Origin of the sequence: Rhodococcus sp. UFZ-B548, from assembly GCF_903819475.1 — a bacterium.
Taxonomy (GTDB): Bacteria; Actinomycetota; Actinomycetes; order Mycobacteriales; family Mycobacteriaceae; genus Rhodococcus_F; species Rhodococcus_F erythropolis.
This window is the reverse complement of sequence record NZ_CAIJDS010000044.1, coordinates 1-57,671: the sequence shown is the minus strand read 5'-3', so window position 1 is coordinate 57,671 and position 57,671 is coordinate 1. Positions and strand designations below refer to the sequence as shown.

Genomic DNA, 57,671 nt, shown 5'->3' with positions numbered 1-57,671 from the left:
ATGCCGATGGCGCTCACGCTGTTCAAGCGTGAACTCGACGTCTGGGGACCGGGCGAACACAACGGCACCTTCCGTGGCAACAACCCGGCGTTCGTCACCTCCAAGGTTGCACTCGACCACTACTGGTCCGACGACGCACTGACGAAGACAACCTTGAAGAAGGGCGCACGCATCAGCGAATGCTTCGCCAATCTCTCCGATCAGTTCCCCGGCGAGGTCTCGCACCGTGGACGCGGCCTGGTTCAGGGCCTCGTTTTCGATCAGCCCGAGCGCGCCGGCAAGGTCTGCCAGCTGGCATTCGACGAGGGATTGCTCGCGGAGACCTCCGGACCCTCCGACCAGGTTGTCAAACTGCTTCCGGCACTGACGATTACCGATGACGAGCTCGAGCACGGCCTCTCCATTCTGGCCGAGGCGACACTCAAGGTCTGCAGCTAGAGGAAGGACTCCCCCATGATCGTTCGCACCACCACCGAGATCACCGACACCGACCGCGACATCACGAGCGAGGACGGCAACTGGCGCAGCAAGCGCATCGTCCTCGGCGGCGACCGCGTCGGGTTCTCGTTCCACGAAACCACCATCAAGGCAGGTTCGGTCAACGAGTTCCACTACGCCAACCACGTCGAAGCGGTCTGGCTCGTCGAGGGCACCGGCAAGCTGATCGACCTGGACAACAACAAGGAATACGATCTCGCACCGGGGTCGATGTACCTGCTCAACGGTCACGAGCGTCACCGCGTCGAGCCCGATACGCAGATGCGCATGCTCTGCGTTTTCAATCCGCCGGTCACCGGGCGTGAGGTACACGACGAGAACGGTGTCTACCCACTGGTGGAGGTCCCCGCGTAGCGTCTAGTCATGGCGACTGACACCTCTCCACGCGTAGCGATCGGCCCCGTCCCCGATGCACTGCTCGACAGCGCGGTGCTTCGGGGCGGAGGTCTGATCAGTCCGATCGACACTGCCGACGCCCTGATCTGGGCGGGCTCACCCGAAACTTTTCCGTCGGAGTTACCGGCGTCGGTCAGGTGGGTGCAGCTGCCGTCGGCGGGAATCGAGGATTGGTTCGACTCCGGTGTGATTCCGAAGGACACCGAAATCACGTGGACCTCGGCGGCCGGCGCGTTTTCGGCCTCGGTGGCCGAGCACGCGCTCATGCTGCTGTTGGCCGGAGTTCGTCACCTGCCCGCACACATCGAAGCTCGAACGTGGCGTCAGTTCGAGTTCTTTCCCAAGATCGGCACCCTTCGTGGCTCGACGGTTGCGATCATCGGCGCAGGCGGTATCGGCCGCGCGCTGATTCCGATGCTGGCCGCGCAGGGGGCGGACAGCATCGCAGTCAATCGTTCCGGTAGCCCGGTTCCCGGGGCCATCTCGACGTACCCCGCATCCAGGATGGATGAAATCTATTCTCGCGCAGATCACTTCGTGATCGCTGCGCCCGCCACCCCGGCCACCCGTCACCTCGTTGGCCGCGCGCAGTTGGCGGCGATGCAACCCCATTCCTGGGTGATCAATGTCGCGCGCGGATCACTGGTCGATACCGACGCGCTGGTCGAGGCAATCGAGTCGGAGCAGATCGGCGGCGCCGGTCTCGACGTCACCGACCCCGAACCCCTCCCGGACGGTCACCCGCTGTGGGATCTGACGAATGCGATCATCACACCCCACGATTCCAATCCGCCGGGAGTTCGCCCCGCCGCGTTTGCGGATCACGTCTCCAAGAACGTGACCCGCTTCGCGAAGGGCGAGGCACTGGCTGCCCTCGTCGACCCGGTCGCCGGATACTGAGCACGCGGCCGAAGCCTGAATGATCCGGCGAAAGCTGCCGAAAGTTACTGTGGCGAATCCGTATCCGGGAAGAAGAGCGCCCGCGCCCGGCGAGCCACCTCCTCCGCAGGTACGTCCTCGACCTTCGTGCATACGGCCCACCGATGGCCGAATGGGTCGAGAAACACTCCATGCCGGTCACCCGAGAACGTATCGGCGACCGCCGTGACCAGCGTGGCTCCCTCGGCGACGGCCCGAGCGACGAACTCGTCCGTGTCCTCGGTGTAAACGACGATGGACGAATGCACCCAGCCGTCCTGCGGCGACCTGAGACCGAAGTCCGGCATCTCCTGCGAAAGCTGCAGCATCGAATCACCGATCCGAATCTCGGCATGCATGAGAGTGCCGTCAGGTGCATTCATCGCGTCGACGATCTCAGCTCCGAGGGCTCGTTTGTAGTAGTCGAGTGCGGCATGCCCGTCCGGCACCGCAAGGTAGGGAGTGATCGTGCGGTAACCAGCGGGAATTGGGTTCACTGTGTTCATGTCTACGAGTATCGACAGTCGTACACGTGTTCTATTGAACATTTCGGACTTCCTCCGCGCCGCCGTCTCGCACACGCGCCTATCCTGGAACGGTGCCTACCGACAACAGCCGCCTCGACGCCCTTCCCGAGCTCCTGTCCGGCCGTCGCCTGGCAGTTCTGACGGGTGCAGGCATCTCCACCGACTCCGGAATCCCGGACTACCGTGGCCCCGATTCACCCCCGCGCAATCCGATGACGTTCCAGCAGTTCACCGGCGATCCGGCGTTTCGACGTCACTACTGGGCGCGTAACCACATCGGCTGGCGATACATGGACAGCTCGCGGCCCAACCAGGGCCACCGGGCCGTCGCGGCACTCGAGCGAACAGGGCGAGCCGTCGGTGTGATCACCCAGAACGTCGACCTCCTGCACACCAAGGCCGGCGCGCGAAACGTCATCGACCTCCACGGCACCTACGCGCAGGTTCGATGCCTGAGCTGCCAGCGGCTGATCTCCCGCGCCACTCTCGCCGAGAGACTGGAGGAAGCCAACCCCGGATTTGCCGAAACTGTGGCTGCTGCAACGGGAGTCGAGATCGCGCCCGATGCAGATGCCGTGATCGAATCCACCGCACACTTTCGCGTCGTAGATTGCGCCGTGTGCGGTGGGCTACTCAAGCCGGACATCGTCTACTTCGGTGAATCCGTCCCCAAGGAACGTGTGGCCCGGGCGTACAGCCTCGTCGACCAAGCCGATGCACTGTTGGTAGCCGGGTCGTCGTTGACGGTGATGTCCGGTCTGCGTTTCGTGCGGCATGCCGCCAAGACCGGGAAGCCGATCGCCATCGTCAATCGCGGAACGACCCGAGGTGACGAATACGCCGACCTCAAGCTCGAAGTCGGTTGTGCTGAAGCACTTTCCGCCCTGGTCGAGTACGACAGCTACAGCGCCACCAAGTCGTCCGCGTGAACCACGGGACGCTGCATGTCGGCCGGTAGATCGGCGGTGGAGCGCCCCAGGATCTCCTCGATCTCCGTAGCGTCGAACGCAACGACACCCCGAGCGACGGGCTTCTCCCCCGGTCCCATCAGCGACACGACATCGCCGGCGTGAAAATCGCCGGACACACCGACGATGCCCGCGGACAGCAGGCTTCGACGCTTGGACACCACCGCGCGAACGGCGCCTTCGTCGAGGTGAAGGTCACCCGATGTGTCAGCGGCGTGACGTACCCAGAATCGGCGAGCCGACAATCGCGTCGGCCGGGGCGCAAATGCCGTTCCGACATCGGCACCACTGAGTGCCTGCGCAGCGTCCGATGCTGCCGCGAGCAGCACCGGCACTCCGGAATCAGCGGCCAGGCGTGCTGCTGAGAGCTTTGACGCCATGCCTCCGGTACCGAGAGCGCCACCCGAACCGGCAACCACACCGTCGAGATCCTCGGGACTGTTGACCTCGGGAATCAGTGTGGCATCGCCCTTTCGGGGATCCCCGTCGTACAGGCCGTCCACATCCGACAACAGGATCAACGCGTCGGCGCCGACGAGATGAGCAACCAGAGCAGCCAGCCGATCGTTGTCACCGAATCGAAGTTCGGTGGTGGCAACGGTGTCGTTCTCGTTCACGATCGCCACCGCGTGCAATGCCCGTAGACGATCGAGTGTCCGTTGGGCGTTGCGGTGCTGCGTCCGTCGAGCGATGTCGTCCGCCGTGAGTAGAACCTGCCCGACGGTACGCCCGTAACGGGCGAACGACGTACCCCAGGCGTGAGCCAGCGCCAACTGACCGACGCTGGCCGCAGCCTGCTTGGTCGCGAGATCCCGCGGTCGCTTGGTCAGTCCCAGCGGCGCCAGTCCGGCGCCGACGGCACCGGACGAGACGACGACTACATCGGAGCCCGCGCGCATGCGGGCCTCGATGGCATCGGCCAACAGATCAAGTCGGTGAGTGTCGAGTCCCGCCACCAGACTGGTGAGCGCAGACGACCCGATCTTCACGACGATACTGTGAGCCGACGCTATCGACTCCCTGGTGGACCCGAGCACAGTCCCGTTCCCTCTCTTCGGTTTTCGTCCTGAAATCGCGTGAGTCAGGCGTCTTCGTCGAGCAGCCCGCGGCGGACGCGACGAGCATGCTTGCGCTCGTCGGCGCCGATACGCTCCACCTGATCGAGACGCGGGTCGGTTCCACGGCCCGTACGGGTCAGATCGATACCGGCCGGCGTCATCGGCTCCCACTCGAAGCTGACGTCACCGATGGTGACGGAAGCCCCTGGCTGAGCGCCCTTCTTGACCAATGCGTCCTCGACACCCAAGCGTGCAAGACGGTCGGCGAGGTAACCAACGGCTTCGTCGTTGTCGAAGGCGGTCTGACGAATCCACCGCTCCGGGCGGGTGCCTCGGACGACGAACCCACCAGGGATATCGGGATCCTTCTCGATGGTGAAGCTGGAATCCTTGACCTTGACCGGGCGAATGACCTGGCGCTTCGGCTCGGGCTTCGGATGAGCTTCGCGGTAGTCGCGGACCATCTTCGCCAGCGCGAATGTCAACGGTCGCAGACCTTCTCGGCTCACCGCCGAGATGGTGAAGACCGGCCATCCGCGAGCTTCGATCTCGGGTGTGACCATTTCGGCCAGCTCGGCTGCCTCCGGAACGTCGGTCTTGTTCAGGATGACGACGCGCGGGCGCTTGTCGAGGTCACCGAGTCCCGAGTCGCCGGAGAGCGCGGGCGTGTACGCGGCCAGCTCTGCTTCCAGGGCGTCGATGTCGGATATCGGGTCACGCCCCGGATCGAGGGTGGCGCAGTCGATCACGTGCGCCAATACGGCGCAGCGTTCGATGTGGCGCAGGAAGTCCAGGCCCAAACCGCGGCCTTCGCTGGCACCGGGGATCAGTCCGGGCACGTCGGCGACGGTGAAGGTGGTGTCACCGCTCGAGACGACGCCGAGGTTGGGGACCAGAGTGGTGAAGGGGTAGTCGGCGATCTTCGGCTTGGCCGCCGAGAGAACGGACACCAGCGAAGACTTACCGGCAGAGGGAAATCCGAGCAGACCGACGTCGGCTACCGACTTGAGTTCGAGAACCAGGTCACGCTCGACACCGTCTTCACCGAGGAGTGCGAAACCTGGGGCCTTGCGAGCCTTCGAGGCGAGTGCTGCGTTGCCGAGTCCGCCGCGGCCGCCCTGAGCGGCGTCGTAGCGCGAGCCGACACCGACGAGGTCGGCAAGGACGTTGCCGTCGGTATCGAGAACCACAGTTCCATCCGGGACCTTGAGGATGAGGTCTTCACCGTTTGCACCCTCGCGGTTACTGCCGGCGCCCTGCTTGCCGTTGGTCGCCTTCGCGTTGGGATGGAAGTGAAAGTCGAGGAGGGTGTGGATGTTCTCGTCGACCACGAGGATGACGTCGCCACCGCGACCTCCGTTGGCACCGTCCGGACCGCCGAGCGGTTTGAACTTCTCGCGGTGTACGGAGGCGCAACCATTGCCGCCTTTTCCAGCGCTGACGTGCAGCACAACACGGTCAATGAATCGGGACATGACTGCCGGATCCTTCCTCAGTCAATTGCGGGTCTCACGCGATGAGCTGAACTTCTGGTGAGCAGGGTTGCTCGGGGTAAAACTGGCACTGCTTAAACAAACGATAGGGGCGGACCGGGTTATTTCAACCCTGGTCCGCCCCTATCGGGAGCTTGGAACGCGTCACTCTCTTACCGAAAGTAGAACCGGTGACGCACAACTAGCGAGAAAGACTAGACCTCAGCCGCAACGACGGCCGGAACGATGTTCACGGTCTTGCGTCCACGCTTCTGGCCGAACTCGACTGCACCGGCAGCGAGAGCGAACAGGGTGTCGTCGCCGCCACGGCCGACGTTGACGCCGGGGTGGAAGTGCGTGCCGCGCTGGCGAACCAGGATTTCGCCTGCGCTGACCGACTGGCCGCCGAAGCGCTTCACGCCGAGGCGCTGGGCGTTTGAATCGCGACCGTTACGGGAGCTGGATGCACCCTTCTTATGTGCCATGCTATTGACCCTCCTCGGGTGAAATTAGCTAGAAAGAACTGGTTACTTGATGCCCGTGACCTTGAGCACCGTGATCGGCTGCCTGTGGCCCTGACGCTTGTGGTAACCGGTCTTGTTCTTGAACTTGTGGATGCGGATCTTCGGGCCCTTGGTGTGCTCGACGATCTCACTGGTGACTGCGACCTTGGCCAGCTTGGCCGCGTCGGTGGTCAGGTCAGATCCGTCGACCACGAGAACGGGAGCAAGCGAGACAGCAGTGCCGGGCTCACCCTCGATCTTCTCGACCTTGACGAGGTCACCAACAGCGACCTTGTACTGCTTTCCGCCGGTCTTGACGATCGCGTACGTTGCCATCGGAGGGCTACCCCTTGCTTCTTCGAACTTGCTCGCGCTGCTGCCTGAGGCTTCAAATGCATCGCGACTGGTCTGGTTTATGTCACCTCGGCTCGGCACTGACGTACCGGGACATTCACGCGCACTCTAGGCACACGGAATCTCTACCGCCGGGTGGCGACCCTCCAAGGTTACGGGAAAGCAACCGTCAGGGTCAAACCGCCCCGCCGAGGGGTGGTGCTCACTACTCTGTACTGCTTCTACCAGCTGAAACTTCGGATAACGGTTGGATGTCCTCGCTCATCGCAAAGTCATCCAACCGACCGAAAGCCAGTAGTTCTTACTCTCCGTCTACCGGAGGACCTGCGGGACGTGCTGCTGCACGCCTGCGACGGGGTCGCTTGACGACGACAACTTCTTCCTCAGCCGGAACTTCGGTGGCCGGAGCCGGAACGTTTTCCACGACCGCTTCTGCCACGGGTTCCGGAGTCGGAATCACGAAGACCGTACCCACCTCGGGAGCTGCCTCGGCAACCGGTGCCGACGCTGCCCGCGACGCCCGGCGACTACGCCGACGACCGCGCGGAGCAGCTTCGGTCGAAGCTGCCGCCGACTCGTTGTCCACTGCGGAAACTTCTTCCGCAGCAGAGTCCACAACAGGAACGTCATGGCGCTCAGGAGCAGCAGGAGTATCGATCGGCCGATCCTGTTGCCGATCGGTACTTTTGGATGCATCGTCCCCCGAAGACGTACCGGTGGAATCAGACTCGATCGAGTCGGCCGCGACGGTCTCGTCGTCGTCGTGGTGATGCGAGGCCATCGCCAATGCCACCGGATGAGCCCGCTTGACGGTCGCGTCGACAGCCGGAACCTCCGGCGCCGGAGCTTCCTGTCCGTTGGACTCGGTCGAAGGCGACTTGTCTCCGCGGCCACGCTTGTTCTTGCGCGAGGTGCCGGATTCGCTTCGCTGCGAGCCCGAACGCGATCCCCCGTCGTCCGAGGACTTCACCTCGACCGGCTCGGAGTGGACGATGATGCCGCGGCCGTGGCAGTGCTCACAGGTGGTCGAGAAGGCCTCGACCAATCCGGTGCCCAACTTCTTGCGCGTCATCTGCACGAGTCCGAGTGACGTGACCTCCGACACCTGATGGCGCGTGCGATCGCGACCCAGGCATTCGGTGAGCCGACGCAGGACCAGGTCCCGGTTCGATTCGAGGACCATGTCGATGAAGTCGACGACGATCATTCCGCCGATGTCCCGCAGGCGCATCTGGCGAACGATCTCCTCGGCTGCTTCGAGGTTGTTGCGGGTAACAGTCTCTTCGAGGTTTCCGCCGGCTCCGGTGAACTTTCCGGTGTTGACGTCGACGACGGTCATGGCCTCGGTGCGATCGATCACCAAGGTGCCGCCGGACGGCAGCCACACCTTGCGATCGAGCGCCTTGGCCAACTGCTCGTCGATACGGCGAGCGGCGAAGACGTCGATACCGTTGTTCGGCGTGTACTTCTCGAGTCGCGGAAGCAGGTCGGGCGCAACGGAGTTGATGTAGTTCTCGACCGTCGTATGCGCCTTCTCACCCTCGATGACCAGCTTGGAGAAGTCCTCGTTGAACAGATCGCGAATGACCTTGACCAGCATGTCAGGCTCTTCGTACAGCGCCTGCGGGTTGCCGGACTTACCGGTGTCCGCAGCCGCGGCCTGCTCCTCGATGCCGGCCCACTGAGCCTGCAGACGAGTCACGTCGCGCGCCAACTCTTCTTCGCTGACGCCCTCGGACGCCGTGCGAATGATCACGCCGGCGTCGGCGGGAACGATGTCGCGCAAGATTTCCTTGAGACGCTTGCGCTCGGTGTCCGGAAGCTTGCGGCTGATACCCGTGGACGTACCACCGGGCACGTAGACGAGGAAACGACCGGCAAGCGAAATCTGTGTGGTCAGTCGAGCACCTTTGTGGCCGACCGGATCCTTGCTGACCTGAACGAGCACCTGATCGCCCGGCTTGAGGGCCTGCTCGATCTTGCGCGAGTTGCCACCGAGACCGGCAGCCTCCCAGTTGACCTCACCGGCGTAGAGAACGCCGTTGCGGCCACGTCCGATGTCGATGAACGCCGCTTCCATGCTGGGGAGCACGTTCTGGACACGTCCGAGGTACACGTTGCCGACCATCGACGCGGACGCCGAGTTGGTGACGAAGTGCTCGACCAACACTCCGTCTTCGAGGACTGCTACCTGTGTAGTCGCATGCGGCTGACCGCTGTCTGCTCGATCACGCACAACCATGACGCGATCGACGGCCTCACGACGCGCGAGGAACTCCGACTCGGTCAGAATCGGCGGACGACGACGACCGGCGTCACGACCGTCGCGGCGACGCTGACGCTTCGCTTCCAGACGTGTCGAACCACTGATGCCCTGGACCTCGTCCTTGACGCGGGTCTTGTTGCGAGGTTCGCGCTCGTGAACGACGGTGTTCGGCGGATCGTCCTCGGACGTCGCAGTCGCGTCGGTGGCGCCGTCGGTGCCGGTCTTGCGACGACGACGACGGCGGCGACGGCGGCTCGATCCGTCGGCATCGAGATCGGAATCGTCGGCATTCTCGGAATCCGCATCCGCGGTGGACTCGGACTTATCACCGGATTCTTCGCCGGCAGCGTCGTCGGTTTGCTTCTCGACTGCCGCAGGGGCAGATTCCTGCTCCGATTCGGCAGCGGTATCCGACTCTTCGTCCGAACCCTGCTCGCCACCCTGTTCACCGCGACCACGCCCACGTCCACGGCGTCCACGACGACGGCGACGCGGCTGATCGTCGTCCTCGTCCTCGGACTCGGCGCTCTCGCCCTCGGTTTGCGGTGCGGTCACAGCCGGCTCTTCGACGGCAGGAACTGCAACCGGTGCTGCCTCGGGAACGACGGTTTCGGCTTCCGTAGTTGTCTGCTTCTCTTCGACGACCGCCGGTGCAGCGGGCTCGCGGCGTGCGCGACGGCGACGCGGAGCTACCTCGGCGGCTTCGAGATCCGGCTGCAGGAACAGCGGGACCTGCGGCGCGGCGGGAGCCACCTCGGGCTGATGGGTCTGCGGCGCCTCGAAGGAAGTGAACAGATCGGACTGCTCGGCTTCCTTGCTCTGCAGCGCAGCAGCGGCGTCGAGTCCAGCGCTGATCTCGGCGACAGCCGGATCCACTGCTTCTTCTGCTGAAGGTTCTTCGGCGGCCGGTTCTTCGACAACGACCTTTTTGCGGGTGCGACGAGCCCTGACAGGCTTCTCGGCCGGAGCCTCTGCAACAGGCTCTTCCGCAACAGGGGTCTCGGCAACCGGGGCCTCGACAACCGGGTCGATGAGGGTATCGAGCTCGGCCACGACCGGCTCGATGGCCTCGGCCGCGGAAGTCAGCGAGGCGTGAATCCGCTGGGCAACGTCCCGTTGGAGACTCGACTGCGCACTGCGCAATTCGGTACCGAGCGCTGCGGCTTCGGCAAGGACCTGCTTGCTGGTGACACCGAGCAGCTTCGCCAGCGCGTGTACGCGCATCTTGTCGGGAAATTCCGGGGTGGTGCTGGAATCTGATTCGGTTGGGGATTGATCGGCCACGTAAGTCTCCTCAGCCCCCGGGCGCGTCCAACCCAGAAGTCGAGTTGTCACGCGGCCACGCGGGAGCGTGCTGTGTGTACTCGCACTCAGAAGTGAGTGCGAGATTGTAAGGTCTCGCTCCGCATGGTCCGCAATGCCCGTTATTCACTGCGAGCACATGAAGTGCCTGGCTGGATGGCCGTTGTCCTGTGCGCGAGCGCCTGATCATCCAGCGTGCAGAGGTCCAGGGATTTCCTGTTGACCTGGAGCAGCGATGAAAGGGCATCGAACCTAGGTGTCATCCGGTTGAACGTGCGTAAAACAAATTGCGGTTCAACTGAAAGCAGTATCCCACACCAACGCGCCTGCAACTGCAAAGGGCGCACCGATGTGGGATACGTGCCGAGAATTCGCTGTGGAGATGTGGGCCGAAGGCCCGTTCATGTGGGCCGAAGGCCCGTTCATGTGGGCCGGAGGCCCGTTACATGTGGGCCAGAGGCCCCGATCGAAGATTCAGATGGACGACAGCGCGGGGAACCACAGAGCGATTTCGCGCTCTGCCGACTCCACGGAGTCACTGCCGTGAACGAGGTTCTGCTGCGCTTCGAGTCCGAAGTCGCCACGGATGGTGCCCGGAAGAGCTTTGTCGACCGGGTCGGTTCCGCCGGCCAACTGACGGAAAGCAGCGATGGCGCGGGGGCCTTCGAGCACTGCGGCCACCAGCGGACCGGAGGTGATGAACTCCAACAAGCTCGGGTAGAACGGGCGCTCGGCGTGTTCTGCGTAGTGGCTACCAGCCACCTCTTCGGAAGCTACACGGAGTTCGAGTGCTGCAATTGTCAGGCCTTTGCGCTCGATACGGCTGAGGATTTCTCCTACGTATCCACGGGCAACGGCGTCGGGCTTGATCAGTACGAGGGTGCGCTCAGTCACAGCGGACAGCCTAAATGGTCAGTCCCGCTGGCCGGGAAGCAGGCCCTTGTCCATCCGGCGCTTGATGTCTCTCTGCAGGTAGACGAGGTATCCCCAGACGATCCCGAAGGTGATCGCCACACCGGCAATCGACGGGTGGACGAAGAAACCGAATAGAAGAATCACCTGCAGTGCGACGTTGAACCCCATCGCCCACGGCTTGCCCTGGACGCCGGCTCCCAGAATCATCAGTACCGCCAACCCGATGATGAATCCCGCGGAGGCCGCGGTGAGGCCACCGCCGACGACCGCGACAACCGGCAAAGCCAGCAGCACGACGATCGCCTCGAGGATCAGGGTTCCGGCCATCACTCCGCGGAAACTTTTCCAAGGGTCCTTGGTCGGAGGCCCGAACTCGCCGGCAGTGTCTCCGGACTCGGGGTCTCCGGGCTCGTGGCCTCCGGACTCGGGATTGGCATCTGACGGGGTACTCACGCGGGGTCCTTTCCGAACAGCGTGCGGGCGGCGCCTGCGGTCACGACGGATCCCGTCACCACCACACCTGCCCCTGATACGGCTTCGCCGGGTTCGGCGACCTGCTCGGCGATTTCGATCGCGACTTCCAGCGCGTCGGCAAGCACCGGCGCCACGACGACGCGCTCGTCGCCGAACTTCGCGACGGCAATGTTCGCCAGCTCCTCGACATCCATCGCCCGGGGTGACCCGTTGTGGGTGACGACGATCTCGTCGAAGACGGATTCGAATGCGGTCAAGATGGCGTCGACGTCCTTGTCCGCCATCACGCTGACAACTCCCACGAGCTTGCGGAAGTCGAACTCCGCGGCCAGTGCGGCCGCGAGAGCACGCGCGCCGTCAGGATTGTGGGCGGCGTCGAGAAAGACCGTCGGCGCACTCCGAACACGTTCGAGGCGACCGGGATTGACGATCGAGGCGAACCCGTTGCGGATAGCGTCCTGATCGAGTTGTCGGTCCGGACCGGCACCGAAGAACGCTTCGACGGCAGCGAGCGCGAGCGCGGCGTTGCGCGCCTGATGCTCACCGTGAAGGGGGAGGAAAATGTCGGTGTACACGCCACTCAAGCCTTGAAGTTCGAGCTGCTGTCCGCCTACCGCGATCTGGCGAGCAAGCACCTTGAACTCCGAGCCTTCACGCGCGACCGCGGCCTCGACCTCGACAGCACGGCGCAGCAATACCTCCATGACTTCGGGAGTCTGCTCGGCGATGATCGCGACGGTGTCCACCGGAACCAGGTCCTCGCGGCCCTTCTTGATGATCCCGGCCTTCTCCTCCGCGATTCCGGCCAGGTCGGTGCCCAGGTACTCGGCGTGATCGAGGCTGATCGGCGTGATCACCGCGACCTGTCCGTCGATCACGTTAGTGGCGTCCCAGCGTCCGCCGAGGCCGACCTCGACCACGGCGACGTCCACCGGAGCCTCCGCGAATGCCGCATAGGCCATCGCAGTGAGCACTTCGAACTTGCTCATCGCCGGTCCCCCGGCTTCCTGCGACTGTGCGTCGATCATCTGCACGTACGGCTCGATCTCGCGGAACGTGTCCACATAGAGCCGCGGGGAGATCGGATGACCGTCGATGCTGATCCGCTCGGTCGCGATCTGCAGATGAGGGCTGGTGGTTCGGCCGGTACGACGATGCAGAGCGCTCATCAAGGAGTCGATCATGCGGGTCACCGACGTCTTGCCGTTGGTTCCCGTGACGTGCACCGACGGATAGTTGTGCTGCGGTGAGCCCAGGACATCCATGAGCGCCTCGATACGAGTCAGTGACGGCTCGATCTTGGTCTCAGGCCAACGCTTGTCGAGTTCTGCTTCCACCAACGCCAGTTCGGCGATGTCGACCGGAGTCGGAACCGAACTCTGAGCGTCGAATTGGGACGGCTCGTACGAACTCACTTGTCGGCCAACTCCTTCAGACGTCCTGTGATGCGCTCGATCTCTTCGACGGCGATCTGGCGACGTGTCTTGATCTTGTCGACGACGGCGTCGGGCGCCTTCGCCAGGAAGGCCTCGTTCGCCAGCTTGTTGTCAGCGGTGACGAGCTCCTTCTGCGCTGCCGCGAGGTCCTTTTCGAGCCGCTTCTTCTCCGCGCCGAGGTCGATGGTGCCCGAGGTGTCGATGTCGACCGTGACGGTGCCCTGGCTCAGACGCACCTCGACGGAGATCGACGCGGTGAATCCCTCTTCGGGTTCGGTCAGCTTGGCAAGCGCCGCCACGTAGGCGAACTGGCCGTCCATGCCTGCCTCCGAGAGCCCGGACGCACGAGCCGGAACCTTCTGGGAAGGCTTGAGCCCCTGATCGTTTCGGAAACGTCGCACCTCGGTGATCAGCTTCTGGGTGTCTTCGATCCTGGTGGCGGCCTGGGTGTCGACTGCCACACCGGACAACGTCGGCCAGTCGGCGACGACGACGGATTCACCACCGGTGAGCACCTTCCACAGGGTTTCGGTCACGAACGGAATGACCGGGTGCAGGAGGCGGAGCAGTGCATCGAGAACGTTGCCGAGCACGGCGCGGGTGTTCGCGGCGACAGCCTCGTCGGCGGCGAACTGCACCTTGGCGAGTTCGAGGTACCAGTCACAGACCTCGTCCCACGCGAAGTGGAACAAGCCTTCGCACGCCTTGCTGAACTCGTAGCGATCGAATGCGGCGTCCGCCTCGGCCTGGACCGTGTCGAGACGGTCGAGGATCCAACGATCGGCGTCGGTCAGTTCGCTTCGAGCAGGCAGCGGCGCGGGAGCAGCGCCGTTCATCAGTGCGAACTTGGTCGCGTTGAACAACTTGGTCGCGAAGTTGCGCGAGGACTGCGCCGAATCCTCACCGACGGACAGGTCACTGCCCGGGTTGGCGCCGCGTGCGAGTGTGAATCGCAGGGCGTCGGCGCCGAAACGATCGACCCAGTCGAGTGGGTCGATACCGTTGCCGCGAGACTTCGACATCTTCTTGCCGTACTGATCGCGGACCAGTCCGTGCAGGAACACGTCCTTGAACGGCATCTGCGCGCCGGACTTACCCGGACCGGCGGTGATCGACTCGTCCTCGGACACGTAGGTGCCGAACATCATCATGCGGGCGACCCAGAAGAACAGGATGTCGTAGCCGGTGACGAGAACGCTGGTGGGATAGAACTTTTCGAGTTCGGGCGTGTTGTCGGGCCAGCCCATCGTCGAGAAGGGCCACAGTCCCGAGGAGAACCAGGTGTCGAGGACGTCGGGATCCTGGACCCAGCCTTCCGGTGCCGTTTCGTCGGGACCGAAGCACGCAACTTCACCCTCGGGGCCGTACCAGACCGGAATGCGGTGGCCCCACCAGAGTTGGCGGGAAATGCACCAGTCGTGCATGTTGTCGACCCAGTCGAACCATCGCGGTTCCTGGCTCGCCGGGTGAATGACGGTGTCCCCGTTACGAACCGCGTCACCCGCAGCCTTGGCGAGCGTCTCGACCTTGACCCACCACTGCAACGAGAGACGAGGCTCGATGGCCTCGCCACTGCGCTCGGAGTGCCCGACGCTGTGCAGGTACGGGCGCTTCTCGGCGACGACGCGGCCCTGCTCGGCGAGAGCTTCGCGAACCTTGACGCGAGCCTCGAAGCGGTCCATACCGTCGAATTCGGTTCCCGTGTCGGCGATCTTGCCGGTCTTGTCCATGATGGTGGGCATCGGCAGGTTGTGCCGCAGGCCCATCTCGAAGTCGTTGGGGTCGTGAGCCGGCGTGATCTTCACTGCGCCGGTTCCGAACTCGGGGTCGACGTAGTCGTCCGCGATGATCGGAATCTGACGCCCGGTGAACGGATGATCGAGAGTGGTTCCGATGAGGTGCTTGTAGCGCTCGTCTTCGGGATGGACCGCCACTGCGGTATCACCGAGCATCGTCTCGACGCGAGTGGTCGCGACGATGACGTGCGGCTCGTTGTCTTCGAGCGAGCCGTAGCGCAGGGAAACCAGCTCACCCTCGACGTCCTCGAACTTCACCTCGATGTCGGAGATCGCGGTCTGCAGCACCGGCGACCAGTTCACGAGACGCTCGGCGCGGTAGATCAGACCCTCGTCGAACATGCGCTTGAAGACGGTCTGGACGGCGCGCGAGAGGCCCTCGTCCATGGTGAAACGATCGCGACTCCAGTCGACACCGTCACCGATGCGCCGCATCTGGCCCCCGATAGTTCCACCGGATTCGCGCTTCCAGTCCCAGACTTTGTCGATGAAGAGCTCGCGGCCGAAATCTTCCTTTGTCTTGCCGTCGGCAGCGAGCTGCTTCTCGACGACGGACTGCGTGGCGATACCGGCGTGATCCATGCCAGGTAGCCACAGCACCTCGTAGCCCTGCATCCGCTTGCGACGGCTGAGCACGTCCATGAGGGTGTGATCCAGGGCATGGCCCATGTGCAAGCTGCCCGTGACGTTCGGGGGCGGCAGCACGATGGAGTAGCCGGGCTTGTCGCTGGTCGCGTCGGCCTGGAAGTACCCGGCGTCTACCCAGCCTTGATACAGATCGGCCTCTACAGCGCTGGGGTCCCAGCTCTTGGGTAGGGCGTCGGCGGGGGTCTGGGGGTTCTCTGGAGCTGCACTGGTCACCACTTGATCCTAATGACTCCCCCGTCGTGAACGAATTCGCCCGTCGGCCGCCGCGGCGCACACGAACGACTGCCCCGCAGTCCGGGGTCAGCCGAACAAACGATATTCACCGATCCGCTCCGCTGACAGGATCGCTCTGAAGGACGACCGACCAACTACCTGTGGAGCAAATATGTTGAACAACTGGAGTTCTCGCCGTCCCGGCGTTCGAACCTTGGCGGCGGCCGCGACGATCGGAGCGGCGGTTGCCCTCGTGCTTCCGGCGACTGCGTCCGCTGCCCCCGGCATCGAAGAAAGTGTGCAAGGAAGCATCGACAGTGGTAGCGCCACGATCAACGGAAGCGTCGGCGATATCGGGAACGACATCGCAAACGGCATCGCCAGCGGCAGCGTGGGCGACATCGTCGGCGGGATCGCCACTGGGAACCTCAACGACGTTCTCGGCGGCCTGAACGCCGGCTCGACCAGCGCGACGGACATCGTCAACGGCCTGGCCAGTGGCAACGTCAGGGACATTCTCAGTGGCCTGGCCAGCGGCAGCGGCGGCGGCGGATCGTTTGCACCCACGCAGCGCTGCGACGCCTCGACCGTCTCGGGCGGCGCAGGAATCACCAGCACCAAGCACGAACTCGGCCGCGGTGGCCCGACCTCGTTCGTGCTCGGCTACGAGACCGAAAACGTCCCGGACCTGATCGAGGTGTACTACGAAGGTCGGTTGATCCACAGCACCGGATACATCGGCGACAACATCAACGAGGGAACTGGTTCAGCTGTCGTCAACGTGCCCGCCGGTGGGGCGTCGTCCGTTCTGGTTCGCGTCACGGGCCCTGACCACACCGAGTGGTCGTACACCGTTCGTTGCCCCGGCGCCTGAGTCCGGTCCGGATCCGCGCGAAGACGATCATGCCTCGTTCGGCTGCTTCAGCCGAACGAGGCATGCGCGCGTTCAGCCCAGAATCTCCGGCAGCGCGACATCTTCGCCGAGAACGTGCTCGGAGAGGAACGCGGTGACCACCTCGTACCAGATCTTGGTGTGCTGCGGCTTGAGCACCCAGTGATTCTCGTCGGGGAAGTACAGGAAGCGATGGTCCGTTTTCCCGTCGTCGTCGGCGGGCAGACCTGACTCGGCGAGCAGTTCGTACCAGAGTCGCAAGCCCTCACCGATCGGAACCCGGTAGTCCTTGTCGCCATGGATGACCAGCATCGGAGTCGTGATGTCCGCGACGTACAGGTGTGGCGAGTTCTCGACGGCCATCTCCGGCGACATCTCGCGTTGCCAGTACCAGGCCGCGTCCGTCGTCGGGCCGAATTGATCGAGTGCCCAGAGGCTTGCGTGGGTGACGATCGCGTCGAAACGGTTGGTATGGCCGGCGATCCAGTTGGCCATGTAACCGCCGAACGAACCACCCATCGCGCCGGTTCGCTTGGGGTCGATCTCGGGCTGCGCGACGGCAGCATCGGTGATCGCCATCAGATCGGTGAAGGGCGCCTTGCCCCACTGACCCCACCCGCGCTGGACGAAATCCTGCCCGTATCCGGTCGAGAGTGCGGGATCGGGCAGCAGTACGGCATAGCCCTTGGCGACGAGCAGCCACGGGTTCCACCGCCAGGACCAGGTGTTCCACGAACCGAGTGGGCCGCCGTGGACCCAGAGGAGCAACGGCACCGGCGCGTGCGGTGCGGCGCCGGTCGGCAGTGCCAACCAACTCCGGATTGTCGAACCGTCCTCGGCGCGAGCGGTGATCTCGGTCAGTGTTCCCGGCAGCTCCGGCAATGCGTCGGGTCCACGAAGTGCGGTGATCTCACCGGATCCCAGATCCACCCGCACCACGTGCGGGGGCGCTTCGTACGAGGCTCGCAACGCGTAGATCGACTCGCCGTCCGGCGCCACTCGAACATCGGTGTACGCCGCGTCGTCGGCTGTCAGGCGCACCGGCTGACCCCACAGGTCGATGGTGAAGATCGGCCCTCGGCCGCCGTCGTCAGCGGTGACCACCAGCCCGGATCCGTCGGGTAGCCAGGCAAGTGAGGTAGGCCAGCGATCCCAGCCGTCGGCCACGCCGGTCACGGCACCGGATCCGAAGTCGTAGAGCTGCAGAGTCATTCGCGGTGCGGACTCCGGCGTGGTGAGAGTCTCCCGGATGAACGCGAGCTTGGTTCCGTCCGGCGAGAGCACCGGGTTGTAGACGTCCGCGTCGGCCTCGTCGACAAGGGTGGTTCGGTCGCCGGTCACCGTGTCGATCCGAACCAACGTCGATCGGCGGGCGGCACTAGCCGCGCCGACAGCCCACGTTGTCACGACGAAGAGACCGTCGTCGGAAATCGTGGTCGACGTCTCTCGCAGCGCCGCGCCTGCAGTCGGTGTGATGTCCCGCAACTCGACGGATTCCTTCGAATCCGTCTCGGCGACAACCAGATGCGGATGATCGGGGCCCAGGTCGTGGTCCCAGTGCCGCACCGGATAACCAGTGTGCAGCATCGCCGTGACCTTCTTGTCCTTGCGCGCCGATCGCACCTGATCGTCCTGGTCGAGGCTGATCGCCGAAGCCATGACCGAAGTCTGGGCCACGAACGTCGGCGCCGCCTTGGCCGCTGATACCGACGAGACACCACCGGGACGTGAGATCAACAGCTGAGCTTCTCCGCCCGCCGCGGGCAAGCGCCAGAGTGCGGGTTGCGGATCGCTCTCGCCCGGCACGGCTCGCGTGGCGGTGAAGAGCACGTCGCCGTCGAACGCGAAGGCAGCACCCGACTCGCTGGTCGAGCCCCAGGTCAACCGACGCGCCGGACGCCGACCTTCCGGGTCGATCTCCCACAACGAGGACACGTATTCGGCGCTCTTGTCGTCGAGAACGGCGCGCGCGCAGATCAGCAGCGAGCCGTCGGGTGACAACACCAGGCCGGACAACCTGGCCAAGGCGATGTAGTCGTCGAGTTCGTCGAACGGTGTGCCTGCGTGGAGCTCGGGAATCTGGGTCACCACTAGTTGGTATCACGCGCCCCGCGGTTGACGCATCATTGCGTAGATCGTCGGCCCGCCGCCTGGCATGACGATGTCACGGGTCACTTCGAAACCGAAGCGGTTGTAGTACGGGATGTTCGATTCCTTGCTGCTCTCGAGGTAAGCGTCGACGTGTTCACGATCGCAACGCTCCAACCGGGAGTTCAGTAGGGCTTTGCCGTATCCCCCACCGCGCGCCGCGCTGCCGGTCCCGACCGTCGCGAGATACCAGTGCGGCGAATTCGGATGTGCTCCTTCGAGAACGGAGCTGACCTCGGCCGCGTGTCGTAGCCCCCTGCCGAAGACACGCACCATTGCGGGCAGGCTCACGAGCCCGGAAATCCACGACTGCTTCCACCGCCCCGGCGGATCCCACAGAGTTGCCCCGCCGATCACGCCGTTGTCATCGGTGGCTACCTCGACACCGCCACCGGCGAAGTGGTGGTAACGAGCTTCTGCGGCAAACAGTTTCGTCAGGCGCTCAGCCCTGGAGTCCTCGTCCGGCAACATCCAGGCCATCAAAGGATCATCTTCGAACGCCTCGGCCAACACCGCCGACAGCGCCGGAATATCGGATCGGACAGCCGGCCGCACGTGTACACCCATGAGGCGAGAGTACCGCCGACTGTCCGAATCCCTGGACTTTGAACAGCGCTGTCCTTGAACCGATCAGACGAGCAAGCCCGCAATCCGCGGCGGAATCTGTTCGAGCGCATAGGGCAAGCTCAGTACGGTGCTCCACGTCATGGCTTCGGCAGCAGCGTCTTCCAGAATGATCGCGCGGCCGTCCTTCACGACGTCGAGTTCCTGGTAGATCGGGGTCTTGTCCAATTCCGCCCGAAGCTTGTCGCCGTAGCCACCACCGGCGTACCAGACGAGTACGTCGACGTCCGCAAGCGAGAGTTGCTCGGTGCTGATCTCGGCGAAGTTACCCGTGATCTGATCGGTGACAGGCGGATTCACGAATCCGAGTTCAGTGAAGAACCTCACCTTGGGGTCTTCCGGTCCGTAGACCCCGAATTGCCCCGGCCCCTTCAACGCGCCGACCAGAACGGTCTTGCCGGCAAACGCCGGATTGGCTGTCTTCACGTCGGCGAACTTCTTGTCGACGCCGGCGATCAGCTCGGTGGCCTTTCCTTGCTGCCCCAGCGCTTCGCCGATGATGGTCGTCTGGTTCCGCCAGGGGATTCCGTAATCCGCGAACTCCTTCGGCTGCGCCACCGTCGGCGCAATGGCACTGAGTTTGTCGTACTGCGCCTGAGTGAGCCCGGAGTAGGTGCCGACAATCAGGTCGGGTGTCGTGGCAGCGACCTTCTCCATCTGAATGGTGGTGCCCGCGGTTCCGATGATCTCGGGAGTCGCCCCGTTCAACAACGGCTGCGCCCATGGCCACACACCGTAGGGGTAATCGCCGTACCAGTCGAAGGTTCCGACCAAAGTCCCACCGAGGGCGAGGATCGCATCTTGATCGTTGTATCCGACACTGACGATCCGCTGCGGATCCTCGGGCAGCTCGGTAGCCCCAAATTTGTGGGTGATCGATCCCGCAGAGTCCCCGCTGGGGGGCGTGTCCTCGTCGTTCGAACTGGAGCAGGCTGCGGCGAATGCCAGCAACGCTCCCGACGTGCCGATCAGAAATCCGCGCCGGGTCAGCCGACCTGCGTCCGTTCGATCCATGCTCTTACCCCTTAAGTCCGCTCGTTCGGTAGGTAAGGCTAGCCGATGAATGTCGCATTCCGGTGAGTTCGACCGGCCCATTCGATGGCAGTACCGCGCCGTTCGGGCCAGTATGGAGACATGACGCGCCAGGGCCCCTCGAAAGACATCGACGAATCGGATCTCGAAGTCACGCACCCCAAGGACTACGCCGCCGGAGTGCCGGCTGTTCTGGTGTCGCTGCAACGAGGAATCGAGCAGATGGGAGCCCTGCGGACCGCCCGAACGCTCACCAGGCTCAACCAGCGTCACGGCTTCGACTGCCCGGGGTGTGCGTGGCCGGAGACTCCCGGACATCGCAAGCCCGCCGAGTTCTGCGAGAACGGAGCGAAGGCCGTTGCCGAGGAAGCAACGCTTCGCACGGTCACGCCTGAATTCTTCGCGGAGCACTCGATCGCCGACCTCGAAGGCAAGACCGATTACTGGCTCGGCCAACAAGGCCGACTGACGCACCCGATGGTCCTGACCCCGGGAGCAACCCATTACCAGCCGATCGACTGGGACGGCGCGTACGCACTGATCGCCGAACATCTGAACGGCCTCGCGTCGCCGGACGAAGCAGTGTTCTACACCTCCGGTCGCACGTCCAACGAAGCAGCGTTTCTCTACCAGTTGATGATTCGTAGCTACGGCACCAACAACATGCCCGACTGTTCCAACATGTGTCACGAGTCGTCCGGAAGCGCACTGACCGAATCCATCGGCATCGGCAAAGGCTCGGTGACGGTTCCCGACCTCGAGAACGCCGATCTCATCCTCATCGCCGGACAGAATCCCGGCACCAACCACCCTCGAATGCTCTCGACACTCGAGAAGGCAAAGGGCAACGGCGCCAAGATCATTGCCATCAATCCCCTCCCCGAGGCGGGATTGCGACGGTTCAAGGATCCGCAGAAAGTCTCCGGCGTGATCGGGCACGGAGTCGACATCGCGGACGAGTTCCTGCAGATCCGGCTGGGCGGCGACATGGCGCTGTTCCAAGGTCTGGGGAAGCTGCTGCTCGAGCAGGAAGATCGCGCTCCCGGCACCGTGGTCGATCGCGCATTCGTCGACCGCTACTGCGCCGGTTGGGACGAATACGAGAAGCACATCCGCGCGGTCGATCTCGACACGGTACTCGAGGCGACGGGCCTGTCGATGGCGCAGCTCGAGGAAACGGCTGCCGCGCTTGCCCGATCCGAGCGAACCGTCACCTGCTGGGCCATGGGCATCACTCAGCACACACACGGAGTCGCCACCATCGAAGAAGCGGTCAACCTGCTGCTCATGCGTGGAATGATGGGCAAACCCGGTGCCGGGGTCTGTCCGGTGCGAGGACACTCCAATGTCCAGGGTGACCGCACGATGGGCATCTGGGAGAAGATGCCGGAAGAGTTCCTGGCCGCGCTCGACACCGAGTTCTCGATCTCGAGCCCCCGCAAGCACGGGTGGGACACCGTGGACGCGATCCGCGCGATGAATGCCGGCAAGGCAAGCTTCTTCATGGCGATGGGCGGCAACTTCATCCAGGCCAGCCCGGACACCGCAGCCACCGAAACCGCGCTGCGCCAATGCGAACTCACCGTTCAGGTTTCCACCAAACTGAACCGAAGCCACGTCGTTCACGGGCAGACCGCAATCATCCTCCCCACCCTCGGACGCACGGACCTCGACGTCCAGGCCGGCGGAAAGCAGCTTGTCTCCGTGGAAGATTCGATGTCCATGGTGCACCTGTCGCGCGGACGCCTCACGCCGGTCAGCCCCTACCTACGTAGCGAAGTCGCCATCATCTGCCAACTCGCCCGCGAACTACTCGGCAGCGATCACTCCGTCCGCTGGTCGGCCTTCGAGGGCAACTACGACCTGATTCGCGACTCCATCTCACGAGTGGTGCCCGGATGCGAAAACTACAACACCCGGGTTCGCCAGCCGGATGGATTCCAGCTCCCACACCCACCGCGTGACTCGCGTGAGTTCCGCACGCACACCGGCAAAGCCAACTTCGGCGTGAACGAACTGCACTGGATACCCACTCCGAGCGGGCGCCTGATACTGCAGACCATGCGCAGCCACGACCAGTACAACACCACGATCTACGGCCTCGACGACAGATACCGCGGTATCAAGGGCGGACGCAAGGTCATCCTCGTCAATGCCGAAGACATCACTGCACTCGGATTCCGCGACGGCGATCTCGTCGACATCGTGTCCGAGTGGACAACACCAGACGGAACACTCGAAGAGCGTCGGGTCACGGAATTCCGCATCGTCTCCTACGACACCCCCCGCGGCAATGCGGCGGCGTACTACCCCGAGACAAATCCGCTCGTTCCCCTCGAACACGTTGCAGCCAAGTCGAACACGCCGGTCTCGAAGGCCGTCACTGTTCGACTCGAAGCATCAGGCGCCTGAGATGGGACGGGTCACCGCACGAACACCGGTCGTTCGAATCTCGGGTGATCGGGTCGTCACGCGCCCCGACACGCTGGCCGTCGAAGAACCACTCGAAATGAGGGTTGGCGGTCAGGTGCTGGCCGTGACGATGCGAACACCAGGCAACGACGTCGACCTCGTCCACGGATTCCTTCTCAGCGAAGGCGTCATCGGTACCCGCGACGACGTGAGCGTCGTCCGGTACTGCGACGGCGTCGACGAAACCGGCGCGAACACCTACAACGTCCTCGACATCGCGCTCGCTCCCGGAGTGCCGTTGCCCGATCACACCACCGATCGCAACACCGTCGTCAGTTCCGCATGCGGCGTGTGCGGCAAGACGTCACTCGATGCCGTCCGAACCACCACGCGGCATCCCCTGGTCGGTGACACGACTTCCGTCACCTCCACCGTCCTGTCGGCCATGCCGGTCACGCTTCGGGAGAGCCAACGGATCTTCGAGCGCACCGGAGGCCTGCACGCAGCCGGATTGTTCACCGCCACCGGCGAACTCCTGGCGCTGCGCGAGGACGTCGGCCGGCACAACGCAGTCGACAAGGTGATCGGTTGGGCAATCACCGACGGCCGAGTGCCGCTCTACGACACGATCCTGATCGTCAGTGGGCGGGCGTCGTTCGAACTCGTCCAGAAGGCCGTCATGGCGGGCATTCCGATTCTGGGCGCAGTCTCCGCGCCGTCGTCATTGGCCGTGGAGTTGGCACAGGAATCGGGGTTGACCCTCGCCGGTTTCATCCGCGGCGATTCGATGAATATCTACTCGCACCCGCACCGAGTCGAGGTCACGTCTGATTCGCGCGCAACTGAGCCGACAGTCGCACAGCGGAGTTGACCTCCCCGTAGCCCTCGTATCCACCCACTCGCTGCACGACCTCGAAGAACAGGTCTCCCCCGACCGTCGGGGTGAACAGGTGGAAGAACTCACCGCGGGCGTCAGCGTCGTAAAGGATTCCGGCGCTGCGCATCCGGTCGAGCAGTTCTGAATTCAGGCCGAAACGTGCGTCCAGATCGTCGTAGTAGTTCGGGGAAATGGGTAGCGGAGCAAAGCCGCAGTCCTGCATGGACGCAGCGGCACCGAAGATGTTCTCACACGCGAAAGCGACGTGGCTGACGCCGCCGCGACGGACCGTCGGCAGCCCGCTTCGACTGCCCTCCACCATGTTCAGTGAGATCCGCAGGGTACGTCCGTCACCGTCCTGAACGAGCGTGAGTGCCTGGCTCCGCATGAGTCCGACCGAATCGGTGACATCCTGCCCCTCATGCGGTTGCATCTCGAACACGGACCGCAGGAGCAGCATGATGCCGTCCCAACTCTCCGCCGGAACTGCCAGTGCCACGTGGTCGATCCCGGTGAACACTGCGCCCTGTTCACGATTGCGCTCGGCGGGCAGCGGGTAGATCTCGAATGCCGATTCCCACGCTGCAGCGCTGCCGGGGCCACGAAGGTCGATCGATGTCGCATCGGTGACCTTCAAGCGTACGACGTCCGGTACCTCGGAGTTCTCGTCGCTCGAACCGGGCAACTGCACGCGCGTCGCCGGTACTTCGAGAGCCAGAGCGCGCTCTCCCCACACTTCGGGTTCGGTTGCCCTGATGCCGATCTGAGTGAGAACCGGCAGATCCGCGGGCAGCCCGGGCGCCGTCCACACCGTGCCCGCTGTCGCGTCGACGGCAACGGCGAGCGGTCCGTGCCGCCACAACTGCAAGTCGTGATCGTGGTGCCGTCCGACCAGATGAAAACCGACGCGGGAGAGCATCGAGTGCACCTGGTCCTGTTTAGCCGGACCCGCAGCGATTCGCAGAGACACGATCCCTTCGAGCGGGGTGCGCTCCGGGGCGGTGAACAGCGTGGGTCCACCGGCGGAAGGGTTCGCGGCGGCGACCTGTTCTTCCAGATGGAGGAGCGACCGATGAGCGTCGATTGCCGTCCGCTGGGTGTCCGCGCGTCGGAATACGTCGTTGAAGATCTCGAGCGACCACGGTCCGTCGTAACCGGTGGCGTAGACATGCTGAGCGAACGCACTGAGATCGAAGCTGCCCTGCCCCGGGAAGTTTCGGTGATGCCGGCTCCACTGGAGGATGTCCATCGCCAAGAACGGAGCGTCCGCCAACTGGAGGAAGAAGATCTTCTCGCCGGGAATCTCGCGAATTCCGGCGGGATCGTCACCGCGCGAGAGGATATGAAAGCTGTCCAAACAGGTTCCGAGCGCCGCGTGATCGACTCCCTCGACGATCCTCCAAGCATGACCGTACGTGTTGACGTGGGCACCCCATGCGAGCGCCTCGTAGGCAACCTTCTTGCCGTGCTCGGACGCCAGTTCGGCGAGAGCTCCGAATTGCTCTGTCAACTGACCGTCATCGTGACTTGCGGTCGGCAGGGGCGAGGAGCACACCAGGAGCGTCTCGCACCCCAGTTGATCCATGAGCTCGAATTTGCGTTGCACTCGAACAAGATTCCGAGCAAATTGGGCCTCGTCCACCGTGTCGAAGTCACGGAATGGCTGATACAGATCGAGGGTCAAGCCCAGATCCGCAGCCCGCGTTCGTAATTCCTTCGGGGACCACGGCGAAGCGACAAAATCCGGCTCGAACACCTCGAAGCCGTCGAAGCCGGCAGCAGCGATGGCGTCGAGCTTCTCCTCGAGAGTGCCACTGAGCGATACCGTCGCGATCGACGTCCGGACCGGGGCACTCACAGCGCTGCCGCAGTCTGTTCGCCGTGCACGAGTTCCGTCATGTGCGCGAGCATCCGCTTACTGTCGGGCTCGATGCCCGTGAAGATCCGGAACGCGTCGACGGCCTGAAAGACAGTCATTCCGCCTCCGCTGAGCGTCGGGGCTCCGATCAACCTCGCTTGACGCAACAGCTCGGTCTCGAGCGGGCGGTAGACGATTTCCGCTACCCACAGATCTGGACGGAGCAGATCTGGCGAGAATGCCATTCCGGGATGAGCCGCCATTCCCATCGGAGTCGCGTGGATCAATCCGTTTGCGTTGCCGAGCACTTCGGCGAGGTCGCTCGTGTGCCGCGCCTCGACAACCTGCGCCGGAAACTGCTGCGCGAAGGTTTGTGCAAGTTCCTCCGCGCGAGGCAGGCTCGAATCGACCAACGTCAGTGTCCCGACACCGCGGGTGAGCGCTGCATAGGCAACCGCCGCACCGGCTCCGCCGGCACCGAGCTGCACGACGCGATCGAGCTGTGCTCCGGGAAGTCCGTCGTCGAAGTTGCGGCCGAAGCCCGACCAATCAGTGTTGTGTCCGATCGCCTTGCCGGAGTCGAAGAGGACCGTGTTCACCGCTCCGAGCCGGCTCGCATCCGGCGAGAGCTCGTCGAGGTGTTCGATCACCAACTGCTTGCACGGGTGAGTGATGTTGAGGCCGCGGAAGCCGAAACGTCTTGCATAGGTGAGAAGTTCACCGATGTCCGACGGCGCCATTCCCATCACGTCGAGATCGAGGATGCGGTAGACGTAAGGCAGGCCCTGTCGGCGCCCTTCTTCCTCGTGCATGATCGGAGTCAAGGAGGCTCCGATTCCGGTGCCGATCAGACCGCAGAGGATCGAATCACTCATCAGTTCTTCCCTTCTCGGATGCAGACGAATTCGACTGCGGCGCTGTATCCGTCGATTCCCAATCCACAGATGACGGCGTCGGCGATGCCGGAGACATACGAGTGGTGACGGAATTCTTCGCGACTGTGGATGTTGCTGATGTGCACCTCCACGACGGGGGCATCGAGTGTGACCAGAGCGTCGCGCAACGCAACGGAGGTGTGCGAGTACCCACCGGGATTGATGACGATGCCCGCGACATTTCCCCTGGCCTCGTGGACCCAATCGATCAGTTGGCCCTCGTGGTTCGACTGCTTTGCCTCGACCACCACTCCGAACTTCTCGGCCGCCGCTTCACAGCGGGAAACGACGTCGTCCAGGGTGTCTCTCCCGTAGAACTCCGGTTGGCGCTGGCCCAACAAATTCAAGTTGGGTCCGTTGAGGACCAGAACCGGTAGAGATGGAGTCATCAGGGGCACCTCGGGGTTGACGCTCGAAACTAATGTACGAACTAGTGAGTTAGTTCACTGGACGTTACTCCCCCGACGTGAACTCGACAAGCAAAGTCGACAAACTGCTGGCAGATAGAGTGAGCACATGGTTTCCGAGCAGTCAGTGAACTCTGTGGTGTCGAAGCCGGAGAAACGACGCCGAAACAGCGATCTGACCAGGGTGAACATCATCGCCGTCGCGACCGAGGAGTTTGCCGACAAAGGCTTCGCCGGCGCCCGGGTCGACGAGATCGCAACCAAGACGCATACCACCAAGCGCATGATCTACTACTACTTCACCGACAAGGAAGGGCTGTACAAGTCGGTACTCGAGCATGCGTACAGCGTCATTCGTGCGCAGGAACGTGAACTCGACCTCGAGGGATTGAACCCCACGGCAGCAGTCCGCGCTTTGGCCGAACTCACCTTCGACCACCACGAACAGCACCCGAATTTCATTCGGCTCGTGGCCAACGAGAACATGCTCCGCGGCGAGCACATCGAGAAATCCGAGTTACTCAGCGGCCTCGGCGCCCCTGCCGCCGACCTGGTCTCGCAGATCCTGCACGACGGGCAGCAGTCTGGGGCATTCCGCTCCGACGTCGATGCTCTCGATATTCACATGTTGATCAGCAGTTACTGCGTCTTTCGTATCGCCAATCGGTACACCTTCAAAGCGCTCTTCGACCGCGATCTGACCGACTCGACGCATCGTGAGCATCTTCGAACAATGCTCGGCGACATGGTTGTTGCGTTCCTGACCTCGAAGGCGCCGTCCTGACCTACCCCGAAGTCCGAAAAATCCCCCTACGGTGGTGAGTGGAACTCACAGCTGCCACCGGGAGGAATGACGTGACCGAGAATTACGTAGACGGGCTTTCACTCGAGGAGAAGGCGTCGTTGACGTCCGGCTCGGATTTCTGGCACAGCCAGTCCGTTGCCGGAATCGAATCGATACTCCTGACCGACGGTCCGCACGGAGTCCGGAAACAACCCGAGGGCGGCGACGCACTCGGACTCGGCCACAGCATTCCAGCGACATGTTTCCCACCGGCGGTCGGGTTGGGCTCGTCGTGGAACCTCGACCTCATCCGCCAGGTCGGTGAGGCTCTGGGCGACGAAGCCAAAGCCGAACAGGTCTCGGTCCTCCTCGGCCCAGGCATCAACATCAAACGGTCACCCTTGTGTGGCAGGAATTTCGAATACGTCTCCGAGGACCCATTCCTCTCCGGCCGCGTCGCGGCAGCGCTGATCACCGGCATCCAGTCTCGCGGCGTCGGAACCTCGCTCAAGCACTTCGCTGCCAACAACCAAGAACACGACCGGATGAGAGTCAGTGCCGACGTCGACGAACGGACGCTGCGCGAGATCTATCTGGCCGGCTTCGAATACGCCGTCAAGACCGCGGCCCCGACGACGGTCATGTGCTCGTACAACAAGATCAACGGTGTGTACTCGAGCCAGAACCATTGGCTGCTCACCGAGGTACTCCGCGAACAGTGGGGCTTCGACGGCCTCGTCGTTTCGGACTGGGGAGCGGTCAACGACCGCGTGGCGGCACTCGCCGCGGGCCTCGACCTGGAAATGCCGCCGACCGGAACCGATACCCAGATCGTCGACGCCGTGCGCGGCGGCGACCTGGACGAATCAGTGCTCACCACTGCCGCCGAGCGCCTGTCTACGCTGGTGAAACGCACCGCCGCCGCGCGCACCGAGGGCCACACGTACGACGTCGAGCGTCACCACGAACTGGCACGGACCGCTGCAGCGGAGTCCGCTGTCTTGCTGGCCAACGACGGAGAACTACTGCCGCTGACCCCCGGCGGGCAAACTGTCGCGGTGATCGGCGAATTCGCGTGCAGCCCGCGGTACCAGGGGGCCGGCAGTTCACAGGTGGTTCCAACCAAGCTCGACAATGCCTTGGACGCGATCCTCGACCTCGAAGGCGCCGACCGCGTCACCTTCGCACCGGGCTTCACCTTCGACGGCACGCCGAACGACGACATGGTCACCGAGGCTGTCGACGCCGCACGCCGCGCTGACGTCGCGGTGCTGTTCCTCGGACTACCGTCCGCCACAGAATCCGAAGGATTCGACCGAACCGACATCGAACTGCCGGCTGACCAGATCGCCCTGCTGGAAGCGGTCCACGGCGCGAACCCGAACACGGTCGTCGTGCTCGCCAACGGCGGTGTGGTTTCGATCGAGCCTTGGAAGGATCATGCCGCCGCAATCCTCGAGGGCTGGCTGCTCGGCCAGGCGGGCGGCTCGGCGATTGCCGATCTTCTGTTCGGCATCACGAATCCGTCCGGCCGCCTCACGGAGACCATTCCGCTTCGCCTCCAAGACAATCCGTCGTATCTGCATTTCCCGGGATCACAGCAGCACGTCCGCTACGGCGAAGGCCTGTACGTGGGATACCGCTACTACGACTCCGCGCTGCGCGAAGTGGCGTACCCGTTCGGGTTCGGGCTGAGCTACACCACCTTCGACATCACCGATACCTCCGTCGAAGCCGGTGAGAACTCCGCCGAAGTGACCGTCACCGTGCGCAACAGCGGCGACCGATCGGGCAGCACCGTCGTTCAGGTCTACGTCCACAACGCCTCGGCAAGCATCGATCGACCCGCGCAGGAATTGAAGGGCTTTGCCAAGGTCCACCTCGACCCCGACGAATCCGCGACTGTGACCATCACGCTCGACACCAGGGCATTCGCCTATTGGTCCGTCGCGGCGCAGGACTGGGCGATCGAACCTGGCGACTACGAGATCCGCGTCGGCTTCTCGTCTCGGGACATCGCAACCACCGACACGATCACCCTGGCCGGGAACGTCGGCGTCGGCACGCTCGACGCCATGTCGACCATCGGCGAATGGCTCACCCATCCCGTCGGCAGCGCAGTTCTCGGCGCCGCCATGGCTGCCGCAGCGGGCGACGGTGCACAGGCGGTCAGCCCCGAGATGATGGCACTCGCAGGCTCGATGCCGCTCGGAAAACTCGCCACCTTCGGCCTCGGCATCACCGAGGAACAGGTGGCGCAGTTGGTGGCGGCCGCCGCGCAGCCAGGCTCCTGACCGCCTGAACTGCGGTTTCGACGTGCGAAGAGTCCGCCGGTAGATTTTTATGAACTATTTGGTTAATAATCTTGTGTAGTCGCTGTGGCGTCGGTTACATTCCTTGTATCGCTCTCCGCACAGACGTTCTCGATACGAACACCATCGACGAACACCATCGGCGGATGTAGAGCCTCCACGACGCTTCCACCCAGGAGATGAGCATGTCAGCTAGCACGGTTACACCGTCCGGCCCCGAGGCGGGATCCTTGGCCAGGCCGGACACGACCAAGGTCAAGCGCGCCGCAACGTCGTCGTTTCTCGGCAGCATGCTCGAGTACTACGACTTCTACATCTACGCATCCGCCGCTGCACTCATCTTCCCCACCGTGTTCTTCCCGGACAGCGGACATGCGGCACTGCTTTCGCTGGCCACCTTCGGTGTCGCGTACGTCGCGCGTCCCCTCGGCGCTGTAGTCCTCGGCCATTTCGGTGACCGCGTCGGCCGCAAGAAGATCATGCTGCTCACGCTCATCATGATGGGCGCAGCAACATTCCTCATCGGATGTATTCCCAGCGCGGATTCGATCGGAGTTCTTGCACCGATACTGCTGGTCCTGATGAGAATCGCTCAGGGCATCTCCGCCGCTGGCGAACAGAGTGGCGCCAGCTCACTGACTCTCGAACATGCTCCCGAAGGTCGACGGGCATTCTTCTGCAGCTGGACCCTCAACGGCACCCAGGCCGGCTTCATCCTCGCCAGCCTCGTCTTCCTGCCCATCGCCGCACTCCCCGACGACATCCTCTACACGTGGGGCTGGCGAATCCCGTTCTGGGGCAGCCTGATCGTTCTCGTGGCTGCATACATCATGCGTCTCAAGCTCGAAGAGCCGGAAGAGTTCACCGAGCAGCAGGAGTCGAAGGCCGTCGCCAAATTGCCTGTTGCCGATCTCCTTCGCACCCACAGCGCAAATCTGATTCGCGTGATCTGCTGCGCTTTCATCGCCGTCGTCTCGACCATCTTCTCCGTCTTCGGACTCGCCTTCGCGACCACCGAGGAAGTGGGGATCCCGAAGTCGACCATGCTCTGGGTGGCTATCGCAGCCAACGCCGTGGCCTTGCTCAGCCAGCCCGCCTGGGCGATTCTCTCCGACCGGATCGGTCGCAGGCCGCTGTTCATCGGTGGCGCCCTCGGTAGCGCGGTGTTCATCTACGTGTACTTCGGCGCAATCGCCAGCGGCAACGTCCCGCTGATCTTCCTGGCCGCAATCGGATTGATGTCCGTCTTCTACGCTGCCCCGAATGCCATCTGGCCGTCGTTCTACTCCGAAATGTTCAACACCAAGGTCCGCTACTCCGGCATCGCGATCGGCACCCAGGTCGGCTTCGCCCTCGCAGGCTTTGCGCCCGCCATCGGCAACGCCCTCATGGGCGGGGACAAGACACACTGGATGCCCGTTGCCATTCTGACATCGGTGGCCTGCGTCATCTGCGCGATCTCCGCGTTCACCGCCAAGGAGACGTTCCGCACTCCCCTCAAGGAACTCGGCAACCCGATCTAGCCGAACACCCCCAGACACCCTGCACGAACGACTGTGGCCCGGTATCTCTCGCGAGAGATACCGGGCCACAGTCGTTTTGAAGTTTCTACGCCGTCTTGTCGCGACGCTCGCCACGCTCCGGCTTACGCGGAACGATGGTCGGAAGTACGTTGTCGTTGACGGTCTCCGCGGTGACGACCACCTTTTCGACGTCGTCACGGCTGGGGATGTCGTACATCACCGGAAGAAGAACCTCTTCCATGATGGCGCGCAGGCCACGAGCGCCGGTTCCACGCAAGATCGCCTGATCGGCAATAGCGTCGAGCGCTTCTTCGGTGAACTCGAGTTCGACGCCGTCCATGTCGAAGAGACGACGGTACTGCTTGACGAGAGCGTTCTTGGGCTCCGACAAGATCTGAACGAGCGATTCCTTGTCGAGGTTGGTCACCGACGCGATCATCGGCAAACGGCCGATGAACTCGGGAATCAGACCGAACTTGATCAAATCCTCCGGCATGACCTCGGCGAAACGATCGACCGTATCCAGTTCGGCCTTCGACCGAACCTCGGCGCCGAAACCGATACCGCGCTTGCCGACACGATCGGAGACGATCCGCTCGAGACCAGCGAAAGCGCCCGCGACGATGAACAGCACGTTCGTGGTGTCGATCTGAATGAATTCCTGGTGCGGATGCTTGCGACCACCCTGCGGCGGGACGCTCGCCTGCGTACCTTCGAGGATCTTCAGCAACGCCTGCTGAACACCTTCGCCGGAGACGTCACGCGTGATCGACGGGTTCTCGCTCTTGCGAGCGATCTTGTCGACCTCGTCGATGTAGATGATTCCGGTCTCGGCGCGCTTGACATCGTAGTCGGCAGCCTGAATCAGCTTGAGCAGAATGTTCTCGACGTCCTCACCGACGTAGCCGGCCTCGGTCAACGCCGTCGCATCGGCGATGGCGAACGGGACGTTGAGCATCTTCGCGAGAGTCTGAGCGAGGTACGTCTTGCCACAGCCGGTGGGGCCGAGCATCAAGATGTTGGATTTCGCGAGTTCAACCGTCTCACCCCGCGCATCACGGCCCTTGTCTCCGGCCTGAATGCGCTTGTAGTGGTTGTAGACGGCCACGGCCAGCGTCCGCTTGGCGGAATCCTGACCGATGACGTAGTTCTCGAGGAATTCTCGGATCTCCGCAGGCTTGGGAAGCTCGTCGAGCTTGACCTCGCTCGATTCGGCCAATTCCTCTTCGATGATCTCGTTGCAGAGGTCGATGCACTCGTCGCAGATGTACACCCCGGGTCCTGCAATGAGCTTTTTGACCTGCTTCTGACTCTTACCGCAGAAAGAGCACTTGAGCAGATCCCCGCCGTCGCCGATGCGTGCCATCTCGTGAGGTCCCTACTTTCCATCATGTACGTGCACTCGCCGCCACTCGATCGGTCGAGACGCTCCGCAGTACTCGGTATCAGATCAGAAGTTGTCAGATCAGAAGTTGTCGGATCAGACAAACTGATCAACAAACCGATCGAACAAATCTGGTCGAACAATCGCAGAACGCCGGTCGAGAACCAGCCCGTGAAGTGACGGTACCCGCAGATCCCGAACGGGGTCGACCTGTTCTCGGCGTTTCGCCTGCGGATAAAAAAGAAAAGAGTCGAGATTTCAGCCTGGCGAGCGCTCCACCAGGCACTTCTCGACGTGTCCGCCTCGTGTCGGGAATCGGAATACAGATCCTCGACACGAGGCGGAAATCGACTACTTCTGTGCGCTGAGCTTCCGGTAAGCCAGCACGTCGTCGATGATGCCGTACTCCTTGGCCTGCTCGGCCGTGAGGATCTTGTCGCGATCGGTGTCGACGCGGATGGTCTCCGGATCCTTGCCAGTGTGCAGCGACAGCGTGCTCTCCATGAGTCGACGCATACGCTCGATTTCCGCAGCCTGGATCTCCAGATCGGAAACCTGACCCTGGATGCCGCCCGTGGCCGGCTGGTGAATCAGAATGCGCGAGTTGGGGAGCGCGAAGCGCTTGCCCGGCGTACCACCGGCGAGAAGCACAGCAGCTGCCGAAGCAGCCTGACCGAGGCAGACGGTGGAGATGTCGGCACGGACGTACTGCATCGTGTCGTAGATCGCCATCAGCGCGGTGAACGAACCACCGGGCGAGTTGATGTACATGGTGATGTCGCGGTCCGGATCCTGCGATTCGAGAACCAGCAACTGTGCCATGAGGTCGTTGGCGGAGACGTCGTCGACCTGCGAGCCGAGGAAGATGATGCGCTCCTCGAACAGCTTGTTGTACGGGTCGGACGTCTTGACGCCGTAGCTGGTCTGCTCCGTGAACTGGGGCAGGATGTAACGCGATTGGGGGCCCGACGGCGCCTGGCCGCCCAGCGAGTTAGCTCCGAAAAGATTGGTCATCAGTTCTCCAAAGTATGAATTGGGCAGCGAAAGGATGGACGAACCGGCTCAGTTGCCGGTGCCGCCGGCCTGATTCGCACGGGAGACGACGTGGTCGACGAAGCCGTACTCGAGAGCTTCCTTCGCCGTGAACCAACGGTCACGGTCGGAGTCCGCGGTGATCTGCTCGACCGTCTGGCCGGTGTGCTGAGCGATCAGCTCGGCCATTTCGCGCTTGGTGTGCTTGAACTGCTCGGCCATGATCGCGATGTCACTGGCGGAACCACCGATACCGGCGGACGGCTGGTGCATCATGATGCGGGCGTGAGGCAGTGCGTAACGCTTGCCCTTGGTGCCTGCCGAGAGCAGGAACTGACCCATCGACGCCGCAAGGCCCATACCGAAGGTGGCGATGTCGCACTCGGCGAACTGCATCGTGTCGAAGATCGCCATACCTGCGGTGACAGATCCACCGGGCGAGTTGATGTAGAGCGAGATGTCTCGCGTCGGGTCCTCGGCCGAGAGCAGCAGGATCTGCGCGCACAGCTTGTTGGCGATGTCGTCGTCGACCTGGGTACCGAGGAAAATGATGCGCTCTCGCAGCAAGCGCTCGTACACCGAGTCGCTGAGGTTCAACCCAGCGGTCGCTGAAGTCATGGCGGGACTCTGCAAAGTCTCCAGGTGATTGGAAGTCACGGTACCTGCCTTCTATGTGGATCTACTTGTGCGGTGGATCGTCTATGCGAAACACTTCTACTGACACAGACAGTAACGAAGTAGGGCGGCACCGGAGTCCCGGTGCCGCCCTACTTCGCTCAAAGCGGAAAACTCAGTGCAGTCGATCGTGGTGAAAACACCCGTCCGCCTGCGTTTTTACTTGTCTTCGCTCTCGGCGGAATCAGACGCATCCGCTTCGGTTTCGTCCTCGCTGCTGCCGAACAGTTCAGCGGTGTCGACAACGGCGCCGGAGGTGTCCTTGACACCGGCCGACTCGACGACGGACGCGAGAGCCTTGCCACGACGGACGTCTGCGAAGACGGCGCCGAGCTGGTTGGCCTGCTGGATCTGCTGGATGAACTGCTCAGGAGCCATGCCGTAACGCTGCGCCTGGAACAGGATGCGCTCGGTGAGCTCGTCCTGACCGACGGTGACGTTGCCCGCATCGGCGATCGAGTCGAGCAAGAGCTGCGTCTTGACGGAGCGCTCAGCGGCTTCCTGGGCATCCTTGTCGAACTCTTCGCGGCTGCTGCCCTGCTCTTCGAGGAGCTTGTTCAGTGCCTCTTCGTCGTGATCGAGACCGTGAACGGCGTCATGCAGTGCAGCATCGACCTCAGCCTTGACGACGGCTTCCGGCAACGGAACCTCGACCGTCTCGAGCAGCTGCTCGAGAACCTTGTCGCGGATCTGACCGGCCTGCTCGACCTTGCGGACGCGTGCGACGCGCTCGCGGAGGTCAGCCTTCAGTTCTTCCAGGGTGTCGAACTCGCTGGCGAGCTGAGCGAACTCGTCGTCCTCAGCCGGAAGCTCGCGCTCCTTGACCGTCTGCACGGTCACGGTGACAACAGCTTCCTTGCCCGCGTACTCGCCGGCGACCAGCGTCGACGTGAAGTCCTTGGACTCCCCCGCCTTGAGGCCGATGATGGCTTCGTCGAGGCCCTCGATGAGCTGGCCCGATCCGACCTCGTGCGACAGTCCGCTAGCGGTTGCCTCGGCAACGTTCTCGCCGTCGACGGTGGCCGACAGGTCGATGGAGACGAAGTCGCCGTCCTCGACTGCGCGGTCGACGCCGGTGAGGGTGCCGAAACGCTGACGCAGCGAAAGCAACTGCTCTTCGATGGCTTCGTCGGTGATCTCGATCGGATCGACCTCGACGTTGATGGAGCTGAAGTCAGGGAGCTCGATCTCGGGGCGCACGTCGACCTCGGCGGTGAACTCGAGGAGCTCGCCGTCTTCGATCTTGGTGACCTCGATCTCGGGCTGGCCGATGGCCTTCACGCCGGCGCTGGTGACAGCCTCGGAGTAACGCGACGGCAGAGCGTCGTTGACGACCTGCTCGAGCACAGCGCCGCGACCGACACGTGCTTCGAGGAGGCGAGCCGGAGCCTTGCCGGGACGGAAGCCGGGGAGACGAATCTGCTGCGCGAGGGCCTTGTAGGCCTTGTCGAAATCAGACTTGAGTTCCGCGAAGGGCACCTCAACGTTGATACGGACTCGCGTCGGGCTGAGCTGCTCGACGGTGCTCTTCACGAAACTTCGCTCCTTCGTCTGGTCTTGCTCACAACTTGTGTTGAATCGGTACTGCTGTCTGGCGCGGCACTTCACTCCCGGACTTACTGGAGGTGAAGTGCCATGTACGTACTTGTCGGGATGACAGGATTTGAACCTGCGACCCTCCGCTCCCAAAGCGGATGCGCTACCAAGCTGCGCTACATCCCGTTTCCGATCACATGAAACACACGATACGGCCATCCGAGGCCACAAAGACAGCGGGCCACAAAGGCAGCCACCATCGGTGACCGCGCACAACCCTATCGCGCTCACTACTCTCTCACGAACCCGACCGTCGTTTGTACACGGCCCGCCTGTCCGACCCCGTCAGTATGTCATCCGACCGCCGCCACATACAGCCTTGGCTGAACGAAACGTGATGACAGCCGGAATCAGAAGCCGGGCCGCAAGGCAAGACACCCCGACTCGCCGGGCATTTCGGCAATTCCCCAGGTGAACGACGGTATCGAACTTCTCCAACCCCCCGATTATGAAATCCGGTGGGGCATTGGGTACAGTTTCGTATCGCAGACGACGAACACGGCGATCCCGAGTTGTCGTATGCACGGGGATGTAGCTCAATGGTAGAGCCTCAGTCTTCCAAACTGATCACGCGGGTTCGATTCCCGTCATCCCCTCCATGAGGAGGGAAACTCCACAAAAATCCGCATCGGCCTGGCCGGTGCGGATTTTTTGTGTTCAGACTTTGTGCACTCAGGCCACTCCCCTGTGGTCCGTATCCTGGAGTTGTCCGGATCGATTCTGCTCGGGAGGCCACTCGTGACCACGATTCTTCTCATACTCGTCGTTCTGGCCGTAGTCGTATTTCTGGTCATGAAAAGCCAGCAACGCGGTTCCGGCCACAGCGCAACACAACTCGACGACGCGAAAGCCGATGCCAGGCAGGCGATCGAACGCCTCGGCGGTCAGGTCTACAACCTGACCGGCAGTGACGACGCGTCGCGCCAAGCCCTCGCCGACGCGGCCGAACGGTACAACGCCGCAGGCTCGCAGATCGATCAGGCAGCAACGCCGGTTCAGGCACGTCTCGCGAAACAGACTGCGCTGGAAGGGCTTTACTACATCCGCGCGGCGCGGGTGGCAATGGGCATGGATCCGGGACCGGAAGTTCCTTCCATCGACGGACAGAAGGCTGCGGGTTCGGTCACCGAAGACCGTGAGGTCGAATTCGAGGGCCGCAAGGTCGCGGCATCACCCAATCCGTCGTCGCACACACCCAACTACTACCCCGGTGGCCGAGTCGCCGGACGCCCGGTCCCGGCCGGCTGGTACTCCGAACCCTGGTGGAAGCCTGCCCTCGTCGCCGGTGCCTGGGGTCTGGGTTCGATGATGCTGTTCTCGACCATGTTCTCCGGCATGGCCGGGGTTCCTTACGGCGCAGAAGCTTTCGCGCAGGGTGGCGATACGGGAGCCGGCGACTCGGGAGACCAGGGTGACTCGGGAGATCAGGGCGACTCGGGAGATCAGGGTATGGACGCCGGTGACTCCGGCGCGGATCAAGGAAGTGTCGACAACACCGATTTCACCGCAGACGGTGGAGGCAGCGACTACGGGGACTTCGGAGGCGGCGATTTCGGCGGCGGAGACTTCGGCGGCTTCGACTTCTAAACCGACTGGCACACCGGGCACCAGAACAGGTTTCGCGCCTCCATGACGGAATGCAGGATCGGTGTGCCGCACACGCGGCACGGCGATCCTGCTCTTCGGTAAACGTAAGTCCGCGGACGATCCTTCGCGTACGCCGGATCACCGTTGTCGTGCTCGGCGCGAACGACGTGCATCTTCCCGCGCCTGACACCAACCTTCATCAATTCGACAAGATCTGCCCACATGGCAGTCCATTCGTCGTGAGAGATGAGATTCCCCGGTCGTTCAGGGCTGATTCCGTGACGAAAGAGAAGTTCGGCGCGATAGACGTTGCCGACACCCGCCAGGACCGCTTGATCCATGAGCAGCGCGCCGATCGCCTTCTTGGACTTGGAGATTCGCACCCATGCATGGTGTGGATCCGCGCCGCGGCGCAGTGGGTCCGGCCCGAGTCTGGCCTCGATCGCGGCGACCTGAGGCGGCAGTAGGACTTCGCAGGCGGTGGGACCACGAAGGTCGGTGCCGAAATCGGCACCGACCATTCGCATCCGGACCTGGCCTACCGGTTCTTCCATCGGCAGGGCGGAGTCGGTGAACTTTCCGTACAGCCCGAGGTGTACGTGAACTGTCAATCCGTTGTCATAGGTGTGCCAGAGGTGCTTCCCCCAGGCATCCGAGGACGTGAGTACGTGTCCGTCCACCAGACGCGCGTCCTCGGCGAATCTGCCTTGCGGGCTGAGGACGCGGACCGGTGAACCGACGAACTTGCGGGCATGCAACCGTGCCAGTCGATGCAGGGTATGACCTTCAGGCACGGAACAACTTTCGGATCAGGCTTGCGGCAGAGCCGGTGCGACGCCGGTCTTCTCGTACTCGGACAAGATGTCGATACGACGCTGATGACGCTCTTCACCCGACCATGCGGTGGCGAGGAAAGCGTCGACGATGGCGAGTGATTCCTCGAGGGAATGCATACGTCCACCGATGCCGATCAGCTGAGCGTTGTTGTGCTCGCGGGCCAGCTTCGCCGTTTCGACGCTCCAAGCGAGAGCGCACCGTGCGCCGGGAACCTTGTTCGCGGCGATCTGCTCACCGTTGCCACTGCCACCCAGGACGATTCCCAGGCTGCCCTCGTCGGCAACGACGCGCTTTGCGGCTTCGATGCAGAATGCCGGGTAGTCGTCCACGGCGTCGTACTCGTGAGCACCACAGTCGATAGCCTCGTGGCCGTTCGCTTTCAGGTGTTCGATGATCTCGTTCTTACGTTCGAATCCGGCATGGTCGGCACCCAGGTATACGCGCATGGCGACAATTCTCTCAGGCCCGACCAGCCGGGCGCACCCGGGTCGACGTCACACTTTCAGGAACACGCATCGCCGCGCGAGCGCACCTATCGTGGTGCCCATGTACCCCGTCAACGGCCAGGCCGCTGCACCCGCCGTTCGTGTGTCACCAGGCAGTGACGCGGTTCGCCACCCGTGGGAAATCCCGCTACTCGTGCTCGCCGTTCTGACGACAGTCGTCACCTATGTGGTGGCGATCGTTCTGATCGCTGCGGGTGATCTGTCGACGTGGATCCTCGTGGTGCTCGCGGCTCCGATCCTGCTGTTCCTCGCGCGAGGTCAGCTGTACGGATCGCAGCAGGTCAACGGAATCAAGATGACGCCTTCGCAATTTCCGGAGGGGTATCAGCTGGTCGCCGAGGCCGCGGCACGGTTCGGCATGAAAACTCCGCCGGATGCCTACGTCGTGCTGGGGAACGGACGGATCAACGCATTTGCGTCAGGGCACGGATTTCGGCGTTTCGTCGTCGTCTACAGCGACCTGTTCGAGGTCGGTGGGCAGGCCCGCGAGCCCGATGCGCTCGCATTCATCATCGGTCACGAGGTCGGCCACATCGCTGCTGGGCATGCGTCGTACTGGCGCCAGTGAGGACAGTTCGCGTCGAACTACATTCCGGTGATCGGGTCTTCGCTGTCGCGTTCCATGGAGTACACGGCAGACAACTTCGGTTTTCACATGCGCCCACAGGGCGCACCGGGCGCCATGGGTGTCCTCGGCGCCGGAAAGTATCTCGTGGGTCTGGTCGGGTTCGACGAACTCGCCGATCGCGCGACACTCGAATCCGGTTTCTTCCCGTGGTTCGTCAACATCTTGTCGTCGCATCCGGTGCTGACCTGGCGTGCGGCCGCGCTTCGCAACCGCACGCACTCAGGGCATCTGTTCTTCCGGCCCGGTCAGCTCTACCGAAATCCGGCGCTCACTACCGCTCAGTCGAACTGAGGATCCTCGTTGCGGGTCCGCTTGAGCTCGAAGAAGTGCGGGTAGCCGGCCAGCGCGACGGCGCCGTCCCACACCTTGCCTGCATCCTCGCCGCGCGGGATACGTGACAGCACGGGACCGAAGAACGCCACGCCGTTGACATGGATCGTCGGGGTTCCGACGTCGGGTCCGACGGCGTCCATGCCCTTGTGGTGGCTCTCACGCAGTGCCTCGTCGTACTTGTCGGTGTCGGCAGCCTCGGCCAGTTCGGGCGGCAGTCCGACCTCGGCGAGCGACGACTTGATGACGTCGGCGAAGTCCTTGTTGCCCTCGTTGTGGATCTTCGTACCCATGGCCGTGTACAGCGGCAGCAGGATCTCGTCACCCTTCAGCTGCGCTGCCGCGATAGCGACGCGGACCGGGCCCCAGGCCTTGGTCATCATCTCGCGGTACTCGTCGGGGAGGTCGCGGCCCTCGTTGAGAACCGCAAGGCTCATCACGTGGAACTTGGCCTCGATGTCGCGTACCTGCTGGGCCTCGAGAATCCAGCGCGAGGTGATCCAGCACCACGGGCAGAGCGGGTCGAACCAGAAGTCAGCAGTGTCCGTGGTCTTACTCGAGGTTGCGCTCACGAAGAAACTCCCTATCAGTTCATGTCGGTCAGGTTCTATCAGTTCGGGGACATACTCCCGTTCTGCCAACAATCATGAACCCGCAATCCTTCCCGCGCTTTCCCCCGAACCACCTTCCGATCGCAGTAGTGTCGAAAAGAAACGAGTACGAAGGAGTGGTTCAGTAATGAGCACCAACCGGAGATTCGTGATCGTCGGCGGCGGGCTCGCGGGCGCAAAGATCGCAGAAGCCCTGCGTGACAGAGATTTCGACGGTGAGATCACCGTATTGAGCGAAGAAGACCACCTTCCGTACGAGCGGCCGCCGCTGTCGAAAGAGTTCTTCGCAGGCAAGAAGACACTCCCCGAATTCACCGTCCACGACGGCGAGTGGTTCCGCGACCATCACATCGATCTTCGTCCGGGAACGACGGCAACGGCCATCGACCCCGCTGCGCACACCGTGTCACTTCCGGACGGTTCCACGATCAGCTACGACAAGCTCGCCTTGGCCACCGGCTCACGTTCGCGGCGCCTCGACATCCCGGGGTCCGACGCCGAGGGCGTTCACTACGTGCGAACAGTCGATCAAGCCGCTGCGCTACTGCGCACCCTGGCCGCCGACAAGAAGCTCGTCGTGATCGGTGCCGGCTGGATCGGTCTCGAAATTGCCGCGTCGGCTCGCGGTTTCGACGTCGACGTCACCGTGCTCGAGCATGCCGGCCTTCCGCTCGAATCGACCCTGGGCCCGGAAATGGGTGAGGTCTTCGCCGCTCTGCACCGCCAGAACGGCGTCGACTTGCGCACTGGCACGGACGTCAGCGCAATCTCTGTCGACGGCGATCACGCCGCCGGCGTCACTTTGAGCGACGGCACCGTGATTCCAGCCGACGCCGTGTTGATTGCTGTCGGCGCGTTGCCGAACACCGAGTTGGCGTCGGAGGCGGGTATCGACGTCGACAACGGAGTTCTCGTCGACGCCGGTCTGCAGAGCAGCGACCCCGACGTCGTTGCAGTAGGCGACATCGCGGCCGCACAGCATCCGATTCTGAATGCACGAATTCGGGTGGAGCACTGGGCAAACGCACTCAACCAACCCGAGACCGCCGCAGACACCATGTTGGGTCGGCCCGCCGAGTACGTGCGCATGCCGTACTTCTTCACCGATCAGTACGACCTCGGGATGGAATACGTGGGTCACGCACCGCACGGCGGCTACTCCCGTGTCGTCACGCGCGGCGACGTCGACAAGCGCGAGTTCCTGGCATTCTGGCTCGATTCCGCGAACAAGGTGCTCGCCGGCATGAACGTGAACATCTGGGATGCCGGTGACGCCATCAAGGAATTGGTCGCCTCTTCGCGTCCTGTCGATCCGGAGCGGCTGGCCGATCCGGAGATTCCGCTGGCAGAAGTGTCCGCTTGAGTAAAGCCGTTCTCTTCGTGATGGGATGGACGTAATAGATCCGCACCATCTACGAGGAGATCTTTGTGGTCGCACCGAACCTGACACGCGAAACCGCAGCGCAACGGTCAGCAATCCTGACCGTCGAGAACTACCTGATCGAACTCGATCTCACCGACGGCAACGACGCACCCGGCGAGGAGACGTTCTCTTCGAAGACCACCGTCACGTTCACGGCTACAGCCGGAGCAAGCAGCTTCATCGACATCGTCGCGGCCCGAGTCCATTCCGCGGTCCTCAACGGCACCGCACTCGACGTCTCCGACTACGACGAGTCGACGGGCATCAGCCTTCCCGACCTCGCTGCCGACAACGAGTTGGTCATCGAGGCCGATTGCATCTACTCCCACACCGGCGAGGGACTGCACCGATTCGTCGACCCGACCGATGACGCCGTCTACCTCTACTCACAGTTCGAGACGGCTGACGCCAAGCGCATGTTCGCGTGCTTCGATCAGCCCGATCTGAAGGCCACGTTCGACATCCACGTCACCGCTCCCACGTCGTGGAAGGTCATCTCCAACTCCGCGGTCGTCGAGACCCTTGCCGCCGATCCCGGCAAGCACGGTTTCCGGACCACCCCGAAGATGAGCACGTACCTGGTGGCGCTCATCGCCGGTCCCTACGCGCAGTGGACCGACAACTACTCCGACGAGCACGGCGACATCCCGCTCGGAATCTTCTGCCGCGCTTCGCTGGCCGAGTTCATGGACGAGGAGCGGCTCTTCACCGAGACCAAGCAGGGATTCGACTTCTACCACCGCAACTTCGGTGTTCCCTATGCCTTCGGCAAGTACGACCAGCTCTTCGTCCCCGAATTCAATGCGGGCGCGATGGAGAATGCCGGCGCCGTGACATTCCTCGAGGACTACGTCTTCCGGTCCAAGGTGACCCGCTACTCGTACGAGCGTCGTGCCGAGACGGTGCTGCACGAAATGGCGCACATGTGGTTCGGCGACCTCGTCACGATGGCGTGGTGGGACGACCTGTGGCTCAACGAGTCGTTCGCGACCTTCGCTTCGGTCCTGTGCCAGACCGAGGCCACGGAGTACACGAACGCCTGGACGACGTTCGCCAACGTCGAGAAGTCGTGGGCATACCGCCAGGATCAGTTGCCGTCGACGCACCCGATTGCCGCGGACATTCCGGACCTGGCTGCCGTCGAGGTCAACTTCGACGGCATCACCTACGCGAAGGGCGCCAGCGTCCTCAAGCAGTTGGTCGCATACGTCGGACTCGAGCCGTTCCTCGCCGGACTGCGTGAGTACTTCCGTGAGCACGCATTCGGAAACGCAACATTCGACGATCTGCTGGGCTCACTCGAAAAGTCCTCGGGCCGTGACCTTTCCGATTGGGGTCGGCAGTGGCTCAAGACCACCGGTTTGAACATCCTGCGCCCCGACTTCGATGTCGACGCAGACGGAAAGTTCACCCGCTTCGCCGTCCTGCAGGACGGTGCGGCACCAGGCGCCGGCGAGCGGCGAATCCACCGGATCGCCATCGGCATCTACGACGACGTCGACGGCAAGTTGGTACGAAGCCATCGCGTCGAACTCGACCTCGATGCCGTGGAAAGCACGGATGTCCCCGAACTTGTCGGCGTCGCCCGCGGTGCACTCGTGTTGGTCAACGACGACGATCTCACCTACGGCTCCGTGCGACTCGATCCCGAATCGTTGGCGACGGCGATCGAGCGGGTCGGCGACATCACCGACTCACTCCCCCGCACCCTGGTCTGGTCGGCGGCGTGGGAAATGACCCGTCAGGCCGAACTGAAGGCACGCGACTTCGTCGCACTGGTCGAGCGCGGCATCAGTTCGGAGACCGAAGTCGGTGTGGTGCAACGTCTCTTGCTCCAAGCCCAAACCGCCATCGGCTCCTACGCAGATCCGGCCTGGGCCGAGGCCGAAGGTGCGGCGAGCTTCGCCAATCGGTTGCTCGAACTCGCACGTGAGGCAGAGGCCGGGTCCGACCACCAGCTGGCATTCGTCAACGCACTCACCGGTGCAGCACTCTCCCCGTGGCACACCGAGGTACTGCGCGAATTGCTCGACGCCGATCCCTCCACCGTTGGGCTCGACGGCCTGATCGTCGACACGGACCTGCGCTGGCGCATCGTCGGGGCACTGGCAGCTGCCGGTGAGATCGACGCCGAAGGAACCGCAACTCCGTTCATCGACGCCGAAGCCCAGCGTGACCCGACCGCTGCGGGCGCTCGTCAAGCCGCGGCGGCCGCGGCCGGACGTCCTCAGGCCGCTGTCAAGGAAGAGGTCTGGGCGAAGGTCGTCGGCGACGACTCGGTGCCCAACATCACCGCACGATCGATCATCGGCGGGTTCGCTCGCGAAGGCCAGGACGAATTGCTCGAACCCTTCGTCTCCCGTTACTTCGCCGACATCGCGGCGGTGTGGGAACGACGCTCGAGCGAAGTGGCACAGACCGTCGTCATCGGGCTGTACCCGGCGTGGTCGATCTCCGCAGAATCCGTCGCGGCGGCAGACCGATTCCTCGAAGGCGACATCCCTCCCGCGTTACGTCGTCTGGTCGTCGAAGGCCAGGCTGGTGTGGTTCGTTCACTCGCAGCACGAAAGTTCGACGCGAGCTGACATGCGAAAGGCCGGTGCCCGCGTCGATTCTCACGAATCGACGCGGGCACCGGCCTGTGTCTGACAAACAGTTACGGCGCTGAAATTGCGGCTGCCATAACGCGGATGGCACTGATCAGTCCGTCGATCAGGTTGCCTTCACTGAAGGATGCAACAGCTGCCGTTGCTCCGAGCTGGGTAACGCGATCAGTGACCCGATCGGCGATTGCCCGCCCGCTGCGTACCTCGACGGTGCGCTGGTTGGGCGAGACGGCGATCAGCACGGAACGCTCGGCTTCGGGCGTGGTCGGGAACAGTGCGTCGGCACCCGCTGCCGGATCAGAACCGAGATCACCGATGTAGGCGTTGAATCGCACCTTGGTGGCCCGCGTCGCTTCGGTCATCGCGACGTCGAGCGCAACCAGATCCATGGTCTCGAACGGAAGATCGTCGGTGAACGGCTCGCCGATGCGGTGCACACCGGAAACGCGTCCGCTGGACGTGACGACGCTGCCGACGGGCAGGTCCTCGGGCGCTACTGCGAGCGCGGTCGAATGATCACCACTTGCCACTTGCGGACCCTCCGATCAGATCAGCCGAACCGGCTTCGATTGCGTGTGCACTGCCGTGATGGCCACCGCGAACGGTGACTTCGTCGACAGCACTCCACAGCACGGGAGCGTGATCCCACGACTCACCGAGATGGAACGCCGGCGGAACCGGTCCCGGCGTCTTCTTCCCGAGGAAGGACGCAGCCGCGAAGAACGCGGTGATCAAGGCCGGAATCCCAACGTATATCAGTACTACCTCGAGAATGCTCACACCAGATAACGTAGCCCAGAACGCCAGGAAGGAAAGCGTCAGGGCCACAAATTCTCGGGCAATTTCGTTTCGGTGACGACAGAACGCCGCTCAGGCTGCGCCCACGCCGAGATACGGCATCCACGCCGGATGCAATTCCTTGGTCGCCGCGAGCAGACGCCAATGCGGTCCGGACGGCGGAACCAATTCCGCACGGAGAGTCCATCCGAGTTCGCTGAGCATCTTGTCGGCCTTGCGGTGATTGCAGGGGGCACAGCACGCGACGCAGTTCTCCCACGAATGCCCGCCACCTCGGCTGCGAGGAACGACGTGGTCGATGGTTTCGGCTTTGGCTCCGCAGTACGCACATCGGAAGTGGTCACGATGCATCAGTGCGGCACGGGTCATGGGGATGCGGGCGCGATACGGAACGCGCACATAGGTGCGCAATCGAATGACCGAGGGAACCTGCACCGACCAGTCCGCAGAATGGACTACCGGGCCCTGTTCGTCCTCGTGGACGGTATCGGCCTTGCCGCAGGCCATCAGTACGACCGCGCGCCTGGCAGGAAGGGCGGTCAGCGGTTCGTACGTGACGTTAAGCAGTAGCACCCGACGTTTTACCCACTCGGGCACAACGCGATCGGGAGGGAACATCTCGAGGTGAGAATGCTCTTCGGAAAAGAGTGGGTCAGCAGTGTGCGCGAACCCGTCAGGAACAACTTCCAGAACAGCCCCTAACGCGTGGTCGTTCCGCGCGCTAGTGGGCTGGAGTTGTCGGTGATTGCGTGCAGCATGTCGGTTCTTCATACGACCTCCGGGAGACTGCCCCCAAGTTGACCACGGATGATCGCGTTACGCACTCCCATTTCGAACAAAATTGCCAGGACGGCCGGTGAATTTCCGGTGAATGGGTACGCATTCCGACCCGATGCAACCGTCGTCGACCCGGAAACCGACCACTACGGCCGTCAGGCACAATGGAACTTGCCATGAATGACGTACAGCACGACGTGCAGCAGACCTTCTACGACGCCGTCGGCGGAGCCGAGACGTTTCACAAGCTCACCGCGCGATTCTACGAAGAAGTCGCGAAGGACGAGGTTGTGCGCCCGCTCTACCCCGAGGCCGATCTCGGCCCGGCAGAGCGGCGGATGCGGATGTTCCTCGAGCAGTACTGGGGCGGGCCGCACACGTACTCGGAGGAGCGTGGGCATCCGCGTCTGCGGATGCGCCACAATCCTTTCGTGATCGGCCCGATCGAGCGTGATGCGTGGCTTAGGTGCATGCACGTCGCCATCGCGTCCATCGACGAGAAGACCCTGAGCCCGGTGCACCGCAAGCAGTTGATCGACTACATGGAGATGGCTGCTGCGTCCATGGTGAACTCCGCCATCTGACCGTTTACTTCGCCTTCGGCCTGAACACACGCGCGATCCGGCGGGCTGCCCGTACCCCGAACGACACCGTGGGATGTAGCGGAGAACTCAAGATTGCGTGCTTGCGCACGTACTCTTCGACCTCCCACTCCGACCAGCTGCCCGCCCGGAAGAGTGCGGCATCGCCGACGCCCAGGGTTCGTTTCGCGATTCCGTCGCCCTGAACGGTGACCGACCCTTCGATGATGTGCACGATTTCGTCCGCATGGAAGTACCAGCGGAAGCGCCCCTTCGTGCAATCCCAGACGTGCGTAGTCGTGGTCCCGTCTTTACTCGCCGACCATTGCGCCGACCGTGCAACCGGTGTGCCGAAGATTATCCAGTCACGGTTGATCGGATCATCGTCGAGCAGTACGTGATCCAAACTGACCGCTTCGATTGCCGACAAAGTCAAGGCCAAGCCCCCTTGGTTGAATTCTCGATACTTCTCCCCCGGCAGTAACACCAAAGTTGCCACATGGAGTCACCGCGTGAATGCAAAGTACACCAAGGCTAGGTAAAGAGTCACGCTTTTGCCGTGTCCAAGTCGTGAGAGTGCCAGACGTTTGGCACTATGAACTGCTGTGAGCACCCCCGCGGATTCGTCCTCTGTAAGCCGGCCCGAAGCCCCGTGGTGGAACGAGGCGGTCTTCTATCAGATCTATCCGCGTTCCTTTGCCGATTCGGGCAGTGACGGTATCGGCGACCTCGGCGGAGTCGAGGAGAAACTCGGCTACCTCGAGCTGCTCGGCATCGACGCGATCTGGTTGAGCCCGGTGATGAAGTCACCGATGGCAGACCACGGCTACGACGTCTCGGATCCTCGCGACATCGATCCCCTGTTCGGTGATCTGGCGACGATGGATTCGCTGATCACGTCGGCCCACGAGCGCGGAATCAAGGTCACCATGGACCTGGTCCCGAACCACACGAGTGATCAGCACGAGTGGTTCAAGGCAGCCCTGGCGTCGGCGCCCGGTTCTGCGGAGCGATCCCGCTACATCTTCCGAGACGGCAAAGGTGAAAAAGGCAACGACCCGCCGAACAACTGGCCGAGCATCTTCGGCGGCCCGGCATGGACCCGCGTCACCGAAGCCGACGGAACACCCGGCCAGTGGTACCTGCACATCTTCGCCAAGGAACAGCCGGACCTGAACTGGGACAACCCCGAGGTCTTCGACGACCTCGCCAAGACTCTGCGCTTCTGGCTCGAGCGCGGAATCGACGGATTCCGCATCGACGTGGCCCACGGAATGGCCAAGCCGGACGGTTTGCCGGACCACGACTGGGAGCTCAACGAGCTCATGCGCAATTCCGACGACGACCCGCGGTTCAACAATCCGGCAGTTCACGAAATCCACCGCGGCATCCGCAAGGTCATGGACGAGTTCCCGGAGGCGATGACCGTCGGCGAGATCTGGGTGAAGGACAACCAGAAGTTCGGCGAATACATCCGGCCAGACGAACTGCATCTCGGATTCAACTTCCGGCTTGCAGAAACCGAATTCTCCGCCGAGTCCGTCCGAGAGGCCGTGGAGAACTCCCTCGCGGCCGTCGCCGAGGTCGGGGGTGTGCCCACGTGGACACTGTCGAATCACGACGTCGAACGTGAAGTCACGCGCTACGGCGGGGGCGAGATCGGAACGCAACGCGCACGGGCGATGATCCTCGTCGAGTTGGCGCTTCCGGGCGCGAGCTTCATCTACAACGGAGCCGAACTCGGCCTGCCGAACGTCGACCTGCCCGACGATGCACTACAGGACCCGGTCTGGGAACGATCCGGACATGCCGAGCGAGGACGCGACGGCTGTCGAGTGCCCCTTCCCTGGGAAGGAACCGAGCCGCCTTTCGGATTCACCACCGGTGCGAGTACCTGGCTGCCGATGCCGGCCGAGTGGTCGACGCTCACCGTGGAGGCTCAGATCGAGGACGTCGACTCGATGCTCTCGCTGTATCGCGCCGCCCTCGAACTTCGTAGCGCCAGGCCGGAGTTTTCCGGCACCGACATCGATTGGTACGGCAGTCCCCCCGGCTGCCTCGCTTTCCGTCGACGCGGCGGTCTGATCTGTGCTCTCAACACCACGGAGGTGCCGATCGCACTGCCGAGCGGGCAGCTGCTGTTGAGCAGCGCACCACTCGTCGACGGTCAGTTGCCCGTCAACGCTGCGGCGTGGCTGATCTGACCGAACACTCTCGCACGTCGTCAGGCGGCGGCCCCATCGCGCTGGTGGTGGCCGTCGCCTGAACTCCTACCGCGCAACCATCAGCGGTATCGAACCACCGCGGTGACGGTAGATCGAACCAAACCGTGCATCGAGGCGCACCCACGATCGACTCGCCCGCACCCGAACCAGTTCCGACGCGTCGATCTGTTCGAGATCGATGTCCGCAGTCATCGCTTCGGATCCGGCGTGCGGAACGAATCCCATTGCGGTCAAGGCAAAAATAACTCGCATCGAGATCCCGACCGTGCCTGATGGACCACTGACCTCGAGCACGTCCTGATCGAGCAACGACGCCGGCGGCCCGTGACTACTTCCATGCTCGAGCGCCAAGGCGTTGCCCCGTTGCGCCAGTTCGATCAGCACCCGGGCGGGTACGTCGTCCAGGTGCTCGAAGCCGTCCATCGGCGGCAACGCCCCACGCCACGCCGAATCCATGGCGAACCCCGGATCGATCAGCTCACTTGTTGCCTGCTCCACCGCCGAGAGCAACTGATCGCCGGCAGCCGACGTGTCGTCAGGGTTGATGGTGCCAGCCACCGTTCGCGTCGCCAGAGCGTCGAAACCCGTTGACGCCCAGACGCTCAGGTGCGCATCGCCGCGTCGACGCATTCGGATGACCGCGGACTCGTCCAAACGCAAGGCGTGACCGATGAAGCCGGCCAAGTTCTTTCGCTCGGCCTCCTCGGGCACGGTCAGTACACGTTCATGCACGTTGCCAGCTCTCCAAGTACTCCCGCTCGGGCCCGCTGAGGCGGCGCAGACGTTGAGTGTCGATATCGAAAGCCGCGATCTGAGTCGATGCCACGATGGACGGCGGGACGCTGAGATCGGCGCCGCGGGGGCGAACCTCGTACGCGATGGTGAAGTCCACCGCGCGAACCTTTTCCACCCACATGAAGACATCGAGCGGTGAATCGTCGTGCCGCAGTTGCCCGCGGTACCGCACATGGAGATCGGCAATCACAGCCCCGTCACGCAGGGTGACCGTCGGGCGCGAGTCTTCGAACAACCAAGGAATCCTCGCCTCTTCGAGCAACGTCACCATCCGTGCGTGGTTGATGTGCTGGAAGGCATCCATGTCAGACCACCGAACCACAACTTCGGCGTGGAATCCTTCGCTCAACGTCCTACCTCCGATCGGGTGCCCATGCTGCGCACCATGCTACGAACCTGACGCGCCGCCACCGAGAGCGTCGCGAGGTCAAGCGTCCCAGACTCGAAGATCTCGACGAGAGCTGCCCTCGCCCGACTCAGCCGCGAGGCGTTGGTCGATTCCCATTCGTCGATCTTCTCCTGCGGCGACTCCCCCGGCTCGCCGCCGGCCAGAACCTCCATCGTCAACTGCCGCAGCGAACTGTAGAGGTCGTCTCGCAACGCGAGCCGAGCAAGCGAGTGCCAGCGATCGCCGCGCTCGAGTCCCGAGACCGCGCTCAGCAGCCAGTCGATTCCCAGATGCGCGTCCAAGGCGTAATACAGCTCCGCGACTTCGGTGATGTCGTGATCTGCGATGTCGGCGATATCCGCGATGTCGAGCAGGCAGTAGACGTCGAGCAGTCGGAACACGTCCAGCGCCAACGCTTCCGGAGCCCCGCGATCGATCACGGATTGAGCGCGCACGAGCAGATCGTCGAGCTGGTGGCCGGCGAGCAGCCCCGGAACCAGCGGCGCCGTCGCCCGATACGCTGCCGAGTAGCGCGCAACTTCGGCGCCGACCGCGATCGGCTGGGGCCGATTGGCCAGGAACCACCGCGACGCGCGGTCGAGCAAGCGGCATGACTCCACGATCAGCTCGTTTTCGATCTCTGCACTGACGCCGGCCGAGCGGATTCGCGACCACACCTCGTCGAGCGCAAAGACCTCTCGCACAGCGGCGTACGCGCGGATCGAGTCGGTACTGCTCGCTCCGGTCTCCTCGGCCAAGCGGTAGGCGTACGTGATTCCGCCGTTGTCGATCACTTCGTTCACGAGCATCGTCGCGACGATCTGCCGCCGCAACGGGTGTGCTTTGATCTCCGTTTCGAACCGATCGCGAACAGCGGTCGGGAAGTACTGCGGGATCTGCTGGGCGAAGAAATCGTTGTCCGGCAACTCGGTTGCGAGCAGATCGTCCTTGAGTGAAAGCTTGACGTGCGCCGTCAGCGTCGCCAATTCCGGCGACGTCAGACCCACACCAGCCTCGAGTCGACGCTCGATCTCCTTGTCGGTCGGCAACGCCTCGAGCTTGCGGTCAAGGCCACGTGCCTTGGTCAGATCCGTCAACTGACGGCGGTGAACACCGAGCATCTGCGGCGCGGTCACGCGGGAGATTCCGAGCAGCGCGTTCTGGGCGATGTTGTCCGCCAACACCAACGCCGCCACGTCGTCGGTCATCGACGCCAGCAACGGATTCCGTTCTTGCGTCGGCAGTAACTGCGAACGCACGAGCGAATCGAGAAGGATCTTGATGTTCACTTCGTGATCGGAGCAGTCGACCCCGGCCGAGTTGTCGATGGCGTCGGTGTTGATGTGACCGCCGTTGGCGCTGAACTCGATTCGTCCCAGAGCAGTCACGCCGAGGTTGCCGCCCTCACCGATCACCTTGACTCGTAGGTCTTGACCGTCGACTCGCACCGCGTCGTTGCTCTTGTCTCCGACCTGCGCGTTCGTCTCGGTCGAAGCCTTGACGTATGTACCGATTCCGCCGTTCCACAGCAGATCCACCGGTGCCGACAGAATCGCCTGCATCAATTCCGGCGGCGAGAGCTTCGTGACCCCCTCGGCCAGACCCAGTGCGATTCTGACGCTTTCGGCGATCGGAACCGACTTGACCGTGCGGTCCCAGACGCCGCCACCTTCACTGATCAGGCTCTTGTCGTAGTCGGCCCATGACGACCGTGGCAACTCGAAAAGTCGTTGACGTTCGACGAACGAGCTCGGTGCATCCGGGTTCGGATCGAGGAAGATGTGTCGATGGTCGAACGCGCCCACCAGACGGATGTGCCGACTGAGGAGCATTCCGTTGCCGAACACGTCTCCGCTCATGTCGCCGACGCCTACCGTCGTGAAATCCTGCGTCTGCGTGTCGACCCCGAGTTCGCGGAAGTGCCGCTTGACGCTTTCCCAGGCGCCGCGAGCGGTGATTCCCATGCCCTTGTGGTCGTATCCCACGGAGCCACCGGAGGCAAACGCGTCGCCGAGCCAGAAGTCGTACTTGGCGGCAACCGAATTCGCGAGATCCGAGAACGTCGCCGTGCCCTTGTCCGCGGCGACCACCAGGTAGCGATCCTGATCGTCCTTGCGCACCACTCGATCCGGCGTCACAACTTCGCCGGTGGCCGCGTGCACGTTGTCCGTGATGTCGAGCAATCCGGAGATGAACGTGGTGTAGCAGGCCTTGCCCGTTTCCAGCGTCGCCGTTCGATCAGCGGCCGGATCACCCGTCGGCAGAGGCGGATTCTTCACGACGAAGCCGCCCTTGGCGCCGACCGGCACGATCACCGCGTTCTTGACGGCCTGAGCCTTCACCAAGCCGAGCACCTCGGTGCGGAAATCCTCGCGCCGGTCGGACCAGCGGAGTCCGCCGCGCGCGACTGCGCCGAATCGCAGGTGGACGCCTTCGACCTCGGGTGAGTACACGTAGATCTCGAAAGCCGGCCGCGGCTTGGGCAACTCGCTGATCCGCGAGGGATCGAGCTTGACCGACAGGTAGTCGCGAGAGCGGCCATCGGCGTCGACGACGTAGAAATTGGTACGCAAGGTCGCCTTCACCAAGGAGAACATTCCACGCAGAATGCGATCGGCATCCAAGCTGAGCACCTCGTCGATGGACGCACGCAACTGCTCGTCCAATTCGGCGACGCGAATGTCGTCCTGTTTCTCGGGGTCGAACATCGCCTCGAACAACTGCACCAATGCAAACGCGGTCTGCGGGTGCGTTAGCGCGATTCCTTCGATGTGGAACTGACTGTACGGAAATGTGGCCTGGCGCAAATACTTTGCGTAAGCACGCAACACCACGGCTTGCCGCCAGGACATTCCGGCCCGCAGCACCAACTCGTTGAATCGGTCAGCTTCTGCCCGGCCGAACCAGACTGCACCGAATGCAGCCGTGAATCGCTTCTGGACCTCGGTCAGCGGGGCGGTACTGGTCTCGAGTGGCACCTGCGCATCGAGGTCGATCTCGACCGACGCCCGAAGATCCGCCGGTACCGACAATCCGAAATCGTAGATCCAGCACTGAACGCCGTCGAGTCGCTGCACGACGTGCGGTCGCTCGTCGAGAACTTCGACGCCGAGTGACTGCAGCACGGGGAGCACCTGACTCAACGAGATACCGTCGCCGCCGACGAAGAGCGTGAAGCGCCAGGCACCGGGCGCGGAGTCCACAGCGCGATAGAGCAGTACGTCGATCGCGCCTGGCGCCAACGCCTCGAGCCTGGCGATGTCGGCCAGCGCGCGTGACGGTTCGAAGTCCTCCTTGTATCCATCGGGAAGCACCCGCGAATACCGTTGCACCAGTTCCGGATCCACACCCGGAATGTCGCGAACAAGGTCGTTGATGCGGTCGTCCCAGCTACGACTGACTTCGGTCAGCAGGGCCTGAACTCGCTCGCGGTTGGCCTCGGAGACATCCAGATGAACCGGCTCACTGTCCGGATCGCGCCGGATCGTCACGTGCAACAGCGCAAGATCGTTCTCGGTAACCCGGGCGGTGTAATCAACTGTGCCTGGGCCGAATTCGCGCCACAACAGGTTTTGCATCGCCAGTCGCACCCGCGTCGTATACCGGTCGCGAGGCAGATACACCAAGCAGGATACGAACCGTCCGAACGTGTCCTCGCGGACGAAGAGTCGCACCTGTCGACGCAGCCCGATGCTGTGCACGGCGTGGACGGTCTCGAACAAGGTCTCGGCATCGCTCGAGAACAACTCGGTGCGCGGGAAGGACTGGATGACCTCGAGCATCGCCTGCCCGGAGTACGAATGCAGGTCGACACCGGCACGCGCGATGACTTCGCGGACGCGTCGCTCGATCAGAGGAATCGCGAGGACGTTCTCGTGGAGTGCGACCACGGTGAACACACCCAGGAATCTGTGCTCCCCCACGATGTTTCCCTCGTCGTCGAGGATCGAGACACCCACGAAGTACGGGTAGACAGCGCGGTGCACCGTGGCGGGGAACGATCCCTGCGTCAGGACCAGAAGCGGTCGATCCGGGAGATCTGCAACTGGAGGCAAACTCATCGGGCCTTCGGTGACCGCGTCGGAGCGCAGCACGCCGAGCCCGCTGCCGGCGACCGTGCGTGAGCCGTCCTTCGTGCCCTCGAATCGCCGGTATCCGAGTACGGCGTAGTTTCCGTCCGCCATCCACCGGAGCAGCCGAGCGGTATCGGAGAATTCTTCGGGGGTGATCCTCCCGGAGGCAGTTTCTGCAGCACTCTCCAACTCGTCGGCAACGCGCAGTTGCAGTGCCTTCATGTCCGGGGTGTCACCAACCACCTGGCGGACGTCCGCGAGCACTTTGCCGAGGTGGGCTTCGATCGCGTCGAGATCGGAATCCTCGACTTCGGAGTCCAACTGGACGTGCATCCAGGATTCTTGGATACCGCTGTCGCCCAAGGAAATCAGATTGCCCGCGTTGTCGCGTTCAACCGTCAGGATCGGATGGGCGAATTGACTGATTCCCACGCCTTGTCGGTTGAGCATCGCGGTAACGGACTCGACGAGCAACGACATGTCGTCGGTGACGATCTGGACGGCAGCGCCGAGACCCTCGGATCCTGACGGGCGGTACACACGCCATACGGCCGTGCCTGGCGTCCGCTGCCTCCCGAGCGCGAGATGCGCGAGCAGGACTCGATCCGATCGACCGTTGATGACATCGTCGCTGTCACCCTCGTCGATGTGCGTGAAAAAGGCCTCGCGAAGACGCGTCAACAACGTCGCTTCGTCGAGGCCTGTGCCCTGCTGCCGTACACGGTCTGTCATTCCTGGCTCACATCCTTGTGGGTTCTGATCGCCGCGACCAATCTCTGACTCGAGACTAGCCGCGGCAACCAGTACCTAGGGTGAACTGAGAAACGAAATCTACGATGTCGTCATCTGAACAAGCGATGCTTCGAGCACCGCACGTTCGCTGTCCGCCAGCGGTCTGGACTTTTCGGACACGGTGTCGAATCCGACCATCAACGCGTCGCCGAAGGCGCATTTGACACCCGCGTTGTCACGGATGACGTGCCGAACCGTGAACGAGGAAGTCCCGACGTGAGTCGTGAAGATCTCCACGTTCAACGGACCGGACCGATCGGTGACCGGCTTGAGGAACTCGATGGTCATCTTTCGAACCACGAGGTATCCCGGTCGGCCGCCGAGCGGCGCCAGTTTCGCTTCCAGGAACTGGATGCGAGCTTCCTGCATGTACTCGACGTAACGCGTGTTGTTGACGTGACCCAACCGGTCGGAATCGCCCCACCGGACCTGGATCTGCGCTGTGTATACGTCGGACACCGGATCAGTCCCTGGTGAGCTTGCGGTGAGTCACGCGGTGCGGGCGTGCGGCGTCGGGGCCGAGTCGCTCGACCTTGTTCGCCTCGTAGCCCTCGAAGTTGCCCTCGTACCAGTACCAAGCTGCCTCGTTGTCGCCGAAGCCACCTTCCCACGCGAGGATGTGGGTACAGGTGCGGTCCAGGAACCAGCGATCGTGCGAGATCACGACGGCGCAGCCGGGGAACTCTTCGAGAGCGTTCTCCAGCGAGCCGAGGGTTTCGACGTCGAGGTCGTTGGTGGGCTCATCGAGCAGGATCAGGTTGCCGCCCTGTTTGAGCGTCATCGCCAGGTTCAGGCGGTTGCGCTCACCACCGGAGAGGACGCCGGCCGGCTTCTGCTGATCGTGGCCCTTGAAACCGAACGAGCTGATGTACGCACGCGAGGGGAACTCGGTCTGGCCGACGACGATGAAATCGAGCCCGTCGGACACGGTCTCCCAGACCGTCTTCTTGGGGTCGATTCCGGAACGGTTCTGGTCGACGTAGCTCAGCTTGACCGTCTGACCGATCTTGACCTCACCGGCGTCAGGCTCCTCGAGACCGACGATGGTCTTGAACAGCGTCGTCTTACCGACGCCGTTGGGGCCGATGACGCCGACAATTCCGTTGCGCGGCAACGTGAACGAAAGATCCTTGATCAGCACGCGGCCGTCGAATCCCTTGTCGAGGTTCGAGACCTCCACGACCACGTCACCCAGGCGCGGCGGTGCCGGGATCTGGATCTCGTCGAAGTCGAGTTTGCGGGTCTTCTCGGCTTCGTTCGCCATTTCCTCGTAGCGATCGAGACGAGCCTTGTTCTTGGCCTGGCGGGCCTTGGCGCCGGAACGAACCCATGCGAGCTCGTCCTTGAGGCGCTTCTGCAGCTTCTGATCCTTCTTGCCGGCAACTTCGAGGCGTGCAGCCTTCTGCTCCAGGTAGGTGGAGTAGTTGCCCTCGTACGGGTACAGGCGTCCGCGGTCGACTTCACAGATCCACTGCGCGACGTGATCGAGGAAGTAACGATCGTGGGTCACGGCGAGGATTGCGCCGGGGTAAGCAGCGAGGTGCTGCTCGAGCCACAGGACAGATTCGGCGTCGAGGTGGTTGGTGGGCTCATCGAGGAGCAGGAGGTCGGGCTTGCTCAGCAGCAGCTTGCAGAGCGCAACGCGTCGCTTCTCACCACCGGAGAGGTGGGTGACCATCTCTTCCGGCGGGGGGCAGCGCAGGGCGTCCATAGCCTGCTCGAGCTGCGAGTCGATCTCCCACGCGTCTGCGTGATCGAGCTTCTCCTGCAGCTCGCCCATCTCTTCCATGAGCTCGTCGGAGTAATCCGTGGCCATCAGCTCGGCGATCTCGTTGTACCGCTTGAGCTGGACCATCGTCTCTCCGAGACCGTCCTCGACGTTCTCGCGAACCGTCTTGGTCTCGTCGAGCTCCGGCTCCTGCATGAGGATGCCGACGGTCGCGCCCGGAGCCAGGAATGCCTCGCCGTTGCCCGGCTGGTCCAGTCCGGCCATGATCTTGAGGATGCTGGATTTACCAGCGCCGTTCGGTCCGACGACACCGATCTTCGCGCCGGGGTAAAAGCTCATCGTGACGTCATCGAGGATGACCTTGTCACCGTGCGCCTTGCGCACCTTCTTCATCGTGTAAATGAACTCAGCCATGACCGCCAGCCTATCGGTGTTTGTCCTATAACCCACATTGCGCGTTGGCGCTCACTCCGATGCGGGTTCTGCGGACAGTCCGAGGTCACCGACCAGATTCGCCGACATGCTCATCGACCCCCACGAAAACCGCGATGGGGACACCTCCGGGTGTCCCCAGGACGGCTCAGATCATTGCCCGGTGGATGCCCTTCGGCTCGCCACCGAGCTGCGAGAGCGTCGACGAATGGAAAATGGAACCAGGCACATGGATCGCGTGTGCCAAACCGGCATGAGCATCGCGCCAGAACCGCTGCATCGGCGTGTTCAACTGCAACGCGCCACCACCGGAACGAG

47 protein-coding genes, 2 tRNA genes and 2 pseudogenes (1 of these 51 running past the window's edge) are annotated in these 57,671 nt (G+C 63.1%); 17 read left to right on the top strand and 34 right to left on the bottom strand.

Going from position 1 to position 57,671, the window contains the following annotated elements:
* The 3 genes in view from ectB to H7C86_RS27935 are tightly spaced (at most 15 nt apart) and all read left to right on the top strand, a layout consistent with a single transcriptional unit that may run on beyond the window.
* Nucleotides 1–438, top strand: partial view of a diaminobutyrate--2-oxoglutarate transaminase gene (ectB, locus tag H7C86_RS27945; RefSeq protein ID WP_020969986.1) — the 3' portion only. The gene continues 825 nt to the left of window position 1, outside the view; the window shows 438 of its 1,263 coding nt (coding positions 826–1,263); its start codon lies beyond the left edge, outside the window; its stop codon occupies nt 436–438.
* A 15-nt stretch (nt 439–453) separates the two neighbouring features.
* Nucleotides 454–852, top strand: coding sequence for an ectoine synthase (locus H7C86_RS27940; protein WP_003944463.1), 399 nt, complete (start codon nt 454–456; stop codon nt 850–852).
* Nucleotides 853–861: 9 nt separating this feature from the next.
* The gene (locus H7C86_RS27935; RefSeq protein WP_007731007.1) at nt 862–1,794 is read left to right on the top strand and encodes a D-isomer specific 2-hydroxyacid dehydrogenase family protein; all 933 of its coding nucleotides are present in this window, start codon (nt 862–864) and stop codon (nt 1,792–1,794) included.
* Between the two features lie 44 nt (nt 1,795–1,838).
* On the opposite strand, the gene H7C86_RS27930 is transcribed toward H7C86_RS27935, so the two are convergent.
* Complete coding sequence (locus H7C86_RS27930; RefSeq protein ID WP_020969987.1) at nt 1,839–2,360, bottom strand: VOC family protein; 522 nt, start codon at nt 2,358–2,360, stop codon at nt 1,839–1,841.
* A 50-nt stretch (nt 2,361–2,410) separates the two neighbouring features.
* On the opposite strand from H7C86_RS27930, the gene H7C86_RS27925 reads away from it, so the two are divergent.
* Nucleotides 2,411–3,268, top strand: coding sequence for an NAD-dependent protein deacetylase (locus H7C86_RS27925; protein WP_070797096.1), 858 nt, complete (start codon nt 2,411–2,413; stop codon nt 3,266–3,268).
* Here H7C86_RS27925 and proB read toward each other — a convergent pair.
* From proB to H7C86_RS27880, 9 genes are all read right to left on the bottom strand, one after another.
* Nucleotides 3,241–4,344, bottom strand: coding sequence for a glutamate 5-kinase (gene proB, locus H7C86_RS27920; protein WP_019749067.1), 1,104 nt, complete (start codon nt 4,342–4,344; stop codon nt 3,241–3,243). The genes H7C86_RS27925 and proB overlap by 28 nt on opposite strands.
* 44 nt (nt 4,345–4,388) lie before the next feature.
* Nucleotides 4,389–5,840 (bottom strand): GTPase ObgE, encoded by a 1,452-nt coding sequence (gene obgE, locus H7C86_RS27915; protein WP_019749068.1) that lies wholly within the window; start codon nt 5,838–5,840, stop codon nt 4,389–4,391.
* A gap of 212 nt (nt 5,841–6,052) precedes the next feature.
* On the bottom strand, nt 6,053–6,322 hold the full coding sequence (rpmA, locus tag H7C86_RS27910; RefSeq protein ID WP_003944532.1) for a 50S ribosomal protein L27: 270 nt from the start codon (nt 6,320–6,322) through the stop codon (nt 6,053–6,055).
* Nucleotides 6,323–6,364: 42 nt separating this feature from the next.
* Nucleotides 6,365–6,676 carry a 50S ribosomal protein L21 gene (rplU, locus tag H7C86_RS27905; protein WP_003944533.1) on the bottom strand — a complete coding sequence of 104 codons (312 nt, stop codon included), beginning with the start codon at nt 6,674–6,676 and terminating at the stop codon, nt 6,365–6,367.
* 319 nt (nt 6,677–6,995) lie between these two features.
* The gene (locus H7C86_RS27900) at nt 6,996–10,244 is read right to left on the bottom strand and encodes a translation initiation factor IF-2 N-terminal domain-containing protein (RefSeq protein ID WP_182262627.1); all 3,249 of its coding nucleotides are present in this window, start codon (nt 10,242–10,244) and stop codon (nt 6,996–6,998) included.
* Between the two features lie 492 nt (nt 10,245–10,736).
* Nucleotides 10,737–11,156: a nucleoside-diphosphate kinase gene (ndk, locus tag H7C86_RS27895; protein WP_019749070.1), complete on the bottom strand. Its 420-nt coding sequence runs from the start codon at nt 11,154–11,156 to the stop codon at nt 10,737–10,739.
* A gap of 18 nt (nt 11,157–11,174) precedes the next feature.
* A complete protein-coding gene (locus H7C86_RS27890; protein ID WP_019749071.1) occupies nt 11,175–11,630 on the bottom strand; it encodes a DUF4233 domain-containing protein in 456 nt (151 codons plus the stop codon).
* Nucleotides 11,627–13,066, bottom strand: coding sequence for a folylpolyglutamate synthase/dihydrofolate synthase family protein (locus H7C86_RS27885; RefSeq protein ID WP_019749072.1), 1,440 nt, complete (start codon nt 13,064–13,066; stop codon nt 11,627–11,629). Before H7C86_RS27885 ends, H7C86_RS27890 begins: the two co-directional genes overlap by 4 nt.
* The gene (locus H7C86_RS27880) at nt 13,063–15,744 is read right to left on the bottom strand and encodes a valine--tRNA ligase (RefSeq protein ID WP_182262626.1); all 2,682 of its coding nucleotides are present in this window, start codon (nt 15,742–15,744) and stop codon (nt 13,063–13,065) included. Before H7C86_RS27880 ends, H7C86_RS27885 begins: the two co-directional genes overlap by 4 nt.
* Before the next feature lie 172 nt (nt 15,745–15,916).
* On the opposite strand from H7C86_RS27880, the gene H7C86_RS27875 reads away from it, so the two are divergent.
* Nucleotides 15,917–16,618 (top strand): hypothetical protein, encoded by a 702-nt coding sequence (locus H7C86_RS27875; RefSeq protein WP_019749074.1) that lies wholly within the window; start codon nt 15,917–15,919, stop codon nt 16,616–16,618.
* A gap of 72 nt (nt 16,619–16,690) precedes the next feature.
* Here H7C86_RS27875 and H7C86_RS27870 read toward each other — a convergent pair whose 3' ends face one another.
* From H7C86_RS27870 to H7C86_RS27860, 3 genes are all read right to left on the bottom strand, one after another.
* A complete protein-coding gene (locus tag H7C86_RS27870) occupies nt 16,691–18,724 on the bottom strand; it encodes a S9 family peptidase (protein WP_175470273.1) in 2,034 nt (677 codons plus the stop codon).
* A 12-nt stretch (nt 18,725–18,736) separates the two neighbouring features.
* Entirely contained in the window at nt 18,737–19,351 is a 615-nt protein-coding gene (locus H7C86_RS27865; RefSeq protein ID WP_003944518.1) for a GNAT family N-acetyltransferase, read from the bottom strand.
* Nucleotides 19,352–19,414: 63 nt separating this feature from the next.
* Nucleotides 19,415–20,422 (bottom strand): iron-siderophore ABC transporter substrate-binding protein, encoded by a 1,008-nt coding sequence (locus H7C86_RS27860; RefSeq protein WP_182262625.1) that lies wholly within the window; start codon nt 20,420–20,422, stop codon nt 19,415–19,417.
* Nucleotides 20,423–20,542: 120 nt separating this feature from the next.
* Between H7C86_RS27860 and H7C86_RS27855 the strand changes: the two genes are divergently transcribed.
* Together H7C86_RS27855 and fdhD are read left to right on the top strand one after the other, a co-directional pair.
* Nucleotides 20,543–22,852: an FdhF/YdeP family oxidoreductase gene (locus H7C86_RS27855; RefSeq protein ID WP_021344728.1), complete on the top strand. Its 2,310-nt coding sequence runs from the start codon at nt 20,543–20,545 to the stop codon at nt 22,850–22,852.
* 1 nt (nt 22,853) lies between these two features.
* The gene (gene fdhD, locus H7C86_RS27850) at nt 22,854–23,723 is read left to right on the top strand and encodes a formate dehydrogenase accessory sulfurtransferase FdhD (RefSeq protein ID WP_020908229.1); all 870 of its coding nucleotides are present in this window, start codon (nt 22,854–22,856) and stop codon (nt 23,721–23,723) included.
* Here fdhD and H7C86_RS27845 read toward each other — a convergent pair.
* From H7C86_RS27845 to aroQ, 3 genes are read right to left on the bottom strand one after another with little or no spacing between them, the layout of a single operon-like run.
* Nucleotides 23,674–25,587: a sugar phosphate isomerase/epimerase and 4-hydroxyphenylpyruvate domain-containing protein gene (locus H7C86_RS27845; protein WP_182262624.1), complete on the bottom strand. Its 1,914-nt coding sequence runs from the start codon at nt 25,585–25,587 to the stop codon at nt 23,674–23,676. The two genes, fdhD and H7C86_RS27845, sit on opposite strands and share 50 nt — an antisense overlap.
* Complete coding sequence (locus H7C86_RS27840) at nt 25,584–26,462, bottom strand: shikimate dehydrogenase (RefSeq protein ID WP_021333420.1); 879 nt, start codon at nt 26,460–26,462, stop codon at nt 25,584–25,586. The genes H7C86_RS27845 and H7C86_RS27840 overlap by 4 nt, the downstream gene beginning before the upstream one ends.
* On the bottom strand, nt 26,462–26,911 hold the full coding sequence (gene aroQ, locus H7C86_RS27835) for a type II 3-dehydroquinate dehydratase (RefSeq protein ID WP_029538345.1): 450 nt from the start codon (nt 26,909–26,911) through the stop codon (nt 26,462–26,464). The genes H7C86_RS27840 and aroQ overlap by 1 nt, the downstream gene beginning before the upstream one ends.
* Nucleotides 26,912–27,038: 127 nt before the next feature.
* Between aroQ and H7C86_RS27830 the strand changes: the two genes are divergently transcribed.
* The 3 genes from H7C86_RS27830 to H7C86_RS27820 all read left to right on the top strand — a co-directional run bounded on the left by H7C86_RS27830 (nt 27,039) and on the right by H7C86_RS27820 (nt 31,548).
* Nucleotides 27,039–27,713, top strand: a complete 675-nt coding sequence (locus H7C86_RS27830; protein WP_019749082.1) for a TetR family transcriptional regulator — start codon at nt 27,039–27,041, stop codon at nt 27,711–27,713.
* 71 nt (nt 27,714–27,784) lie between these two features.
* Nucleotides 27,785–30,007: a glycoside hydrolase family 3 C-terminal domain-containing protein gene (locus H7C86_RS27825; RefSeq protein ID WP_182262623.1), complete on the top strand. Its 2,223-nt coding sequence runs from the start codon at nt 27,785–27,787 to the stop codon at nt 30,005–30,007.
* A gap of 203 nt (nt 30,008–30,210) precedes the next feature.
* Entirely contained in the window at nt 30,211–31,548 is a 1,338-nt protein-coding gene (locus H7C86_RS27820; RefSeq protein ID WP_020970000.1) for an MFS transporter, read from the top strand.
* 85 nt (nt 31,549–31,633) lie between these two features.
* Here H7C86_RS27820 and clpX read toward each other — a convergent pair whose 3' ends face one another.
* The 5 genes from clpX to H7C86_RS27795 all read right to left on the bottom strand — a co-directional run bounded on the left by clpX (nt 31,634) and on the right by H7C86_RS27795 (nt 36,361).
* A complete protein-coding gene (clpX, locus tag H7C86_RS27815; protein ID WP_003944582.1) occupies nt 31,634–32,914 on the bottom strand; it encodes an ATP-dependent Clp protease ATP-binding subunit ClpX in 1,281 nt (426 codons plus the stop codon).
* Between the two features lie 369 nt (nt 32,915–33,283).
* The gene (locus tag H7C86_RS27810; RefSeq protein WP_003944539.1) at nt 33,284–33,946 is read right to left on the bottom strand and encodes an ATP-dependent Clp protease proteolytic subunit; all 663 of its coding nucleotides are present in this window, start codon (nt 33,944–33,946) and stop codon (nt 33,284–33,286) included.
* A 48-nt stretch (nt 33,947–33,994) separates the two neighbouring features.
* Nucleotides 33,995–34,582 carry an ATP-dependent Clp protease proteolytic subunit gene (locus tag H7C86_RS27805; RefSeq protein WP_007730960.1) on the bottom strand — a complete coding sequence of 196 codons (588 nt, stop codon included), beginning with the start codon at nt 34,580–34,582 and terminating at the stop codon, nt 33,995–33,997.
* Nucleotides 34,583–34,798: 216 nt separating this feature from the next.
* Nucleotides 34,799–36,172 carry a trigger factor gene (tig, locus tag H7C86_RS27800; protein WP_019749086.1) on the bottom strand — a complete coding sequence of 458 codons (1,374 nt, stop codon included), beginning with the start codon at nt 36,170–36,172 and terminating at the stop codon, nt 34,799–34,801.
* Between the two features lie 115 nt (nt 36,173–36,287).
* Nucleotides 36,288–36,361: transfer RNA gene (locus H7C86_RS27795), tRNA-Pro, on the bottom strand.
* A gap of 399 nt (nt 36,362–36,760) precedes the next feature.
* Here H7C86_RS27795 and H7C86_RS27790 point away from each other — a divergent pair.
* Together H7C86_RS27790 and H7C86_RS27785 are read left to right on the top strand one after the other, a co-directional pair.
* A tRNA-Gly gene (locus H7C86_RS27790) sits at nt 36,761–36,834 on the top strand.
* 193 nt (nt 36,835–37,027) lie between these two features.
* A complete protein-coding gene (locus tag H7C86_RS27785; RefSeq protein WP_050768698.1) occupies nt 37,028–37,822 on the top strand; it encodes a hypothetical protein in 795 nt (264 codons plus the stop codon).
* Here the strand turns inward: H7C86_RS27785 and H7C86_RS27780 are convergent.
* On the bottom strand, nt 37,819–38,616 hold the full coding sequence (locus H7C86_RS27780) for an Fpg/Nei family DNA glycosylase (protein WP_182262622.1): 798 nt from the start codon (nt 38,614–38,616) through the stop codon (nt 37,819–37,821). The genes H7C86_RS27785 and H7C86_RS27780 overlap by 4 nt on opposite strands.
* 15 nt (nt 38,617–38,631) lie before the next feature.
* On the bottom strand, nt 38,632–39,105 hold the full coding sequence (locus H7C86_RS27775) for a ribose-5-phosphate isomerase (RefSeq protein WP_003944571.1): 474 nt from the start codon (nt 39,103–39,105) through the stop codon (nt 38,632–38,634).
* 100 nt (nt 39,106–39,205) lie between these two features.
* On the opposite strand from H7C86_RS27775, the pseudogene H7C86_RS27770 reads away from it, so the two are divergent.
* Nucleotides 39,206–40,084: pseudogene (locus H7C86_RS27770) on the top strand (M48 family metallopeptidase).
* Here the strand turns inward: H7C86_RS27770 and H7C86_RS27765 are convergent.
* Nucleotides 40,072–40,695, bottom strand: coding sequence for a DsbA family protein (locus tag H7C86_RS27765; RefSeq protein ID WP_003944541.1), 624 nt, complete (start codon nt 40,693–40,695; stop codon nt 40,072–40,074). The pseudogene H7C86_RS27770 and the gene H7C86_RS27765 overlap by 13 nt on opposite strands.
* A 166-nt stretch (nt 40,696–40,861) precedes the next feature.
* Here H7C86_RS27765 and H7C86_RS27760 point away from each other — a divergent pair, with 166 nt between their 5' ends.
* Together H7C86_RS27760 and pepN are read left to right on the top strand one after the other, a co-directional pair.
* Entirely contained in the window at nt 40,862–42,097 is a 1,236-nt protein-coding gene (locus H7C86_RS27760) for an NAD(P)/FAD-dependent oxidoreductase (protein ID WP_020908238.1), read from the top strand.
* 65 nt (nt 42,098–42,162) lie between these two features.
* Nucleotides 42,163–44,742 carry an aminopeptidase N gene (pepN, locus tag H7C86_RS27755; protein WP_182262621.1) on the top strand — a complete coding sequence of 860 codons (2,580 nt, stop codon included), beginning with the start codon at nt 42,163–42,165 and terminating at the stop codon, nt 44,740–44,742.
* 71 nt (nt 44,743–44,813) lie between these two features.
* Here pepN and H7C86_RS27750 read toward each other — a convergent pair whose 3' ends face one another.
* The 3 genes from H7C86_RS27750 to H7C86_RS27740 form a co-directional block, all read right to left on the bottom strand.
* Entirely contained in the window at nt 44,814–45,293 is a 480-nt protein-coding gene (locus H7C86_RS27750; protein WP_019749092.1) for a DUF5130 domain-containing protein, read from the bottom strand.
* The gene (locus H7C86_RS27745; RefSeq protein ID WP_007730943.1) at nt 45,280–45,543 is read right to left on the bottom strand and encodes a hypothetical protein; all 264 of its coding nucleotides are present in this window, start codon (nt 45,541–45,543) and stop codon (nt 45,280–45,282) included. The genes H7C86_RS27750 and H7C86_RS27745 overlap by 14 nt, the downstream gene beginning before the upstream one ends.
* Before the next feature lie 90 nt (nt 45,544–45,633).
* On the bottom strand, nt 45,634–46,332 hold the full coding sequence (locus tag H7C86_RS27740) for an HNH endonuclease (RefSeq protein WP_020908239.1): 699 nt from the start codon (nt 46,330–46,332) through the stop codon (nt 45,634–45,636).
* Between the two features lie 182 nt (nt 46,333–46,514).
* On the opposite strand from H7C86_RS27740, the gene H7C86_RS27735 reads away from it, so the two are divergent.
* Nucleotides 46,515–46,922: a globin gene (locus H7C86_RS27735; RefSeq protein WP_003944464.1), complete on the top strand. Its 408-nt coding sequence runs from the start codon at nt 46,515–46,517 to the stop codon at nt 46,920–46,922.
* A 4-nt stretch (nt 46,923–46,926) separates the two neighbouring features.
* On the opposite strand, the gene H7C86_RS27730 is transcribed toward H7C86_RS27735, so the two are convergent.
* Nucleotides 46,927–47,418, bottom strand: a complete 492-nt coding sequence (locus H7C86_RS27730) for a cupin domain-containing protein (protein ID WP_019749095.1) — start codon at nt 47,416–47,418, stop codon at nt 46,927–46,929.
* A 106-nt stretch (nt 47,419–47,524) separates the two neighbouring features.
* Here H7C86_RS27730 and H7C86_RS27725 point away from each other — a divergent pair, with 106 nt between their 5' ends.
* Nucleotides 47,525–49,123 carry a glycoside hydrolase family 13 protein gene (locus H7C86_RS27725; RefSeq protein WP_182262620.1) on the top strand — a complete coding sequence of 533 codons (1,599 nt, stop codon included), beginning with the start codon at nt 47,525–47,527 and terminating at the stop codon, nt 49,121–49,123.
* A gap of 66 nt (nt 49,124–49,189) precedes the next feature.
* On the opposite strand, the gene H7C86_RS27720 is transcribed toward H7C86_RS27725, so the two are convergent.
* The 6 genes and pseudogenes from H7C86_RS27720 to H7C86_RS27695 all read right to left on the bottom strand — a co-directional run.
* The gene (locus tag H7C86_RS27720) at nt 49,190–49,876 is read right to left on the bottom strand and encodes a hypothetical protein (protein ID WP_020970006.1); all 687 of its coding nucleotides are present in this window, start codon (nt 49,874–49,876) and stop codon (nt 49,190–49,192) included.
* On the bottom strand, nt 49,869–50,288 hold the full coding sequence (locus H7C86_RS27715) for a thioesterase family protein (RefSeq protein ID WP_003944573.1): 420 nt from the start codon (nt 50,286–50,288) through the stop codon (nt 49,869–49,871). Before H7C86_RS27715 ends, H7C86_RS27720 begins: the two co-directional genes overlap by 8 nt.
* Nucleotides 50,285–55,132: an NAD-glutamate dehydrogenase gene (locus tag H7C86_RS27710; protein WP_047888445.1), complete on the bottom strand. Its 4,848-nt coding sequence runs from the start codon at nt 55,130–55,132 to the stop codon at nt 50,285–50,287. The genes H7C86_RS27715 and H7C86_RS27710 overlap by 4 nt, the downstream gene beginning before the upstream one ends.
* 99 nt (nt 55,133–55,231) lie before the next feature.
* The gene (locus tag H7C86_RS27705) at nt 55,232–55,651 is read right to left on the bottom strand and encodes a thioesterase family protein (protein WP_182262619.1); all 420 of its coding nucleotides are present in this window, start codon (nt 55,649–55,651) and stop codon (nt 55,232–55,234) included.
* Nucleotides 55,652–55,655: 4 nt separating this feature from the next.
* A complete protein-coding gene (ettA, locus tag H7C86_RS27700) occupies nt 55,656–57,335 on the bottom strand; it encodes an energy-dependent translational throttle protein EttA (protein WP_007730925.1) in 1,680 nt (559 codons plus the stop codon).
* A gap of 166 nt (nt 57,336–57,501) precedes the next feature.
* Nucleotides 57,502–57,671 (bottom strand): annotated as a pseudogene (locus H7C86_RS27695) (hydroxylase); the annotation flags it as partial.

Coding starts and splice junctions, on each gene's coding strand:
- H7C86_RS27940 (WP_003944463.1), top strand. CDS start 454: ATGATCGTTCGCACCACCACCGAGATCACCGACACCGACCGCGACATC.
- H7C86_RS27935 (WP_007731007.1), top strand. CDS start 862: ATGGCGACTGACACCTCTCCACGCGTAGCGATCGGCCCCGTCCCCGAT.
- H7C86_RS27930 (WP_020969987.1), bottom strand. CDS start 2,360: ATGTTCAATAGAACACGTGTACGACTGTCGATACTCGTAGACATGAAC.
- obgE (WP_019749068.1), bottom strand. CDS start 5,840: ATGTCCCGATTCATTGACCGTGTTGTGCTGCACGTCAGCGCTGGAAAA.
- rpmA (WP_003944532.1), bottom strand. CDS start 6,322: ATGGCACATAAGAAGGGTGCATCCAGCTCCCGTAACGGTCGCGATTCA.
- rplU (WP_003944533.1), bottom strand. CDS start 6,676: ATGGCAACGTACGCGATCGTCAAGACCGGCGGAAAGCAGTACAAGGTC.
- H7C86_RS27875 (WP_019749074.1), top strand. CDS start 15,917: ATGTTGAACAACTGGAGTTCTCGCCGTCCCGGCGTTCGAACCTTGGCG.
- H7C86_RS27865 (WP_003944518.1), bottom strand. CDS start 19,351: ATGGGTGTACACGTGCGGCCGGCTGTCCGATCCGATATTCCGGCGCTG.
- H7C86_RS27860 (WP_182262625.1), bottom strand. CDS start 20,422: ATGGATCGAACGGACGCAGGTCGGCTGACCCGGCGCGGATTTCTGATC.
- H7C86_RS27855 (WP_021344728.1), top strand. CDS start 20,543: ATGACGCGCCAGGGCCCCTCGAAAGACATCGACGAATCGGATCTCGAA.
- fdhD (WP_020908229.1), top strand. CDS start 22,854: ATGGGACGGGTCACCGCACGAACACCGGTCGTTCGAATCTCGGGTGAT.
- H7C86_RS27840 (WP_021333420.1), bottom strand. CDS start 26,462: ATGAGTGATTCGATCCTCTGCGGTCTGATCGGCACCGGAATCGGAGCC.
- aroQ (WP_029538345.1), bottom strand. CDS start 26,911: ATGACTCCATCTCTACCGGTTCTGGTCCTCAACGGACCCAACTTGAAT.
- H7C86_RS27830 (WP_019749082.1), top strand. CDS start 27,039: ATGGTTTCCGAGCAGTCAGTGAACTCTGTGGTGTCGAAGCCGGAGAAA.
- H7C86_RS27820 (WP_020970000.1), top strand. CDS start 30,211: ATGTCAGCTAGCACGGTTACACCGTCCGGCCCCGAGGCGGGATCCTTG.
- clpX (WP_003944582.1), bottom strand. CDS start 32,914: ATGGCACGCATCGGCGACGGCGGGGATCTGCTCAAGTGCTCTTTCTGC.
- H7C86_RS27810 (WP_003944539.1), bottom strand. CDS start 33,946: ATGACCAATCTTTTCGGAGCTAACTCGCTGGGCGGCCAGGCGCCGTCG.
- H7C86_RS27805 (WP_007730960.1), bottom strand. CDS start 34,582: ATGACTTCAGCGACCGCTGGGTTGAACCTCAGCGACTCGGTGTACGAG.
- H7C86_RS27785 (WP_050768698.1), top strand. CDS start 37,028: ATGAAAAGCCAGCAACGCGGTTCCGGCCACAGCGCAACACAACTCGAC.
- H7C86_RS27775 (WP_003944571.1), bottom strand. CDS start 39,105: ATGCGCGTATACCTGGGTGCCGACCATGCCGGATTCGAACGTAAGAAC.
- H7C86_RS27760 (WP_020908238.1), top strand. CDS start 40,862: ATGAGCACCAACCGGAGATTCGTGATCGTCGGCGGCGGGCTCGCGGGC.
- H7C86_RS27740 (WP_020908239.1), bottom strand. CDS start 46,332: ATGAAGAACCGACATGCTGCACGCAATCACCGACAACTCCAGCCCACT.
- H7C86_RS27735 (WP_003944464.1), top strand. CDS start 46,515: ATGAATGACGTACAGCACGACGTGCAGCAGACCTTCTACGACGCCGTC.
- H7C86_RS27710 (WP_047888445.1), bottom strand. CDS start 55,132: ATGACAGACCGTGTACGGCAGCAGGGCACAGGCCTCGACGAAGCGACG.
- ettA (WP_007730925.1), bottom strand. CDS start 57,335: ATGGCTGAGTTCATTTACACGATGAAGAAGGTGCGCAAGGCGCACGGT.